Here is a 57671-nt window from a genome sequence, read left to right as displayed (position 1 = left end):
GTCGGCGCGGCGCTGTTTATGCGTATTCTGCTCGACAAGCGCGCCATGTTTGAGAAGTACACCTCGGCCTTTTCCGCCACGGCGCTGAAGGTTGCCGCCTCGACCGAAGGGATCCTGCGTCAGGGGTTTAACGAAGAGAACAGCATGAAGGTCGCGCAGGTACTTTATAAAGAGCTGGATATCGGTGCGGTGGCCATTACCGATCGCGAAAAGCTGCTGGCGTTTACCGGCACCGGAGACGATCACCACCTGCCGGGCAAACCGATCTCGTCGACCTATACGCTGCGCGCCATTGAAACCGGCGAAGTAGTGTATGCCGACGGTAACGAAGTGCCTTACCGCTGCTCGCTGCATCCGCAGTGCAAGCTGGGCTCCACGCTCGTCATTCCGCTGCGCGGGGAAAATCAGCGGGTGATGGGCACCATCAAGCTGTATGAGGCGAAAAACCGTCTGTTCAGCTCCATCAACCGCACGCTGGGGGAGGGGATCGCTCAGCTTCTTTCCGCGCAAATTCTGGCCGGGCAGTATGAACGGCAGAAAGCCCTGCTGACGCAGTCTGAAATTAAGCTGCTGCATGCCCAGGTCAATCCGCATTTCCTGTTTAATGCCCTCAACACGCTCAAAGCGGTGATTCGCCGCGACAGCGATCAGGCCGCGCAGCTGGTGCAGTTTTTGTCGACCTTTTTCCGTAAAAACCTGAAGCGCCCGTCAGAGATCGTGACCCTCGCCGATGAAATTGAGCACGTGAATGCCTATCTGCAAATTGAGCAGGCGCGGTTTCAGTCCCGCCTGCAGGTGTCGCTCTCCGTTCCGGACGAACTGGCGTATCAGCATCTCCCGGCCTTTACCCTGCAGCCTATTGTGGAGAACGCCATCAAGCACGGTACCTCGCAGCTGCTGGGGACAGGGGAGATAACCATTGCCGCCAGCCGTTTTAACCACCATCTGGTGCTGGATATTGAAGATAACGCCGGGCTGTACCAGCCTTCCGCTTCGGGCGGATTAGGGATGAGCCTGGTGGATAAACGTCTGCGCGCCCATTTTGGCGACGACTGTGGCATTTCCGTCGCCTGCGAGCCTGACCGTTTTACCCGTATTACCGTTCGACTGCCGCTGGAGGAAAACGCATGTTAAGAGTGCTGATCGTGGATGACGAGCCGCTGGCACGGGAAAACCTGCGCGTTCTGCTGCAGGAGCAGCCAGACATTGAGATTGTGGGGGAGTGCGCCAACGCCATTGAGGCCATCGGTGCGGTGCACAAGCTGCGCCCGGACGTGCTGTTCCTCGACATTCAGATGCCGCGCATCAGCGGGCTGGAGATGGTCGGCATGCTCGACCCGGCGCATCGCCCCTATATCGTGTTTCTGACGGCGTTCGACGAATATGCCGTTAAGGCTTTTGAGGAGCACGCGTTCGATTATTTACTCAAGCCGATTGAAGAGAAGCGGCTGGAAAAAACGCTCACCCGCTTACGCCAGGAGCGAACCGTCCAGGACGTCACGCTGCTGCCGGAGAACCAGCAGCCGCTGAAATTTATCCCCTGCACCGGGCACAGCCGGATCTATCTGCTGCAAATGGATGATGTGGCGTTTGTCAGCAGCCGCCTGAGCGGGGTGTTTGTCACCAGCGCGGAAGGGAACGAAGGTTTTACCGAGCTGACCCTGCGCACGCTGGAGAGCCGCACGCCGCTGATTCGCTGTCACCGTCAGTATCTGGTGAACATGGCGCACCTGAAGGAGATCCGTCTGGAAGATAACGGTCAGGCCGAGCTGGTGCTGCGCGCCGGGCAGACCGTCCCCGTCAGCCGTCGCTATCTGAAAAGTTTGAAAGAGGCGATTGGCCTGTAAAACTGGTACACTGCGCGCCATTGCATCATCGACATTCGAAGGCTCTATGCTAAGTAACGATATTCTTCGTAGCCTGCGCTACACCCTGAAAGCAAACAATAACGACATGGTGCGCATTCTTGCGCTGTCCGACATGGAATCCACGTCTGCAAATTTTGATACCTGGATGACCAAAGAGGACGAAGAGGGCTTCGTCCGCTGCCCGGACATCATTCTGTCGGGTTTTCTGAATGGGCTGATTTACGATAAACGTGGAAAAGATGACTCCGCGCCCGAGCTGGCGCTGGAGCGTCGGGTGAACAACAACACGGTGCTGAAAAAGCTGCGTATCGCCTTCTCGCTGAAAACGGACGATATCCAGGCGATCATGACCGAGCAGAAATACCGCGTGTCAATGCCGGAAATTACTGCCATGATGCGCGCGCCGGACCACAAAAATTACCGCGAGTGCGGCGACCAGTTTCTGCGTAATTTCCTGCGCGGGCTGACCCATCGGGTGCATCACCCGAAACCATAAAAAAAGCCGGAGATTATCTCCGGCTTTTTTGTTATTTCACCTGCTGGCCCGGCTTCGCGCCTTCGTCTGGGCTTAACAGGAAGATATCCTTCCCGCCAGGGCCTGCTGCCATCACCATCCCCTCGGAAATGCCGAAGCGCATTTTGCGCGGCGCCAGGTTAGCGACCATCACGGTTTGACGGCCGATCAGCACCTGCGGGTCCGGGTAGGCAGAACGGATGCCGGAGAAGACGTTGCGCTTCTCGCCGCCGAGATCCAGCGTCAGGCGCAGCAGCTTGTCAGAGCCTTCCACGAATTCTGCGTTTTCAATCAGCGCCACGCGCAGGTCGACCTTAGCGAAATCATCAAAGGTGATGTTTTCCTGAATCGGATCGTCCGCCAGCGGTCCGGTTACCGGTGCTGCAGCCGCTTTCACCTCTTCTTTAGAGGCTTCGACCAGCGCTTCAACCTGCTTCATCTCGATGCGGTTATACAGCGCCTTAAAGGTGTTCACCTTGTGGCCGAGCAGCGGCTGCGCCATTGCATCCCAGGTCAGTTCGGTGTTCAGGAACGCTTCAGCGCGGGCTGCCAGCTGCGGCAGAACCGGCTTCAGGTACGTCATCAGCACGCGGAACAGGTTGATGCCTACACTACAAATTTCTTGAAGCTTAGCGTCTTGACCTTCTTGTTTAGCGACTACCCAAGGAGCTTGTTCATCAATGTATTGGTTAGCTTGGTCTGCTAGCTCCATGACATAACGGATAGCTTTTCCAAATTCACGCGTTTCAAAGCAACTAGCAATACCTCTTTGAGCAATTGTGAATATTTTATATAGATCCGTTGCCGTAAGCTCATCCGAAAGCATTCCATCAAAACGCTTGTTTATAAAGCCAGCGCAGCGCGACGCAAGGTTGACCACTTTATTCACGATGTCTGCGTTCACGCGCTGCACGAAATCTTCCAGGTTCAGGTCGATATCGTCGATGCGGGAAGAGAGCTTCGCGGTGTAGTAGTAGCGCAGGCTGTCCGCGTCGAAGTGGTTCAGCCAGGTGCTGGCCTTGATGAACGTCCCGCGGGACTTGGACATCTTGGCGCCGTTCACCGTGACGTAGCCGTGTACGAACAGGTTGGTCGGCTTGCGGAAGTTGCTGCCTTCCAGCATGGCCGGCCAGAACAGGCTGTGGAAGTAAACGATGTCTTTGCCGATGAAGTGGTACAGCTCGGCGGTAGAGTCTTTCTTCCAGTATTCGTCGAAGCTGACAGTGTCGCCACGCTTGTCGCACAGGTTCTTGAAAGAGCCCATGTAGCCGATTGGCGCATCCAGCCAGACGTAGAAATATTTGCCCGGCGCATTCGGGATTTCGAAGCCAAAGTACGGCGCATCGCGGGAGATATCCCACTGCTGCAGGCCGGATTCGAACCACTCCTGCATCTTGTTCGCCACCTGCTCCTGCAGCGCGCCACTGCGGGTCCACGCCTGCAGCATTTCGCTGAAGGACGGCAGGTCGAAGAAGAAGTGCTCGGAATCACGCATCACAGGTGTGGCGCCGGATACCACGGATTTGGGCTCAATCAGTTCGGTCGGGCTGTAGGTCGCGCCGCAGACTTCGCAGTTATCGCCGTACTGATCCGGGGATTTACATTTTGGACAGGTGCCTTTGACGAAACGGTCCGGCAGGAACATGCCTTTTTCCGGATCGTACAGCTGAGAGATAGTGCGGTTTTTGATGAAACCGTTCTCTTTCAGACGGGTGTAGATCAGCTCCGACAGCTCGCGGTTTTCGTCGCTGTGTGTGGAGTGATAGTTGTCATAGCTGATGTCAAAGCCAGCAAAATCGGTCTGATGCTCCTGACTCATTTCGGCAATCATCTGCTCCGGGGAGATCCCCAGCTGCTGCGCTTTCAGCATGATCGGCGTGCCGTGGGCATCGTCCGCACAGATGAAGTTAACCTCGTGGCCGCGCATTCGCTGGTAACGGACCCAGACATCAGCCTGGATATGCTCCAGCATGTGGCCGAGGTGGATTGAGCCGTTGGCGTACGGCAGGGCGCACGTTACCAGAATTTTTTTCGCGACTTGAGTCATAGTAGGCATTACTTCTTTTAACTGTGAAAAGGGTTTTCGATATTACCAAAAGGGGCATTATTAAGTAAGCACAAACCACGGCCTTTCAGGTAAACTTGTTTGTCTAAGGTCTTATTCACAAGAACAAAGGAGTCGGGATGAGTTCTCAATCCCAGGCCAAATCACCGGAAGCCTTACGAGCAATGGTCGCCGGGACGCTGGCTAACTTTCAGCATCCAACCCTGAAACATAACCTCACTACGCTGAAAGCGTTGCACCACGTCGCGTGGCTGGACGATACGCTGCACGTTGAAGTGCAGATGCCGTTCGTCTGGACCAGCGCCTTTGACGCGCTGAAAGAGCAGACCAGCGCCGAGCTGCTGCGCATTACCGGTGCGAAAGCGATTGACTGGAAGCTGAGCCACAGTATCGCCACGCTGAAACGTGTGAAAAATCAGCCGGGCGTCAATGGGGTGAAAAACATCATCGCCGTGAGTTCAGGTAAGGGTGGGGTGGGTAAATCCTCTACCGCCGTCAACCTCGCGCTCGCGCTGGCGGCGGAAGGGGCAAAGGTCGGTATTCTGGATGCTGATATCTACGGTCCGTCTATTCCAAACATGCTGGGTGCGGAAAATCAGCGCCCAACCTCGCCGGACGGCACGCATATGGCGCCGATCGTGGCGCACGGTCTGGCGACCAACTCCATCGGTTACCTGGTGACCGACGATAACGCCATGGTCTGGCGCGGCCCGATGGCCAGCAAAGCGCTGCTGCAGATGCTGCAGGAAACGATGTGGCCGGATCTGGATTATCTGGTGCTGGACATGCCGCCGGGCACCGGTGACATTCAGCTGACGCTGGCGCAGAACATCCCGGTAACGGGGGCCGTTGTGGTCACCACGCCGCAGGATATCGCGCTGATCGACGCCAAAAAAGGCATCGTGATGTTCGAGAAAGTGGAAGTGCCGGTGCTCGGCATCGTCGAGAACATGAGCATGCACATCTGCAGCAACTGCGGACACCATGAGCCTATCTTTGGTACGGGTGGGGCGGAAAAACTGGCAGCGCAGTATCACACCCAGCTGCTGGGGCAGATGCCGCTACATATTTCCTTGCGTGAAGATCTGGACAGCGGGAAGCCGACGGTCGTCAGCCGTCCGGACAGCGAGTTCGCTGAGATGTATCGCCAGCTGGCGGGGCGCGTTGCGGCGCAGCTGTACTGGCAGGGTGAAGTGATCCCGGGTGAAATCGCCTTCCGCGCGGTGTAACCCCCCAGCGCTGGATTGCCGGGTGGCGGCTTCGCCTTACCCGGCCTACGAAATACGATTTTGTAGGTCAGGTAAGCGAAGCGCCACCTGACTTTACCCAAGCCGGTAATGCATAAGATAGTACTCTCCCTCAGGAGAATTCCCCGTCGCCTCAATGTGCCAGCCGTGCCGCTGGTAAAACGTAATAGCCCGCGCATTTTTCACCAGACACTTGAGTGAGCCCGTGCTGGTAAACGTCTTCTGTACGTGCTCAAGCAACACATGTCCGACGCCCAGGCTCTGATACTGCGGGTCGACAAACAGGTTGTGCAGAAAATTATCGTTCGTCCAGACTGAGGCGAAGCCAAGTCGGTGCCCATCCTGCTCCGCCACCCAAATCTCTTCGTCCAGGGTTGCCGCGTCAAAATCTTCAAGCTGCCACGCAGAACTGTCCAGCCACGGCCAGGCTTCACGCCGGGCGTGGAGGTAGAGCGTACGCAGGAAAGGGCGGTCGCTCTCCTGCCACGGACGGATTACGATCGTATCAGCGATGATAGAAAATATCTCCATTGTAGGCTTTGTAGATTTTGCCATCTGCATCGCCAATCAGGACGTAGTTTTCGCCCATGTAGGTCCAGTGGGTACCGGCATCCGGTGCCGGAAGGTTACGCAACTGGTACTGTTTAATGGTGTACTCCGGCGTTTGATACTGCGCCGGTGCCGTATCGCCGATTTTAAACTTCGTGAAATCGGCGATGAACTCTTGTTCTTCATAGGCCTTGATGCCCGATGGCGCAGCGGCGGTTTGCGGGGCAGAAAACGCGGAGCCCGCCAGAGACAGTAATACACCCAGAAGCAGCAATTTACGCTTAGCCATTTTTTCTCCAGTGATATTGTTTCAGAGACTTTCGTCTGCAGGGCACGCAGCACAAGACAGACGGTCTATTTTAAGTATCAAAGCATGATGCTTTTGATAAAAAATGTAACAAAAGTGGAGGGGTTTGGGTAGTCGATAACGGTGATGCTCATCATTGCGGTGAATGTTGATTGTGCGGAATATTTGTTATTTTTATTATTTTATTAATCTATTCTGAAAATAAGTTTATACGTCAAAATAGCACCGTTAAGCGAATGCTTTCGTAAGGGATAACATTTAATATCGCGGCGCATAAAGTATTATTACTCTCCGTTTTCTTGCGCAATTGTGCGCTGTTTTTTAACTTTTTAAACAACAGCGAACGTGTGTTTTACAGCATCGCGGGGAAATAATAAATAACTATATTTCAATGACTTGCTTGCTTTCTTTTGCGAGTTAACTACCCAGCGCAACGATAAATCAACATTTTATATAAATGAAAAATACAACTGCTCTTTTACTGTCCTTTCTGACGCTCAGCCAGCTAACAGGATGTGTATTTTCACCAGGCCAGAACTTAAGTCTTTCCGGGAAAAAAGTCACTACCGGTGAGGAAATTAACGATCCGCTGGACAAACGCGTGGAAGTTTTTCCTTTAACCCCTGGATTGATTGAAAAACTTCGCCCACCCGTTTCTAAATCTCAGGCAAATCCTACTCTGGATGAGCAGCTCAAAAACTGGGAATACCGCATTGGCTCAGGGGACATTTTAACGGTCACCGTCTGGGATCACCCTGAACTCACGACGCCCGCAGGGCAGTACCGTAGCGCGAGCGAAGCGGGTAACTGGGTTAACGCCGATGGTACGCTTTTCTACCCCTACGTCGGCAAGCTGAAAGTGGCGGGCAAAACGGTTTCGCAGGTACGTGAGGAGATCACCGCGCGGCTGGATGAGGTCATTGAGAGCCCTCAGGTGGACGTCAGCGTTGCCTCCTTCCGTTCTCAAAAAGCCTATATCACCGGAGAGGTTGAGAAATCGGGCCAGCAGCCAATAACCAATATTCCATTGACGGTAATGGATGCGGTGAACGCCGCGGGCGGTCTCTCTGCGGATGCCGACTGGCGTAACGTCGTGCTCACGCATGATGGCCAGGACTCGCGCCTTTCACTCTATGCTCTGATGCAACATGGCGATTTAACCCAAAATAAGCTTCTTTATCCGGGCGATATCCTGTTTGTTCCCCGGAACGACGCGCTGAAAGTGTTTGTGATGGGCGAGGTGGTTAAACAGAGCACCCTTAAGATGGATCGTAGCGGCATGACGCTGGCCGAAGCCCTGGGGAATGCAGGCGGGCTGAACCAGAATATGGCCGATGCAACCGGGATTTTTGTTATTCGCCCGGTTTCACGAAAAGGCGAGAAAGATAAAATCGCCAACATCTATCAACTCAATGCGGAAGATGCCTCAGCCATGGTGCTGAGCACAGAATTCGAGCTGGAACCGTACGACATTGTCTATGTCACGACGGCACCGCTTTCACGCTGGAATCGTGTGATCGCCCAGCTGGTACCCACCATCAGTGGCGTACATGACCTGACCGAAACCGTCCGTTACATCAGGTCGTGGCCGCAATAATGTTCAATTCAATTCTCGTGGTTTGCACCGGCAATATTTGCCGTTCACCGATTGGTGAGCGGCTGTTGCGCCAGCAGCTACCCGACGCGCAGGTGACCTCGGCAGGTATTTTCGGGCTTGAAGGACGCCCGGCGGATGCGACTGCAAAAGCAGTCGCATTACGTCATGGCGTTTCGCTGGAAGGTCACGTGGCGCGTAAGGTCACACGTTTTCTGTTACAAAAATCCGATTTGATTCTGGTGATGGAGCCAGAGCATCTCCGTTTTATTGCCTCAGTGGCGCCGGAGAATCGGGGGAAATCGCTGTTGTTTGGTCAGTGGCTGGAAACAAAGGACATACCCGACCCGTATCGCAAAAGCCGGGAAGCCTTCGAATATGTTTTCGAGCAGTTAGGAAAAGCCAGTCAGGAATGGGCTCGTCGTTTGCGTCAACAAGGAATGAAGCAGTAATGTCGTCTCATAAATCAGACAAATTTGGTGCTGCGACACCGCATGATAATGAAATTGATCTCATTCAGCTGTTGGCTGAGATGTTTGATCATCGGGTAATGATAGCGTGCATCACGCTCCTGTTCACCGTATGCGCCGGGATCTATGCGTATAGCGTCACACCGATCTATCAGGCTGATGCCCTTGTGCAGATAGAAGCGAAGCAGGACAACTCGTTGCTCAAAAGCTTAAGCCAGTTTGGTACCGATCTTTCACCTGATGTTGCGCCCGAACTCTTGCTGCTCAAGTCGCGGATGATTCTGGGAGAAACCGTTGATAAGCTGGGGCTAACGTACAGCGTCAAACGGCGCGTGCTGCCCGTCATTGGGCCGCTGCTGGAACGAGGGCATAAAGCCGATGAACTGACAATTGGCGCGCTTACTCTTCCTCTTCTGGAAGACAAGCCACAGGAACTTTTACTGACCGTTCAGGAGCAGGGCCGGTATCACCTCGAAGGAAAAACGCTTGAGGCTGATGGCGTTGTTGGGAAAACGCTGGTTAAAGACGGAGTAACGCTGCTTGTCACCTCGCTCAGTGCGGCACCAGGCACCCGGTTTGCCCTCAAAACCGTCACAAAGCTTGAAGCAATTAACGCCCTTCAGCGCCGACTCATTGTTTCTGAGTCGGCGAAGCAGAGCGGAATTATCACCTTAACGCTGACGGGCGAGGACCCTGACAAGATAGCCGTGGTGCTCAACACCATTGCTGAAAATTATCTCAGCCAGAATATTGCGCGCCAGGAAGCTAAAGATACCCGCAGCCTGACGTTTTTACAGGACCAATTACCTAAAATCAGGCGCGAACTGGATGAAGCAGAAGCACGACTGAACGCCTACAGAGAGCAGCGCGATTCTGTCGATCTATCTCTTGAGGCGAAGACGGTTCTCGATCAGGTTGTTAATGTGGAAAATCAGCTTAACGAGCTGACGTTCCGCGAAGCAGAAGTTTCTCAGCTTTTCAAAAAGGATCACCCAACATATCGCGCCTTACGGGAAAAAAAACAGACCCTGGAGCAGGAACGTACGCGCCTGAATAACCGCGTCTCATCCATGCCTTCAACGCAGCAGGAAATTTTGCGTTTAAGCCGTGACGTTGAGTCCGGGCGCACCATCTACCTGCAGCTGCTGACGCGTCAGCAGGAGCTGAATATCTCGCGCTCCAGCGCCATCGGAAACGTGCGGATCATTGACCCGGCAGTAACGCAGCCTGGACCCGTCAAACCGCACAAAGTGATTATCATTGTGTTCGGTATGCTGGTGGGATTGATGCTCTCTGCAGGAACGGTGTTGGTGCGCTCTGCGTTTAAACGGGGCATCACCTCGTCTGAACAGCTGGAAGCGCAGGGAATGCCTCTTCTGGCTACGCTCCCGCGTTCAGTGTGGCTATGGAAAAAAACGCATTTGCGCAGAAAGACGCTGTTTGCTTCCCACTGGAAGCACAGGACGTCAAACGTACCTTTCCTGCCCGTTGACCGTCCGGCGGATATATTTGTCGAGGCGGTGCGCGGGTTACGCACCAGTCTGCATTTTACCATGATGAATGCCGTTAATCGGATAGTGGTGATTTCAGGCCCTTCGCAGGACTGCGGAAAGACTTTGGTGAGCACCTCGCTGGCGTCGATTGCCGCTCAGGCAGGTCAACGGGTACTGTTTATTGATGCGGATATGCGCAAGGGATATGTTCACAATATTTTCAAACTGAACAACCAGCATGGGTTGTCCGGCGTGCTGGGGGGAAGCGTAGAGTGGCAGGATGCGATTCAACGCTTCGAGAAAGGTGGCTTTGATGTCTTGACCTGTGGGCCTCAGCCTTCGCATCCTGTCGAGCTGCTCATGAATGAGCGCTTCCAGACGGTAATGTCACGAATAGACAAAGAGTACGACATCGTGATTGTCGACACGCCACCGGTGCTGGCCGTGACGGATGCGCTACTCGTCGCCAGAGCCGCGGCAACCACGTTGCTGGTTGCCCGTTTCGGTAAAACCAGCGTCAAAGAGATCGAAAACTGTCGGAAGCGTCTGCAGCAGATGGGCGTCCAGGTTGAAGGCGCGATTCTCAATGATATTGTGAAATCCGCTGCGTTCTATTACCACTCGGGTTATAGCCATTACAACTACGGCTATACCCCGGAATAAAGTGACGCGACACTTCTTTACAGCATGACGCCGAATAGCCCGCTAAGATGACCTCCGTTAAATCGAGAGGTCATAATGGATAACCGTAAATTGAGTCGCCTGCGCCGCTGGGCGCGGGAAGGGATCATACTCATTCTGCTTACGCTGGCGGTTATGTGGGGCGTGGATCAATACCGAAAGCCGTCATTACCCGCCAGCTTTAGCGCAACGCCTATGCAGAGCATCGACGGTAACATTCACGATATCTCGGCGCTCAGCAAGGAGCGCCCCCTGCTGATTTACGTCTGGGCAACCTGGTGCAGCATCTGTCGTTATACGACACCTGCGATCGATAAGCTGGCAAAAGAGGGTGGTAACGTCGTGAGCATTGCCATGCGCTCCGGTGACGATGCAAAGCTCGCTCGCTGGGCTGAAAAGAAAAACTTGAGTATGCCGGTGATTAACGATGCAAACGGTGCCGTGTCGCAGCAGTGGCAGGTGAGCGTAACGCCGACGCTGGTGATTGTGTCAAAGGGGAAAGTAGTCAGTACCACAACGGGCTGGACGAGCTACTGGGGATTGAAAATCAGAATGTGGTGGGCAGGCGTATAAAGATAACCCCTCTTCCGACGGAAGAGGGGTTTTGTATTACTTCGCGAGAACTTCCTGCGCGGTGCGCTCAACCAGCGACAGCAGGATTTTGATATCTTCCAGCGTCACGGTTGGGTTCAGCAGAGTCAGCTTCAGGCAGGTGATGCCGTTATGCTCGGTCACACCGACGTTTGCACGGCCGGATTCCAGCAGCGCATCACCAATTTTCTGGTTCAGCAGGGCGATGCCCGCGTCGTCCATCTGCACCTGGCCACGGAAGCGGAACAGCACGCTTGCCAGCTGTGGCTGCATAACCAGTTCCAGAGCAGGCTGCTCTTTCACGTAGGCTGCAACCTGCTGCGCCAGCGTTACGCCGTGATCGATGATCGCCGCGTATTGCTCCTGACCCAGCGCTTCCAGGCTCATCCACAGCTTCAGCGCGTCGAAACGACGGGTGGTCTGCAGAGATTTGGACACCAGGTTAGGCACGCCCGCTTCTTCGTCGAACTCAGAGTTCAGGTAGGCCGCCTGATAGCGCATAAGCTCATAGTGACGCGCTTCTTTTAGCAGGAACGCGCCGCAGCTGATGGTCTGGAAGAACTGCTTGTGGAAGTCCAGGGTGACGGAATCCACCAGCTCGATGCCGTCCAGGTAGTGACGATACTGATCGGACATCAGCAGCGCGCCGCCCCAGGCCGCATCAACGTGTACCCAGATGTTCTGCTTCGCCGCCAGTTCAGCAATGGCACGCAGCGGATCGATAGCACCGGCATCGGTAGTACCTGCCGTCGCGACGATGGCCAGAATCTGCTCCCCGTTCGCGTTGCACTGCTCGATTTTCGCCGCCAGATCGCTCAGATCCATGCGGGAGAACTCGTCGGTTTTCACCTGCACTACGGACTGATAGCCCAGGCCCATCAGCGCCATGTTTTTCTGCACGGAGAAGTGCGCGTTCTCGGAGCACAGCACGCGAATTTTGCGCAGATCGCCCACCAGACCGTCCTGCTGAACGGAGTGGCCCTGACGCGCGAAGAATGCGTCACGCGCCAGCATCAGACCCATCAGGTTGCTCTGGGTACCGCCGCTGGTGAACACACCCGCGTCGCCAGCCTGATAACCCACGCGGGTACGCAGCCACTCGATCAGTTTGATCTCAATAATGGTTGCGGACGGGCTTTGATCCCAGGAGTCCATACTCTGGTTAGTGGCGTTGATCAGCACTTCCGCCGCCTGGCTTACCACCAGGCTTGGGCAGTGCAGGTGCGCCACACACTGCGGGTGATGAACGGACAAGCTGTCTTTCAGGAAGAACTCCACGGCGCGTTCAATCGCCGCTTCGTTGCCCAGCCCTTTCGGGTTGAAATCCAGCTTAATACGGTCGCGCAGCTCCGCGACCGTTTTGCCCTGGTACATCTCAGGCTGCTTCAGCCACTGCATCACAGCCTGAGTGCTTTGTTCAATCGCCTGCTGGTAAGCTTCAATGCTCTGCGCAGAGGAGAACAAAATTGGGTTTGAATCTGACATCGTAATCAACTACTCCGGTTACGCCGGGCGAACGCCCGCAGCAAGCAGTGCCTGCTCGAATTTATCCAGGAAGATTTTCAGCTCTTCGTCGCTGATCAGCAGGGAAGGCAGCAGGCGCAGAACGATACCGTTACGACCACCACGCTCCAGAATCAGACCGGCTTCAAAGCACTTCTTCTGAATCAGCGCAGACAGCTCGCCGTCGCCAGGGAAGCAGCCCATATGGTCAGCAGCTTCGTGTGGCTTAACGATCTCGATACCGATCATCATGCCCAGACCGCGCACGTGACCGATGACCGGATAACGTTTTGCCATCTCTTTCAGCTGGCCTTTCAGCCATTCGCCCTGTGCAGCCACTTTGCCCGCGATGTTCTGGTCTTTCAGGATCTTCAGCGTCGTCAGGCCGGTTGCCATTGCCAACTGGTTGCCGCGGAAAGTACCGGTGTGGTGGCCTGGCGCCCATGCGTCGAACTGCTTTTTGATACCGAGCACGGCCAGCGGCAGACCGCCACCAACCGCTTTAGACATCACGATGATGTCTGGCTCGATGCCCGCGTGTTCGAAGGCGAAGAATTTACCGGTACGGGCAAAGCCAGCCTGAACTTCGTCGAGGATCAGCAGAATGCCGTGTTCCTGAGTCACTTTACGAATGCGCTGCAACCACTCAGCCGGAGCCGGGTTCACGCCGCCTTCGCCCTGAACGGCTTCCAGGATCACCGCGGCAGGTTTACGCACGCCGCTTTCAACGTCGTTGATCAGGTTGTCGAAGTAGTAAGTCAGCGCTTTCACGCCCGCTTCACCACCGATACCCAGCGGGCAGCGGTACTCGTGCGGGTAAGGCATGAACTGCACTTCTGGCATCATACCGTCAACCGCTTCTTTCGGAGACAGGTTGCCGGTCACGGACAGTGCGCCGTGGGTCATGCCGTGGTAACCGCCAGAGAAGCTGATGATACCGCTACGGCCGGTCACTTTTTTCGCCAGCTTCAGCGCCGCTTCAACGGCGTCGGCACCGGATGGACCGGTGAACTGCAGGCAGTACTCTTTGCCCTGACCAGGCAGCAGAGAGAGCAGATATTCAGAAAACGCGTCTTTCAGAGGCGTAGTCAGATCCAGAGTGTGTAACGGCAAGCCGCTGGTAATGACATTTTGGATGCTTTTCAGCACATCAGGATGGTTATGGCCAAGCGCAAGGGTCCCTGCGCCTGCTAAACAGTCAAGGTATTCTTTATTATCTGCATCGGTGATCCACACGCCTTCTGCTTTAGTAATCGCTAAAGGCAGTTTGCGCGGATAACTCCTGACGTTAGATTCAAACTCGGCCTGACGGGCCAGATAGGTTTCGTTGCTTTTGTGGGCATCTACGGTGTCAATACGGACTTTATCCGTCATCATATCACTCCTACAACCGCCGCTTCGCTATGAGCCACGATTGAATAAAAAGTTAAAAAACAGATGGGGCCTGAAAAAAACGCCGCCAATATAGAGCCTTTTGTCACGGGGCTCAATGGTTAATTTGTTTACTGTTTTGTGACATGGAGCACAGGAGAGGTAATATCACCATTTTTAAAAAGAAAATTGCACTTTATTGGCAATAAAAACAATTGCTTATTCGGCGTTTGTTTGGGTTGTTAAATGACAGAAAAGAGTGTGACAAATCGTGCCATTGGCTGACAAAAGAAGGGGGTATGCTGCCTTCATACCCCCTTCTTTTTCCATCAACGACAAAAAGCGGTAGTCACATGGCGCGCGCAATGGAATCACGCATTAAAAATGGACTTTCAACGCGCGTCGTTTCCCGGTGTTGTTCACCGTTAATAATGTGCAGGGCGCTCAGGCGACCAATTTCGTAGTGGGGCAACTGAACCGTTGAAAGAGGCGGCAAAAACAGCTCGCCAATGCCCACCATATTGTCATAGCCGATAACCGCGACATCCTCAGGGATGCGAAGCCCTTGCGCCAGCAGCGTCTGGTACACCATAAACGCGATCCGATCGTTACCGCAGATAACGGAATCAAACCGCGGGATGCCGTTCCGGATACGTGCCAGCAATGCGGACGGAATATCACGATAATGCTCATCCCCGTGCGCCATATATTCATGTTCCAGGCTGTCCGGGTCGATTCCGGCTTCACGGCAGGCGCGTTCAAGCCCCTGACGGCGCCGGGTTGTGGCCAGATGGCCCACAGGTAAATGCAGACACAGGGGCTGCCGATAGCCTTCTGCGAGTAATGCCCTGACGGCGGCGTACTGCCCCTGTTCATCATCCGGGATATAGCTGGCGACCTTTTCACCGACACTCTCGCAGTTGGCCAGCACGCAGGGGAGGGTGAGCAGCTTGGCAGGAAGAGGAACCTGACGTAACCCCATCGTGGTGTAGATAATCCCGTCAGGCCGGTGGGAGAGCAGAAGATCAACAATGGCATCCGGATTGTCGTCAGCAAACATATTCATGACGAAGCTATTCCAGCCGTGCATCCTGGCCGTCTCTTCAATGGACAGCGTAATCTCCACCGAAAAAGGTGTCGTGACCGTATCGAGCGCCAGCACGCCTATGGTTTTAGGCGAAGCATTCGCGCCGCGTATTTTCTTGGCGGACAGATCGGGAACGTAGCTGGTTTGCTCGATAGCCCACTGTACGCGCGCCAGCGTTTCCGGTTTAAGGCGCTCCGGGCTGTTAAGCGCGCGGGAAACCGTCATCAGCGATACGTTAGCCAGCTTTGCGACGTCCTTCAGGGAAGCCATTTTCTTACTCCGTTTATGCTCTGTGAGAGGGTATACAACTAAGTCGCTGATGTAAAAGGAAGGCTGATGACCAGGTTAAGTCATGCTTACCTCAGTTATGAATTTATGATCGCGATCTCACTTCCTTAATGTTAACGTTAACTTTCGTGATTAACATCTTAAATCTTCATCAGGCAGCATGAGAAAGCATGGATGTTAACGTTACCATTGGGGTCATTACTCCAACACGAGAATGCCATGATGAAAACGCATCACTCTCACAGCTATCCCTTACTGAGCGCATTACTGTTTTTCTTTTTTGTCACCTGGTCATCTTCCGGTTCGTTGCTCTCTATCTGGCTCCACCAGGAAGTGGGGTTAAAAGCGGGGGATACGGGCGTTATCTATGCCGTGCTTTCCGTCTCCGCGCTGTTTGCTCAAATCTGCTATGGATTTATTCAGGACAAACTCGGCCTGCGCAAAAACCTGCTCTGGTTTCTGACCAGTCTGCTTATTCTTTCCGGTCCGGCCTTTTTGCTGTTTGGCTATCTGCTGCAAATTAACGTGTTGCTGGGCAGTATTTTCGGCGGGATTTTTATTGGCCTGACGTTTAACGGTGGGATTGGGGTGCTGGAATCCTATACCGAACGCGTGGCCCGTCAGAGCCAGTTTGAGTTTGGCAAGGCGAGAATGTGGGGATCGCTTGGCTGGGCGGCGGCAACCTTTTTTGCGGGGCTCCTGTTTAACATCAATCCGAAGCTGAATTTCGCTGTCGCGAGCGGCGCCGGGCTGGTGTTTTTTGTTTTGCTCGCGCGCCTGCGGGTCTCTTCCGCACCGCATGCCATGCAGGAAGCGGTGTCCGGTGGCAAGGTGACGCTGGAAGACGCATTGCGCCTGCTGACGCTACCGCGTTTCTGGGCGCTGGTGTTTTTTGTTATCGGCACCTGCATTTACGGCGTTTACGATCAGCAGTTCCCGGTCTATTTCTCATCACAGTTCCCGACGTTGCAGGAAGGTAACGCCATGTACGGCTATCTCAACTCCTTCCAGGTTTTCCTTGAGGCGGCGGGCATGTTTTGCGCCCCGTGGCTGGTGAACCGCCTCGGCGCGAAAAACGGCCTGATATTCGCGGGAATGGTGATGGCAATGCGTATGGTGGCATCTGGTCTGGTTGAGGGGCCGGTGCTCATCTCCATTACCAAGCTGCTGCACGCGGTAGAACTGCCCGTATTGCTGGTCTCGGTATTTAAATACAACAGCTTACATTTTGATAAGCGGCTCTCTTCCACGCTCTATCTGGTGGGCTTTGCCTGTACAAGCTCGGTGATTGCGTCTGTGCTGTCGCCGCTGGCGGGTTACAGCTATGAGAAATACGGCTTTGCCCAATCCTATCTCATTATGGGGCTGTTAGTGTTCAGCACCACGCTTATCTCCATCTTCCTGTTGCGCTCGGGTAAGTCTTCTTCTGACCCGCTCATGCCGCAACCCTCCACTATCTGACTGAAAAGAGTAAACAAATGATGTATTCCATTGCCAAAGCTGAACAATCATTACAGGCCAAACGCGGCGATCTTAACCTGCGCTGGTATCCGCGTTACCACCTCGCCGCGCGGGCCGGTTGGATGAACGACCCGAATGGTCTGGTGTGGTTTGACGGCTGGTATCACGCGTTCTACCAGCATCATCCGTACTCGACCCAGTGGGGGCCGATGCACTGGGGCCATGCGCGCAGCAAGGATTTAGTTCGCTGGGAACACCTCCCGGTGGCGCTGGCACCGGAAGGGCCAGAAGATAAGGACGGCTGTTTTTCCGGCTCGGCGGTGGTGGATGGCGATACGCTGGCGCTGATTTATACCGGCCACAAATTCCACGGCGATCCGGATGACGAGGCTAACCTTTACCAGGTGCAGTGCCTGGCAACCAGCCGTGATGGCGTTCATTTTACGCGACAGGGAACGATCGTTGACACGCCGCCTGGGCTGCATCACTTTCGCGATCCAAAAGTGTGGCGTGAAGGGGAGCGCTGGTACATGGTTGTCGGCGCGCGGGATGGCGAGACGGGCCAGGTGTGCGTTTACCGTTCTGACGACCTGCGCGAATGGCAGGATATGGGCGTGCTTGCGGTGGCCGAAAAAGATATGGGTTATATGTGGGAATGCCCGGACTTTTTCACTCTCAACGGCAAACGCGTGCTGATGTTTTCACCTCAGGGGCTGGCTGCGGAGGGATTCAAAAATCGCAATCTTTTCCAGAGCGGTTATCTGCTGGGGGAGTGGCAGCCCGGCCAACCTTTCGCGCGTGAAGGTGAGTTTGTGGAGATGGATAGCGGGCATGATTTCTATGCGCCGCAAAGCTTCCTGACGCCTGACGGCCGCCGCATCGTTATCGGCTGGCTGGACATGTGGGAATCTCCCTTTCCGGAACAGCAGGACGGGTGGGCTGGCATGCTCTCTTTACCGCGCGAGCTGATGCTAAGCGCGGATAACCGCCTGCAGATGCGGCCAGCCAGAGAAGTGGAAAGCTTGCGGGGAGCGTGGTTCCCCTGGCCGGTGAGCACGCTCAACAATCAGCAGATCGTTCAGGTGGAAAGCTGCGATGCGATGGAGGTCATTCTGCAGTGGGACTGTGCTAACAGCAGCGCGGAGCAGTACGGCATTCGTCTTGGCGACGGATTCCGTCTCTACGTTGATGCGCAGATGCAGCGCCTGGTGCTGGAGCGTTATTATCCGCAGTATGGCCTGTGCGGTACCCGAAGCGTCGCGCTGAACCTGAACGACACGCTAAGCCTGCGCCTGTTCGTTGACAGCTCGTCAGTGGAAGTGTTTATCAATGAAGGGGAGGCGTGCCTGAGCAGCCGCATTTATCCTGATGAAGGGGCGCGCGAACTGGCATTGTTTGCCTGGACGGGAACCGCATCGCTTATTGAGGCCGGGGCGTGGCAGCTAGAGTAATACGTTAAGGCCTGAAAATTAAAAAGGCGACAGGTGTCGCCTCTGTTTTCTATTTAATCTTTGTTGCGTAGCCTTCAAACTTTCCTTCTTTACTCACCGCTAATTTGCCTTTAGCAGGATAGTAAATGAAGGTGTATAGCCCTTGTGAATAAACTTTTGCCTGAGGCTCATTTTCATCCAGCGCGCCCAATACGCCATCGACATCCAGGATCTCGCCTTTAATTGTGATCTTCATTCCTTCCCATTTAAAGGCGTGTACCGCTTTGGCCGCCTGAGCATGTTGTTTCGCGTCTTTTTTATCCCAGATACCCGTACCCGCTGCGGCATCACGCGCGTTCGCCCATGCTGCGTTTTGTGCGACTTCATTATAAGCATTCTGGCGATTTTGCTCAGCCAGGTAGCAGGTATCTTTGCTAATGCCCTGGCGTTCACATTCGGCCATGCGCTGAGCAGGTGAAGTACACGCAGAAAGCAGGATGGCAGCGCCAGCTATTAATACCGCTAAGAGTGACTTTATCATTACGATGATACCTTTGGTGAAATATATTCTATAGAAGAAGGTTTAATAGCCGCAAATATAATAAGCCTGATACATAATACCTAACCATGCGCCAACGATAATAAGCATCAGGTACACTATTACAGAGATAACAATGTATTTTGTCATACTGGTTATTTATTAAAAGCCAATCCCTACGCCGACTGAAGCCCCATATTATTTGCTGTGTCATCAGAGAAGCTCACTTTACCAACCATATGTTCGTTAAAGTTAACAGACGCCCCAACCGCTAACGCGCTTTCACCGTTGTAAGTCGCACCGCCAGCCGAGAACATCACGCGCTGATTTGTTTGCACCTGAGGTAAACCGGCCATCGCCATCGCGCCGCTGATACCCGCGTTTGCTTCTTTCTTGTTATTATCGACTTCCTCACGCAGCGATTTAAATTGCTGGTTAGTGTTGTTATTCAGAGCCTGTAATGTCTGTTTGGTCGCCTGCAGCTCCTGAGCCTCGGCCGTAACCGCCTGACTATTAGTAGCGACTTTAGCCTGTGTTGCCGTGTCTACCTGCGTGCGTGTCACAGTGGTCATCACGCCATTTTTTCCATCTTTGCCGTCTTTACCATTCGCTCCGTCACGTCCGTTAATTCCGGCAACGCCCTGTGCGCCGGTATCGCCTTTCTCACCCTTAGCGCCGTCTTTTCCATCAACGCCGTTAGTTGGTTTTGGTGCATTCTCAAGAGCTAACAGGCGGCCATCTTGTATACCGTTAGTAGCTTCAACAGTTGCAAGGCGGCTATCCTGGACAGCGTTAACAGTTTCAATATTAGTAATTGCAGTTCCGTTAGTCAGCACGCCCTGTAACGCCGCATCACCTTTTTTATTAGCGGTGTCAGCAAGAGCGCCTGCTAATTTAGCTTCATGATCGACACCAGAGACAGAAGTCTGAAGAGAGGAAATATTATTGGCGTTAGTGCTGATATTACCATTACTTGCGTCAATCTCGTTTTGCATCCGCTCACGATCGCCTTGTAAGTTATAGATCTGCCCGTCTTGTTTTACATTCTCAGCTTTCATATTATCCAGATTATAAGCGGTTTTGTCAGTGCCCTGAACCTGAATAAAAGTACCTGAATTGAATACGTTATCGTTAAGGTTTATGTTTACATCAGCTGCTTGAGTTACGTTCATAGAGCCAGTGAAAATAACACCAAATACAAAAGCAGTAACGGCATTTTTAACAACTTTCATTTGTAAAACACTCATCATTTAAAAAGTAAAAATGGGCAAGGCTGGCTATCCTGGCGTGTTGATGTAACGTCTGGTTACGCCCGATTAAAATAACGGAGTTACGTTAAATTTTGAATAAATAACTTAATTCGTAACGTGCAGTAACTATCAATTAATGCGATCTTTTGGATATTGATCTAAATCATAAATGGCATGAATATCCAAAGTGAATTTTTAAGAGGTGAAGGGAAATATCTCAATGTTTACATTAACTTATAAGATGAGGGGCCAAACGCGAGTTTCGCGGTAACCCCTTGATTGAGAGGCTAAATGTTTAGCAGGGTTAAACGGTTTGTGGATTACTTTATATTTCATTCGAAATAAGTTTTAATGATTAATGAAACGTAAAAGAGACTGACTGAAAGCGGAAAAAATTATGTTGTTCGAGCTATTTTTTACACGCTGAAAAAGTGGATGTTTTTTGGACGTAATGGAAATGTAATAACGAATGGCGTTGATTTAAAGAAGTGGCATAATAGTTCTGTAATTATCGCTGCTAGCCTTTTCTTTCGCACCAACCCTGCGTGAAGAAGCGATCCCCACAAGGGCGCTTGCGTCAGCCAGCAACTTCCCCTAATCTGGAAAAAAGTAAGTCAATTCTTACCAAATGACTCGGGGTGCCCTTCTTTGTGAAGGCTGAGAAATACCCGTATTACCTGATCTGGATAATGCCAGCGTAGGGAAGTCAGATGCCTTCCCGGTCATCGCTTCTTCACGCAAGGCAGGAGCGAACCCATGCAGCCTGACCTGCTCGATTTACACGTTTTACACCACTTCCGTACCCGTTCTCCGCTGACTCATTGTATGACCAACGATGTCGTACAGACCTTTACGGCCAACGTTTTGCTGGCCCTTGGCGCATCCCCGGCGATGGTGATTGAGGCCGAAGAGGCCGAACAGTTTGCCGCGATAGCCGATGCGCTGTTAATCAACGTCGGCACGCTGACCGCACCGCGCGCCCAGTCGATGCGTCGGGCGATTGAAAGCGCGGTGGCGGCAGGCAAACCCTGGACGCTGGACCCGGTTGCGGTGGGTGCCCTGACGTTCCGCACCCGTTTTTGCCATCAAATTTTGGCCCTGAACCCGACCACCATTCGCGGCAACGCCTCCGAAATCCTGGCTCTGGCCGGAATGAGCGCGGGCGGGCGCGGCGTTGATACCACCGACACCGCCGCCAGCGCGTTGCCTGCCGCTCAGGCGTTGGCCCGCCAGACCCATGCCATTGTGGTGGTCACCGGCGAGGTGGACTACATCACTGACGGAGAGCGGACCCGAACGGTAACGGGCGGAGACCCGTTAATGACGCGCGTAGTGGGCACCGGGTGCGCGCTTTCTGCCGTTGTGGCGGCGAGCAGCTCGCTGCCGGGGGACCGGCTGGATAACATTGCTGCCGCCTGCGGATGGATGAAGCGGGCCGGAACGGTCGCCGCTGCGCAGTCGCATGGCCCGGGCAGTTTTACCAGCGCCTTCCTGGATGCGCTCTATACGCTGGAGGAACAGGCATGAAGCGGATTAACGCCCTGACCATTGCCGGCACCGACCCCAGCGGCGGCGCGGGCATCCAGGCCGATCTGAAAACCTTCTCGGCCCTTGGCGCGTACGGCTGCTCGGTGATTACCGCGCTGGTGGCGCAAAACACGCGCGGCGTGCAGTCGGTCTACCGTATCGAGCCGGATTTTGTTGCCGCGCAGCTGGATTCGGTGTTCAGCGACGTGCGGATTGATACCACCAAGATCGGCATGCTGGCCGAAACGGACATTGTGGAGGCGGTGGCCGAGCGGCTTAAACGCTATCAGGTGCAAAACGTGGTGCTGGATACCGTCATGCTGGCAAAAAGCGGCGATCCACTGCTCTCCGCCTCCGCCGTTGAGACGCTGCGCAATAAGCTGCTGCCGCAGGTGGCGCTCATCACGCCCAATCTGCCGGAAGCCGCCGCGCTGTTAGGCACGCTGCACGCGCAAACTGAACGCGAAATGAAAGAGCAGGGGTATGCGCTGCTGGCGATGGGCTGCGGGGCGGTGCTGATGAAAGGCGGTCATCTGGATGACGCTGAAAGCCCGGACTGGCTCTTTACCCGCGACGGCGAGCAACGTTTTACGGCTCCGCGCGTACAGACCAAAAACACCCACGGCACGGGGTGCACCCTCTCCGCCGCGCTGGCGGCGCTGCGCCCGCGGCATGACGGCTGGGCTGATACGGTGCGAGAAGCGAAAATCTGGCTCTCGGCGGCGCTGGCAAAAGCCGATACTCTGGAAGTCGGTCACGGTATTGGGCCGGTTCATCATTTTCATGCATGGTGGTAACCCAGTATACTGGCAGGAAACACCACGCCTGAGAAAACAGAGATGGAACAAGCGCATACCCGGTTAATCGCTCAACTGACTGAACGGATCGCCGCGCCTGACAACACGCCGCTGTACCTGAAATTTGCCGAAACGGTAAAAAACGCGGTGCGCAGCGGCGTGCTGGAGCACGGGAACATTTTGCCCGGCGAGCGCGATCTGAGCCAGTTAACCGGCGTGTCGCGGATCACCGTGCGCAAAGCGATGCAGGCGCTGGAAGCCGAGGGCGTTGTCACGCGTGCCCGGGGTTACGGCACGCAAATTAACAACATCTTTGAATACTCGCTCAAGGAAGCGCGCGGGTTCTCTCAGCAGGTGGTGCTACGCGGTAAAACGCCTAATACGCTGTGGGTCAATAAACGCGTGGTGAAATGCCCGGAAGAGGTGGCGGGTCACCTGTCGCTGGAGCCGAACAGCGACGTCTTTTTGCTGAAGCGTATTCGCTATGTGGATGACGATGCGGTGTCGATTGAAGAGTCCTGGGTGCCGGTTGGGCTCATTCCCGAACCGGATGCGATAGGAATTTCGCTGTACGACTACTTCCGCAGTCAGAATATCTTCCCGCAGCGCACCCGTTCACGGGTCAGCGCCCGCATGCCGGACAGCGAGTTTCAGGCGCACATTAAGATGGACGAAAAAATACCGGTGCTGGTGATCAAGCAGGTTGCGCTTGACCAGCAGCACCGGCCGATTGAGTACAGCATCAGCTACTGTCGCAGCGACCTATACGTCTTTGTGTGCGAGGAGTAATTCCTCACGAGTGGGCGCGCAGTCGCCGCCGCGATGGCTCACCACCCAAGACGCCACGGCATTGCCCAGCAGAACGGCGTCTGCCAGCGACCATCCCGCCGCCAGCCCGGCAAGCGTGCCGCCCGCGTGGCTGTCGCCAGCGCCAATGGTGTCCACTACCGTGGCGGGGAACGCCGGAACAACGCCCGATGCGTCGCCGTCATACCAGGCAGCACCGTCTTTATCATGCCGCACAATCAGCGCGGCGCCGAAGCGCTGCTGCCACTCCTCGCCCAGGTTTTCAGCCTCAACGCCCAGCCTTTCAGCAGCGAGCTCCGCTTCCTGACGATTAAGCGACACGATCGGCCTGCAGGTCATAATCCGCGCCATCAGCGCGTCGGGGATATCCGCGATGCGTGGGCCGAAATCGATAAGCGCCGTCACGTCCTCCAGCCCTTCAAGCCAGCCCGTCAGCAGCTCGCCGCACGGCGAGGCCAACTGGTAGCCGGAGAGATAAACCAGGCTATTTTGCGGGACGTTTAGCTCGTCAAGCCAGCGCTGCTGCCACTGGTTCTCGACGCCGCTAAAGGACATAAAGGTGCGCTCGCCGTCAGGCTCCACCAGGGCCAGACACCAGCCGTTGTCGCCGGTTTCAGCCTCCACGGCGCTGTGCAGATCCTGCTTCGCCATCGCGTTACGAATAATATCCGCCCACACGCCGTGGCCGACGGGAAGGGCGTTTTGCGCCACAATGCCGAGCCGTTTCAGGGCGATGGCGATATTCAGCGCGCAGCCGCCGATATTCACCCCCTGCTGTTTAAGCTCGATATCACACCCGCGCCAGGGCAGGGCGTAGGCGTCGGCGATGACGTCAATCACCGCCGCGCCCAGTACCGTCACCGGGCGCGTGGCGTGCAGGGTGTCGAGACGTTGGGCAAAAGAATTCATACGCCCTCCCTTTGCTCCCTGAAGTGCAGCAGTTTTTCACAGTAGTGACCGAAATCGAGCTGATTAACGGCGTCGAGTTCGGCTTTGAGCGCCGGGTCAATGGCCTGCACGCCGTGGAGCGCGCCGCAGATGGCCGTCGCCATCGCGCCAATGGTGTCGGTATCGCCACCCAGATTGGCACATAAAATGGCGCAGCGGTTCGGGTCGGTTCCCGCCAGCTCCACCATCGCGATGGCTGCCGGAACGGACTCAATGGTGCTGGTACCTGCGCCAGTGAGCTGATAAATCTGCTCGCTGGCGGAGTCGATGCCGTTGGCGTCCCGCACGGTCTTAAGCGCCAGCTCAATGCGCGCCGCGAGCGACGCGCTGAAGGTGGTGGTTTTCGCCTCCTGCGCATAGCGGGCGATCCCCGGCAGGGCATCGACGATGTTCTGCCAGCGTTCCCCATCGATGGCGCGGGAAACCGCCCATGCAATCACCACCGCGCCGGCAATCGCGAGATCCGATTTATGCGTCGGGCTAGAGGCCTGCGCCACCTGGCCCACAAAGTGCTCCAGCCGCGTCGCCGGGAGCAGGCAGCCCAGCGGGGAGGCGCGCATCGCCGCCCCGTTAGTCACGCCGTTGTTGTCCAGTTCGCTGACCGGCTTCCCGTCACGAATCGCGTTAAGCGCGATTTTGGAGGTCGGGCCGAGCACGTTCTTGTTAAACGCGTCGAAGTCGAGCGCCCAGTTCAGGATATGCTTGCCGATAACGTCCGCGTTAATCTCCCCATCGCACTCGATGATCGCATCGGCCAGGCACAGCGCCATCGAGGTGTCATCGGTGAACTCTGCCTGTTTGAAATAGCAGGCCGCGTTATTCTCTGCCGGGCCGGGTAAAAAACGGTCGATCCAGCCGAAGTGCGCCTTGACGCGCTTTCTCGGCCACAGCTCCGACGGCATGCCCATCGCATCCCCTAACGCCTGGCCGTAAAGGGCCCCGAGAATACGGTCTTGTTTCATTTAACTTCCCCTTGTGTCAGCGCGGTATCGCCATCAACCACCTCAATTGCGGTGATCTCTTTATCCGATTCGCGGAAAAACAGCATAAACAGCACGGCAATCACGGCAATCATGACTGCACCAAATGTCCACATTCCGGCCCAGTTGAAGGTCAGCCCATTCACCGGCTCTTTGTAAGCGAACATTTTTTCCATCATCACGCCGCCCAGGCGGTAACCCAGCAGGCTACCAAACCCCTGACAGCACAGCGTAATCAGGCCTTGCGCGGCGGTGCGCATGTGCACCGGCGCTTTTTTATCCACGTAGATGTACGCGGTCACGTAGTAGAAGTCATAGCTCACGCCGTGCAGCAGGATGCCGAGGAACAGCAGGGCGTAGGTGAAGTACTGCTCCGCACCGCCATAGACGAAGAAGCCGTAGCGGATGGCGGCGGTAATCAGGCCCAGCAGTAAGACCTTCTTAATACCAAAGCGTTTGGTAAAGAACGGCAGGGCGAGCATAAAGAAGATTTCAGAGAACTGGCCGAGCGTCATCCAGCCGGTGGCGTTTTTCATCCCCACTTCGGTGAGATAGCCGTTGGCGAAGATGTAGTAGAAGGCCAGCGGCATGGCGAACAGGAACGAGCAGAAGAAGAATACCAGGAAGTTTTTGTCGCGCAGCAGGACCAGCGCATCCAGCCCCAGCATGACTTTGAAATCCAGCTTGCCGGTACTTTTCGGCGGCGTGTTCGGCAGGAACAGGGCAAAGACGCCGAGCAGGGCGGAGCTGGCTGCGGTCATCAGCAGCGGAATATTGGTATCGGAAATATCGCTGTAGCCGAGCATCTGTGGCAGGAACCCGCACGCCAGCCCCGAGGCGATCCAGCCGATGGTGCCCATCACGCGGATACGCGGGAAATCAGCCTCAACGTCGTCCACGTTCGCGAAGGCAATGCTATTGGTCAGCGCGATGGTCGGCATATAGGTCAGGGAATAGACCAGCAGCAGCGGGAAGAAGGTGTTGAACTGGGTTTGCTGCGCGGCGAAGTACATCAGGATCGCGCCGGCGAACATCAGCACCGACAGCACTTTCTGCGCGGCGAAGAAGCGGTCCGTCAGCGAGCCGACCAGGATAGGAGAGAGGATCGCGGCAATCGCGGTACAGGCGTAAGACCAGCCAATTTCCCCGGCGGTAAACCCGCTTTTGCTCAGCCACAGCCACAATGGCACAAACCACGCGCCCCAGATAAACCATTCAACAAACATCATGAATGACAGTTGGACTTTCGTTTTCATTTTTTAATCCTGCATGTCAGATAAGGTACGCCTTTAACATACCACTCAATAATACCTTTTAAATACCTTTGTGGCGATTGTTTGATCAATGTAACAGTTTTGTTGTACACGAATCGAGCCAGCAGATTGTGCTGAAAAAAAATGCATATGGTGGAAAATCTGTTAAGTCGGTACCAGGCTTAGTCTGCCCATAAAAGATGGGACTGGATAAACACACACCGACACGACGTCGGATTTACGGGAGTATCACATGACTGATATTGCGCAGTTGCTTGGCAAAGACGCCGACAGCCTTTTACAGCATCGTTGTATGACCATTCCAGCCGACCAGCTTTACCTGCCTGGCCACGACTACGTTGACCGCGTGATGGTGGATAACAACCGTCCGCCAGCGGTTCTGCGAAATATGCAGACGCTCTATAACACCGGGCGACTCGGTGGTACGGGGTATCTCTCTATTCTGCCGGTGGACCAGGGCGTTGAGCACTCGGCGGGCGCCTCTTTCGCGGCGAACCCGCTCTACTTCGATCCGAAGAACATTGTTGAGCTGGCGATTGAAGCGGGCTGTAACTGTGTAGCCTCCACCTACGGCGTGCTGGCTTCGGTTTCGCGTCGCTATGCCCACCGCATTCCGTTCCTCGTGAAGCTGAATCACAACGAAACTCTCAGCTACCCCACCGAGTATGATCAGACCCTCTACGCCAGCGTCGAGCAGGCGTTCAACATGGGGGCGGTGGCGGTCGGGGCGACGATTTACTTCGGCTCTGAACAGTCCCGTCGTCAGATTGAAGAGATCTCCGCAGCGTTTGAGCGCGCGCACGAGCTGGGCATGGTTACCGTGCTCTGGGCCTACCTGCGTAACTCGGCGTTCAAAAAAGACGGGGTGGATTATCACGTCTCCGCCGACCTGACCGGCCAGGCGAACCATCTGGCGGCCACCATCGGCGCGGACATCGTGAAGCAGAAAATGGCGGAGAATAACGGTGGCTATAAAGCGGTGAACTTTGGCTACACCGACGATCGCGTTTACAGCAAGCTGACCAGCGATAACCCGATCGACCTGGTGCGCTACCAGCTGGCGAACTGCTATATGGGTCGTGCAGGGCTGATTAATTCCGGCGGCGCGGCGGGCGGTGATACCGACCTGTCAGACGCGGTGCGTACGGCGGTTATCAACAAGCGCGCGGGCGGCATGGGGCTGATCCTTGGCCGTAAGGCGTTCAAGAAATCAATGGCCGACGGTGTGAAGCTGATCAATGCGGTTCAGGACGTCTATCTGGACAGTAAAGTCACAATTGCCTGACGTCTCCATCTCCCTCTCCCTGTGGGAGAGGGTTGGGGTGAGGGCATCATCGCGCACCGTGTGAAACATCAGCGCAAAAGCACACAGTCCGGCGGCAGCCTGCACTGCAGCGCGCCGGGTAATACCTCAATGCGGAACTGCGTCCCGCTAAGCGGCTCTCCGTCGAGGTTAAACGTCATCCCGTGCGGCGCATTCACCTCGAACCACGCCGATTTACCGTCAATGATATTCGGGCTCTCTTCCGGCTGCGTCAGCGTGGTAAACAGCGCGGGCAGCAGACCGTCGCCGGTGAAAATGCGCAGCTGTAGCTGACCATCGTTAATCAGCGCCTCCGGGCAGAGCTGCTGTCCGCCGCCTGCCTGACGTCCGTTGCCAATCCCAATCACCAGCGCGTCACCCTGCCACTGAAAATCCTCACCGCGAATTTCGCATCGGTCCGGCTTGAGGGTGTCCATGCGCATCAAACCGTGGATCAGGTATGACACACCGCCCAGCGCCGCCTTCAGTTTTTCCGGCGTTTCGCTGGTAATGCGCGTGCCGAATCCACCCGTCGCCATATTGATAAAGCAGGTTTTGTCATTCACCTGGGCGATATCCACGGCGGTGGCTTTGCCGAGGATCGCCAGCTGAAGCGCCTTCTCTAAATCTTCCGGGATCCCGGCGCTGGTGGCAAAATCATTGGCGGTGCCGAGCGGTAATATGCCCATCACCGGGCGATCTGCCGGTGGCAGGTCGATAAGCGCAGAGGCGATCTCATTGATGGTGCCGTCGCCGCCGCCGGAAATGATGGTGCTGATACCTAACGCTAAGCCTTCGTTGATATAGCGTGCCGCGTCGCCTTTTTCCCATGTCACGCGCACGTGGATACGTGCGCCGTCGTCACGCAAACCCATAATCGCCTGACGCAACGGATCGTTGCCTGCACTTTTGCCATTGAGAATCAATAAACTGTCTGGATAGGTTGCCATCCTCGCTGCTCCCTTTTTTAGCGTTAGTAAGAGTGTATAGCAGAGAGGAAAAAAGCGGGTAAGAACAGGATGAAAGGAATAAAATATGCCCGAAAGCGCGTTACACTCCAGCGATGATATTAACGTAATCACAGGAAAGTGATGATGAATAAAATTTTGGTAAGCGCGTGCCTGATGGGCTTCAGGGTCCGTTATAACGGAAGTGAAAAAGCGAGAATGAAAGCGCAACTCGCTCGCTGGCAACAGGGACAACGTCTGGTTATCCACTGCCCTGAATTGGCTGCCGGGCTGCCTGTACCGCGTCCTCCGGCAGAGATTATGTCCGCTGATGGCAAAGACGTAATGCGCGGCCAAGCCAGAATTATTGAAAATACCGGGCAGGACGTTACTGAGCAGTATCAGCTTGCAGCCTGGCTTGCGCTACGCGCTGCTCAGGAGTCGGGGTGTAGCGCTGCATTGTTAACCGATGGCAGCCCAACGTGCGGCAGTGAGTTTATTTATGACGGATCGTTTCGCGGTATACAGAAAGCGGGGATGGGGGTTGCTGCGTCGTTGCTCGCTGAGAATGGGATCGCCGTGTTCTCAGAGAAGCAAATCGACGAACTCATTGCCTGGATTGAGGAGAGAGAAGGCAAAAAATAAGCCCGCGTAAGGGAGATTACGCAGGCTAAGGAGGTGGTTCCTGGTACAGCTAGCATTTATGGGTTATGTTTTTCAGCGCGTGGGATAATACCCGTATTGAACGAAGCGGTATGTGATCCGATTCTAAGAATTATCCCAGCGCGAAAAAATTTCCCTGAATGACTATTTGCCGTGTGGATTACGTGTGCTTTCACCGTTGAAGTTACGCATCAGCAGCGCGAACTTCAGCTCCACCTCTTCCGGAACCGGCAGCCAGACGGTATGCCCGTCGCCCGGCGCAACCTCAATCGCTTCGCCTTTGCCGTTTTCCAGATGCTCCAGCGTGAAGTTCATGTTGCCCTGCGGGGTCATCAGCTCCAGGCTGTCGCCTTTGGTGAACTTGTTTTTCACCGCCACGGCCGCCAGCGCGCCTTTGCGCTCGCCGGTGAAGTCGCCGACAAACTGCTGGCGCTCGGAAACGGAGTAGCCGTGCTCGTAGTTCTGGTAGTCGTCGTGGGTATGGCGGCGCAGGAAGCCTTCGGTATAGCCGCGGTGCGCCAGGCCTTCCAGCGTTTCCAGCAGGCTAGTATCGAACGGTTTACCGGCCGCCGCATCGTCGATGGCTTTACGGTACACTTGTGCGGTACGCGCGCAGTAGTAATAGGATTTGGTGCGGCCTTCAATCTTCAGGGAGTGCACGCCCATCTGGGTCAGGCGCTCAACGTGGGCGATGGCGCGCAGATCTTTCGAGTTCATGATGTAGGTGCCGTGCTCGTCTTCAAAGGCGGTCATGTACTCGCCCGGACGTTTGGCTTCTTCAATCATAAACACGCTGTCGGTTGGCGCGCCGATGCCCAGCGTAGGCTCAACGTTGGTCACCGGAATAGGCTCGTGCTTGTGGACGATGTTGCCGATGTCGTCCTCTTTGCCTTCCTGGACGTTATATTCCCAGCGGCAGGCGTTGGTGCAGGTACCCTGGTTCGGGTCGCGCTTGTTGATATAGCCGGAGAGCAGGCAGCGGCCGGAGTAGGCCATGCACAGCGCGCCGTGAACGAAGATTTCGATTTCCATATCCGGCACCTGGGTGCGGATCTCTTCGATCTCTTCCAGCGAAAGCTCGCGAGACAGGATGACGCGGGTCAGCCCCATCTGCTTCCAGAATTTCACCGTCGCCCAGTTGACGGCGTTAGCCTGTACGGAGAGGTGAATATCCATTTCCGGGAAGTTCTCCCGAACCAGCATGATTAAACCCGGGTCCGACATGATCAGCGCGTCCGGCCCCATATCCACCACCGGCTTCAGGTCGCGGATGAACGTTTTCAGCTTGGCGTTGTGCGGCGCGATGTTGACCACCACGTAGAATTTTTTACCCAGAGCATGCGCCTCGTTGATGCCGAGCTGCAGGTTCTCGTGGTTGAATTCGTTATTACGCACGCGCAGCGAGTAGCGCGGCTGGCCCGCATACACGGCGTCGGCGCCATAGGCGAAAGCGTAACGCATATTTTGCAGCGTTCCCGCCGGGGAAAGGAGTTCCGGTTTAAACATGTTTGTTCTCGTTCTGATGACAGGTCAGATCCGCATGCACCAGGTGCAGCGGTAAGGGGAGATCCCCCACTTTAAGGGCGGGCATTGTAGCGCTGCGGGGCAGGGAGGTAAAGTTATTGTGCCGGGTGGCGGCTTCGCTTTACCCGGCCTGGATTAACCAGCGGCTAACTAGGCAATCCTGCACGCATCCGCTTCCCAGCGATACCCCACGCCGTACACCGCGCGAATAAATGACTGCTCGGCGTCCAGCGCCTCCAGCTTGCGGCGCAGGTTTTTGATGTGGCTGTCGATGGTGCGATCGGTCACCACGCGGTAATCGTCGTACAGGTGGTTCAGCAGCTGTTCGCGTGAGAAGACTTTTCCCGGCTCGTGGGAGAGGGTTTTCAGCAGGCGGAACTCCGCAGGGGTGAGGTCCAGCAGCTTGCTGCGCCAGCTCGCCTGGAAGCGGCTCTCATCCACAATCAGCGGGCTTTCGGCGTCCAGCATCTGAAGCTCGCGCTTCGGCCTGCAGCGGCGCAGAATGGTTTTCACGCGGGCCACCACCTCACGCGGGCTGTAGGGCTTGCAGATGTAGTCGTCCGCGCCGATTTCGAGCCCCAGCAGACGGTCAATCTCTTCGATTTTGGCGGTAACCATGACGATCGGCACGTCGGAGAAGCGACGAATTTCCCGGCACAGGGTCAGGCCATCAACGCCAGGCAGCATTAAATCCAGCAGGATAAGATCCGGCGGGGTCTGGCGCACGTACGGCAGCACCTGGTCGCCGTGGCTGATCAGTGACGGGGCATAGCTGGCCGCGCGTAAATAGTCGATCAGCAGCTGTCCCAGCTTGGGTTCGTCTTCGACGATCAAAATGCGCGGCGTGTTTTCGTCAATCGGTAACTCGGTCATACTTCTCTCGATAAATCCCGTTCCAGAGGTAACTCTACTGTAATGCTAACCCCGCCAAAAGGCGAATGGGCGGCGCGAATGGTGCCATTATGCGCCTCGACGATGTTAACGCAAATCGCCAGCCCCAGGCCGGAACCGCCGCTGGCGCGGTTGCGGGAGCCTTCGGTGCGGTAAAAGCGCTCGAACAATTTTTCCAGCTGTGCGTCCTGCACGCCGGGGGCGGAATCCGCGAAGGTGAGGGCGAAGCGCCCGTTGTCCTGCCTGCCGGAGATATGCAGCCCGCCACCGCTGTCGGTGTAGCGTAGGCTGTTCTCCAGCAGGTTGTTGAACAGCTGCATCAGCCGGTCTTTGTCGCCAAACACCACCGCGCTGTCCGGCAGGGAGAGGTCGATTTTTAGGTTGCGACTGGCAAAGCGCTCGCGGAAGGCACCGCTCGCCACCTCCAGTACGTTAATCACATCGACAGGCGCCTTCTGGTAGGCCAGTGCGCCTTCGTCGGACATGGAGAGCTGGTGGAGATCGTCCACCAGCTTGGTGAGCGTGCCCACCTCCGCCTGCAGGGAGGCCACCGATTCGGGCGTAAACTGGCGCACGCCGTCCTGAATGGCTTCCAGCTCGCCGCGCAGCACCGCCAGCGGGGTACGCAGCTCGTGGGAAATATCGGCCATAAAGTCGCGGCGCATCTGCTGGTTTTTCTCCAGCGTGCTGGCGAGTTGGTTAAAGTCCTGCGCCAGCTTGCCCAGTTCGTCCTGGCTGCGGGTGTCGACGCGGGTGGTGAAATCCCCGGCGGCCAGCTTGTGCGTGCCTTCCACCAGCCGTTTCACCGGCGCGAGCAGACCGCGCGCCAGCGGGAAGGTGGCGAGCGCGGCGAGCAGGGTGGAGAGAGCGACGATCAGCCAGCTGGTCCGGCGCTGCTGGCGGTCAAAGTTGATGTCGGTGTTGCGCGTCAGGCGCTCCACCGGTGAGGCGATAACCCAGCCGACGGTCGCGTTATTCACCTTAATTGCCCGGCGGGTGCCGTCCGGCGGTATCGGGGCGCGCGGCCCAACCAGCGTGCGCATATCTTGATCGATTACCCAGAACTGGGTGCGCCAGCCGTGCGGCGGCATCCCCGGGCCAGGCCGATCGTCGCCGGCATCGTGCTCCAGCGAGCGCAGGATCTGGAAAATAAAGCGGTCATTGTTGCGCAGAAAACGCCAGTTGCCGTGCTGGGCGTACTGTTCACTCAGCGCATCGCTTAAGCCCTGTAAACGCTGTTCATTGCCATGCTTGATGTAATCAATAAAACCGCGCTCAAAGCTGATCCGCACCGCCCAGTGCATAGTGATCAGCAGGACGATACAGGTGGCGAAGATCGCCACGAAGAGCTTGCCGGTAATACCCGGACGCCAGAATTTCATGAGCCACTCCTTTTGCCGCGCCTAATCACGACGTTCTTGCTGGTATCATCCGGCACTCTGGCGAAGATGAAAGCGGGCAGGGCGATAATGACCGCCATGCTGAGATAGGTATATAAAAAGACCTGATGCGCCACCGGCGTGTCGACGCTGAGGTGATGCTGGCCGTACATGCCGAGCAGTAAACCCGCGATGGTCACGCCGACGCTCATGGAGAGCTGCATGATCATCGACAGCAGGCTGTTGCCGCTGCTCGCCAGATCGTCCGGCAGGTCTTTCAGCGTCAGGGTATTCATCGATGAGAAGCGCATGGAGTTGACAATCCCCTGGCAGAACAGCACCAGCGGCAGGACGTAGTACCAGCCCATCAGCGCCACGGCCATAAACAGCAGGCTGACCAGCGACAGCCCCAGCGTGGCGGCCACCAGCACGTGACGGTAGCCAAAGCGGTTCACCACCTGCACCACGATGCGCTTCATCCCCATGCTGCCGAGCACCATCGGGATCATCATCAGGCCCGCGTGGAACGGCGAAAACCCCATGCCAATTTGCAGAAACACGGGCGTCATAAACGGCAGCATGCCGCTGCCGATACGTCCGGCGAAGCTGCCGAACAGGCCAAGGCGGTAGGTGGGATTTTTAAATAAGTTCAGGCTGAACAGCGCCTGGTCATTCCCGCGAGCATGCCACAGATACCACAGAATGGCGGTGATGCCGATAACCACCAGCACCCCGAGCGTCAGGGCGGAGATCCCCAGCCCCTTTTGCCCGTCGAGCGCCAGGGTGAGCGTGGCCATGCCCGCCGCCAGCAGAATAAAGCCGAAGAAATCAAAGCGTCGGGTCTGCATTTTGTAGTTCGGCATCAGCGTCAGGGTGGCGATGGCGCCGATGATGCCCACCGGCAGATTGATCAAGAAGATCCAGTGCCAGGAGGCATACTCCACCAGCATCCCGCCCAGCGCCGGGCCCAGCAGCGGCCCTACCTGGCCGGGCAGCGTGACGAAGGTCATCGCCGCCATGTACTGCTCGCGTGGCACAATCTTCATCACCGTTAACCGCCCGACGGGCACCATCATCGCCCCGCCGACGCCCTGCAGCACGCGCGCCGTCACCAGTTGGTCTAGGGTGCTGGCCTGGGCGCAAAACAGCGAGCCAGCGGTAAACAGCACGATGGCGGTAAAGAAGATATTCCGCACGCCCACTTTGTCCGCCAGCCAGCCGCTGGCAGGCAGCATCACGGCCACCGTCAGCACGTAGGAGACAATCACCATGTGCATATGCAGCGGGCTCTCTCCCAGGCTTTTCGCCATGGAGGGGAGGGCGGTGTTGACGATGGTCGTATCCAGCGACTGCATAAAGAAGCCGAAGGCGACTATCCACAATTGCCAGCGAACGTTGCTGGGAAGCTCAGTCATTTACCCGTTTACCGTTTCTCTGTTTTTACGCGAAAAGCGCAGCCGCAGGCGGTCGAAGAACAGATAGACCACCGGCGTGGTGTACAGCGTCAGCAGCTGGCTCATCACCAGGCCGCCGACAATGGTGATCCCCAGCGGCTGGCGCAGCTCTGAGCCGTCGCCGCCCGAGATAACCAGCGGCAGCGCGCCAAACAGCGCCGCCAGGGTGGTCATCATGATCGGACGAAAACGCAGCAGGCAGGCCTGGAAAATGGCCTCTTCCGGCGAGAGGTTGCCGTTGCGCTGGGCGTCCAGCGCAAAGTCCACCATCATGATGGCGTTTTTTTTCACGATGCCGATCAGCAGCATGATCCCGATAAGCGCGATCAGGCTGAATGGCGCGCCAAACAGCTCCAGCGCAAGAAGCGCCCCCACGCCCGCCGACGGCAGCGTCGAGAGGATGGTCAGTGGGTGAACGTAGCTCTCATACAGGACGCCAAGCACAATATAGACCGTGGCGATGGCCGCCAGAATCAAAATCACCTGTGAGTTCATCGTCTCCTGAAACACCTGCGCGGTCCCGGCAAAGCTGCCGCGCACGGTGGACGGTACGCCGAGCTGCGTCATCGCGCGGTTGATCGCGTCGCTGGCCTCGGAAAGCGACGAACCGGCGGGCAGGTTAAAGGAGATGGTCGACGCCGCCGACAGCCCCTGATGGTTCACCGACAGCGGCGCGTTGGCTGGCCGCCAGCTGGCAAAGTACGAGAGCGGAATCGCCTTGCCGTCGCTGTTAATCACAAACATTTTGTCCAGCGCGCTGATGTCCTGGGTGTAGCGCGGGTCAACTTCCATCACCACCTTATACTGGTTCATCGGCTGATAGATGGTGGAGATCTCGCGCTGGCCGAAGGCGTTATTTAGCAGGCTGTTGGCGGCTTCAACGTTGATGCCCAGCCGCGACATGGTTTCGCGGTCATAGGTGAGCGCCATCTCCGCGCCGTTGTCCTGCTGATCGGAGTTCACGTCCGCCAGCTCCGGCAGGGCGGCCAGCGCCTTACGGATCTTCGGCTCCCACTCGCGCAGGGCGGCTAAATCATCCGAGAGCAACGTGTACTGGTAGCTGGCGTTCGCCTGCCGCCCGCCGACGCGGATATCCTGAACGGCCATCAAAAACAGGTTTGCGCCCGGCTCTTTGGCGAGCTTCACCCGCAGGCGGTCAATCACCTGCTGCGCCGTTTCGTTGCGCTCGCCGCGCGGCTTAAGGGTAATGAACATCATCCCGCTGTTAACGCGGGAGCCGCCGGTAAAGCCAGTGACGTTGTCTACAGCCGGATCCTCACGAATGATCTTCATAAAGTCCTGCAGCTTGCCGCGCATTGCCTGGAATGAAATGCTCTGGTCCGCCTGAATCCCGCCCATCAGCACGCCGGTGTCCTGCTCCGGGAAGAAGGTTTTAGGGATGGTGATGTACATCCAGACGTTGAGCCCAATGGTGGCGATCAGCACCAGGCCGACCAGCCGCGTATGGTTCAGCACCCACTTCAGCGATTTGCCGTAGCCTTCCTGCATCGCCATCAGAAAACGACCAAAGCCTTTGCGACGCGGCTGCGAGTGAGGCTTGCTGCGCTTGAGCATCCAGCCGCACATCATCGGCGTCAGCGTCAGGGAAATCACCAGCGAAATCCCGATGGCGACCGAGAGCGTGACGGCAAACTCCCGCAGCAGCCTGCCCGGCAGCCCGCCCATCAGCAGCAGTGGCAGGAATACAGCCACCAGCGACAGGCTCATGGAAAGTACCGTAAAGCCCACCTCGCGCGTGCCCTGCAGCGCGGCCTGCAGCGGTTTCACGCCCGCTTCAAGGTGGCGGGAAATGTTCTCCAGCACCACGATGGCGTCATCCACCACGAAGCCCGTTGCAATCGTCAGGGCCATCAGCGACAGGTTGTTAAGGCTAAAGCCACACAGGTACATGGCGGCAAAGGTCCCAATCAGCGACACCGGCACGGCCACCGCCGGGATCAGCGTCGCGCGGCCGGAGCGCAGGAACAGGAACACCACCAGGATCACCAGCGCGACGGAGATAATCAGCGTTTGCTCCACCTCTTCAAGCGAGGCGCGGATGGTCGGGGAGCGATCCTGGGCAATCTGCAGATCGATTGCTGCCGGGATGGTCTCCTGTAGCTCCGGGAGGCGGGCGCGAATGCTGTTCACCGTCTCAATAATGTTCGCCTCCGGCAGCTTGCGGATCATCAGCAGGATGGCCGGTTTAGCGTTGGTCATCCCGGCGTTGCGCACGTCCTGCACCGAGTCGGTGACGCTGGCGACGTCGCTCAGGCGTACCGCCGCGCCGTTGTTGTAGTGAATAATCAGCGGCTGGTATTCCGCGGCGGTTTTTAGCTCGTCGTTGGTCTGGATCTGCCAGCGGTGGCTGCCGTCCTCAATCGCCCCCTGCGGTTTACGCACGTTGGCGCTGCTGATGGCGGAGCGCACGTCGTCCAGCGACACGCCCTGGTTGAACAGCGCCTGCGGGTTCAGGCCCACGCGCACGGCGGGCAGAGAACTGCCGCCAACGCTCACGTCACCCACGCCGTTGATTTGTGAGATCGTCTGCGCCAGCTGGGTCGACGCAAAGTCGTAGAGCTGCCCCTGAGAATAGGTGTCAGAGGTCAGCGTCAGGATCATGATTGGCGCGTCGGACGGATTGGCCTTGCGGTAGGTCGGACGGCTCGGCATCCCGCTCGGCAGAAGGCTTTGCGCGGCGTTGATGGCCGCCTGCACGTCACGGGCGGCACCGTTAATATCCCGGTCGAAGCTGAACTCCAGAATGATGCGCGTGCTGCCCAGCGAGCTGCTGGAGGTCATCTCGTTGACCCCCGCAATCCGCCCAAGAGAACGCTCCAGCGGCGTGGCAACGGACGAGGCCATGGTCTCCGGTGACGCACCCGGCAGCGAGGCGCTGACCATGATCACCGGGAAATCCACCTGCGGCAGGGGGGCAACTGGCAGCAGCCGGAAGCCCAGTACGCCGCACAGGGTAATGGCGACGGAGAGTAAAATCGTCGCCACCGGACGGTAAATGTAGAGGGCGAAAAACTTCACTTACGCCTCCTCTTCACGTTTCGGGAAACGGCTTTTGGTCCACAGCGCCAGGCGGTCAAACAGCAGATAGATCACCGGCGTGGTGAAGAGCGTCAGCACCTGACTCACCAGCAGGCCCCCGACCATACCGATACCCAGCGGGCGGCGCAGCTCCGCGCCGACGCCGGTGCTGAGCATCAGCGGCAGCGCCCCCAACAGGGCGGCCAGCGTGGTCATCAGGATCGGGCGGAAACGCAGCAGGCAGGCCTGGAAGATGGCATCGCGCGGCGACATGCCCTGCTCGCGCTCGGCGGCCAGCGCAAAGTCGATCATCATAATGGCGTTTTTCTTCACGATCCCGATAAGCAGGATGATGCCGATGATGGCAATAACGTCCAGCTCGCTGCCCGCCAGCATCAATGCCAGCAGCGCCCCCACGCCCGCCGTTGGCAGGGTAGAGAGGATGGTGATCGGGTGGATAAAACTTTCGTACAGCACGCCAAGCACGATGTACATCGCCACGACCGCCGCGACGATCAGCCAGACGGTGTTGCCCAGCGCGGCCTGGAACGCCAGCGTGCTGCCCTGGAACTGGGTCTGAATGTCGGACGGGAAGCTGAGCGCTTTTTCAGCAGCCTGGATGGCTTCCACCGCCTCGCCCAGCGAGTAACCGTCCGGCACGTTGAAGGAAATGGTGGTGGACGGGAACTGATCCAGGTGGTTAATCGACAGCGGGGTATAGCGCTCCTCCACCGTGGCGATGGCGCTCAGCGGCACAATGCCGCCGTCTTTGCTGGTCAGGCGCACCGAGTCCAGCGCGGCCAGGCCGGGGGTGTGCTCGGTGTTGTGCTCCAGCACCACGCGGTACTGGTTCGCCTGGGTGTAGATGGTGGAGATCAGGCGCTGACCGAAGGCGTTATACAGGGCGTTGTCCACGTCCGACATGGTGATGCCCAGACGGCTGGCGGTGTCGCGGTTAACGTTGACGTAGGCCGCCAGCCCCTTGTCCTGCCAGTCGCTGCTGACGTCGGCGAGCTGCGGCAGGGTGTTAAGTTTTTCAACCAGCTGCGGCACCCAGGTGCTGAGGGCGTCAAGCGACGTAGCCTGGAGCGTGAACTGATACTGCGTGCGGCTGACCTGGGTATCAATGGTCAGATCCTGAATCGGCTGCAGGTAAAGCTCAACGCCCGGCACGCGGGCCACGGCGCTTTGCAGGCGCTCGATGACGGCGTTCACGCGGTCGTCGCGCTCATCCAGCGGCTTGAGGTTGATCTGCAGACGCGCGCTGTTGAGCGACGGATTGGTGCCATCCACCCCCACGTAGGACGTCAGGCTCTCAACCGCCGGGTCTTTCATGATGATTTCAGACACCTGCTGCTGGCGCTGCGCCATGTTCGCGAAGGAGACCGACTGCGGAGCCTGAAGCGTGCCCTGAATAATGCCGTTATCCTGGATGGGGAAGAAACCTTTCGGAATAAAAATCCACAGCATTACGCTGAGCGCCAGCGTGCCCAGCGCCACGCCAAGCGTTGCCCACGGATGGTTCAGCACTTTCGCCAGCACGCGACCGTAGGCGGCAATAATTTGCTCGAACATCCGCTCGGAGGCGCGGGAGAAGCGGTTTTGCTTGCGCAGAGACTCGTGGCTCAGCATGCGGGCGCACATCATCGGCGTCAGGGTCAGCGACACCACGGCAGAGATCAGAATGGCGACCGCCAGCGTCACGGCAAACTCGCGGAACAGCCGCCCGACGATGTCGCCCATAAACAGTAGCGGGATCAGCACCGCAATCAGGGAGAAGGTCAACGAGATAATGGTAAAGCCGATTTCCCCTGCGCCCTTCAGCGCGGCGGCCAGCGGCTTTTCACCTTTCTCGATATAGCGCGAGATGTTCTCGATAACGACGATGGCGTCATCCACCACGAACCCGGTGGCGATGGTGAGCGCCATCAGCGTCAGGTTGTTAATCGAAAAGTCGAGGAACACCATCACCGCAAAGGTCCCGACCAGCGAGAGCGGCACGGCGACGGCGGGGATAATGGTTGCCGGAACGTTGCGCAGGAACAGGTAAATGATCATTACCACCAGCGCAATCGCCAGCATCAGCTCGAACTGGGTATCGGTGACCGACGCGCGAATGTTGGTGGTGCGGTCGGAAAGGACTTTTACGCTGACCGATTTCGGCAGGCTTTCAATCAGCTGCGGCAGCATGGTGCGGATGCTGTCGGCGGTTTCGATGATGTTGGCGCCCGGCTGGCGCTGCACGTTCATCACGATCGCCTGCTGCTTGTTCGCCCACGCGCCGAGCCAGCTGTTTTCCGCGCCTTGTTCCACGGTGGCGACGTCGCCCAGGCGGATCGGCGCGCCGTTCTGGTAGGCCACAATCAGCTGACGGTATTCGTCGGCGGACTGCATCTGGTCGTTTGCCGAGAGGGTGACCGCACGGGTCGGGCCGTCAAGCGAGCCTTTCGCCGAGTTGACGTTGGCACTGCTGATGGCGGTGCGGATGGTTTCGCTGGTCAGCCCCAGCGCGGCAATCGCCTGTGCGTTAAGCTTCACGCGCACGGCCGGGCGCTGGCCGCCCGCCAGCGTGACGAGGCCGACGCCGGAGACCTGAGAAATCTTCTGCGCCACGCGGGTTTCGACCATGTCTTCGACCTGGGTCATCGGCATGGCGGAGGAGGTGACGGCCAGCGTCATGATCGGCGGATCCGCCGGGTTCACCTTGCTGTAGACCGGCGGGTTAGGCAGGTCCGACGGCAGCAGGTTGGTGGCGGCGTTGATGGCGGCCTGCACTTCCTGCTCGGCGACGTCCAGCGACAGCGTTAGCTGGAACTGCAGCGTCACGACGGATGCCCCGCCGGAACTCTGGGAGGACATCTGTTTTAATCCGGACATCTGGCCAAACTGGCGCTCCAGCGGGGCGGTAATGGCGGACGTCACCACGTCCGGGCTGGCGCCAGGATAGAGAGTGACAACCTGAATCGTTGGGTAATCCACCTCCGGCAGCGCCGACACGGGCAGGAAGCGGTAGCCAATGATCCCGGCCAGCAGGATCGCCACCATCAACAGCGTGGTGGCGACAGGGCGGAGGATAAACAGGCGTGACGGCCCACCTGTAGAGCTCGGGGGCATAACCTGCATCAGGAGGTCGCTCCCTGTTTTGCAGGTTCAACCACCTCAACTTTCGCGCCTTCGGTGAGGCGGTCGATGCCGTCGGTGACCACGCGGTCGCCGACGGAGAGCCCGGCGCTGATGACCACCGTCTGGCTGTCCTGAATCCCGGTTTTCACCAGATGCTTGCTCACTTTATTGTCGCTGTTCAGCACCCAGACAAAGCTTCCTTCGTTACCCATCTGCAGCGCTGCGGTGGGGATCACTACCGCGTTCTCTTCGGTAGCGACCAGCATTCGCGCGTTGACGAACTGGTTCGGGAAGAGGGCATCGTCCTGGTTGTTAAAGCGCGCCTTCAGCTTGATGGTGCCGGTGGTGGTATCGATCTGGTTGTCCAGACTGAGCAGGGAACCCTCGCTCAGCTTCTGCTTGTTGGTGCGGTCCCAGGCTTCCACCACCAGGCCTTTGCCGGCTTTTTGCGCCTGCATGACGGTTGCGATATCGCTTTCCGGCAGGGTAAAGACTAAATCAATAGGGTGGGTCTGGGTGATCACCACGATGCCCGTGGTGTCGCCGCTCGAGATCTGGTTACCGATATCGACCTGCTTCAGGCCCACGCGTCCGTCAATCGGCGCGGTGATGCGGCTCCAGTCGAGTTGCAGCTGCGCGCTGGCGACGGCGGCCTCGTCGGCTTTGATGGTGCCCTGCGTTTCGCTGACCAGCGACTGCTGGGTGTCCAGCTCCTGACGAGAAACGAGGTTGGTTTTCACCAGCTGCTGGTAGCGCGCCAGATCGCGACGGGCGTTGGCGAGGGTGGCTTTGTCTTTCGCGAGCTGCCCCTGCGCCTGAGCAAGAGCGACTTTAAACTGGCTCGGGTCGATTTCCGCCAGCAGATCGCCCGCTTTGACCTGCTGACCTTCCTGGAAGTGGATCGCGATGAGCTGACCGTCAACGCGGCTGCGCACCGTGGCGGTGTTGGCGGCGGTAATGGTTCCGAGCCCCGTCAGATAACGCGGAACGGCTTTGCTCACCGCCGTTGCCGCCTGAACCGGTGCCAGCGCGCCGCCGCGCATGCCGTGACGGCCGCCGCCAGCCGGGCGCTGGGCCTGGCTGCTGGCGCCAGCGGGAGCGGCGGAGTTCGCAGATTGACTGTGCCAGTACCAGGCGGCGGCAAGGACCACCACAATGATGCCAGCGGCGATTGCCCAGCGGGATTTGTTACTGCCTTTCATCGTTATACGTTCTCATCCTGAATACTTCGGGGAATGATACTAGTTTAGTCAGCTAACACAGCGGAAAAATGGAGGAAATATGGAAGACTGTCAGGAATGGTCTGAGTGTGGCGATCGTTTTAGCCGGGTAAGGCGAAGCCGCCACCCGGCACAACCGCATTAGCTAAACATCACCTGCGCCCAGCGCGCCAGCCCTGCGGTAACGGAGCCAAAGTCATCCCCACCGGCAATCGGAATGCCCGGCAGTTGTTCCGCCAGCGCTTTCTTGATCAGCGGCGAACGGGCGCTACCGCCGGTCAGGTAGATCACATCCGGCTTCTCTTTGCCGTTCTCCAGCGCCAGCTGGACCTGCTCCAGAATGCGCTGCAGCGGCTGAGCAAGCGCCGTTTCCAGCCCCTCCTGTGAAATCGCAGTGGCCAGATCCTCGCTGATAAACGGCAAGGAGACCGCGTGTTCAGGACGGTCGGAAAGGGCGATTTTGCACTCCTCCGCAGTTCGCACCACGCGGTAGCTCAGGCGCTGACGCCACACTTTATACAGCAGGGCGACCTTCTCGGCATCCTGCGCGTCGCGCACCAGATCGTTGAGGAAGCGCCCGTTCGCGGTGCTGTAAAAATCACTCTGCGCCGGAACGTCGTTGATGGCAATCGCGTTCCACCACGGCAGGATCGGCAGGGCGATGCCTTTTTCCGTTTGCCCGCCCATGCCCAGCAGCGGCATCAGGCTCTTAAAGGCCAGGGCGATATCCAGATCGTTGCCGCCTACGCGGCAGCCGCTGTGCCCGAGCAGGCTGTTTTCGCGGTCACGACGGTGATGCCACTGCGGTCCCATCAGCAGCAGCGAGCAGTCCGTTGTACCGCCCCCGATGTCGACGACCAGCACGCGCTTCTCTTCCGTCAGCGTGGCTTCAAAATCCAGCCCCGCCGCAACCGGCTCGTACTGAAACACCACGTCGCGGAATCCCGCCCGGTGCGCCGCACGCTCAAGTATCCCCTGTGCCTGCTGGTTGGCTTCGTCACCGCCCAACCCCTGGAAGTTGATCGGGCGGCCAATCACCGCCTGGGTGATAGTATCCGGCACCTGCGACTGCGCCTGATTGCGGATATGCAGCATCATGGCGCAGACCAGATCTTCAAACATCGCCACCTGCTGCGGCTTCAGGCCGCTCGCGCCGAGGAAGGACTTTGGCGATTTAACGAAGTAGACCTCTTCCGGGTCTTCAATGTAATGCCCGAGCGAGGAGAGGCCAAACTGCACGCTTGAAGGGGTAACGTCGATGTCTTCCTCGCGGTTAAAGCTGACTGCCCGACGCAGCAGCGCCTGGGTCTCCGCCGCGGTAGCCCGAACCTGATGGTGGCGGAACAGCCACTCGCTCACCGCTTCGCGCGTCGGCGCGCAGAGCATTGATGGCAGCAGCGTGCTCTCTTTTTCCATTTTCAGAAGCTGCGGTTGGCCGTTTTGCATGATCGCAACCGAGCAGTTTGCCGTACCGTAGTCAAATCCAATAAACACGATTAATCCCCATGCCGGTGAGAAGGGGCGAGACTTTAACGAAATGTCTGCATCGCGACAACAGGAATATGAAAGCAAGGCAAAACAAGGTCTTTCCGTTTATGCTGATAAAAATAAAAAAGGAGCAGCGATGTATACCCTGACGTGGCAACCCCCTTACGACTGGCAGTGGATGTTTGGCTTTCTCGGCGCGCGTGCGGTGACGGGCATTGAAACCGTCACGAGCGACTACTACGAGCGCAGCTTTGCCTGCGACGGCCATCAGGGGATATTTCGCGTGACGCCGGATATCGCTACCCATACGCTGATTGTGACGCTCAGCCCGGGGTTGGTTCCGGTTGCGCAGACGTGTCTTGAACGCATCGCGCGCCTGTTCGATCTCGCCTGTAACCCGCAGCACATCGCGGATACGCTGGGGGATTTCGGCGCTGCCCGCCCCGGCTTGCGTCTGCCGGGGGCGATGGATGCGTACGAGCAGGGCGTTCGGGCCATTCTCGGGCAGTTGGTCAGCGTGGCGATGGCGGCGAAACTGGCTTCCCGCGTTGTCGCCCTGTGCGGTGAGCCGGTGAAGGATGCACCGGGTTATGTCTGCTTTCCCTCCCCGCAAGCGCTGGCCGCTGCCGATCCGCTGGCGCTCAAGGCGCTCGGGATGCCGGTAAAACGCGCGGAGGCGCTGATTCATCTGGCGCAGTCGGTTGTTGACGGGACGTTTCCGCTGACGCCGCCTGAGGACGTTGAGGCGGGCATGAAGGCGCTACAGCAGCGGCCGGGCATCGGGCGCTGGACGGCAAATTATCTGGCCCTGAGAGGCTGGCAGGCGAAAGATGTGTTCCTGCCGGATGATTATCTGATAAAGCAACGTTTCGCCGGGATGACTCCCGCGCAGATCCGTCGTTACGCCGAGCGCTGGAAGCCGTGGCGCTCCTACGCGCTGCTGCACATCTGGTATACCGACGGCTGGACGCCGTCAGTTGATGGCGAAATAACTGGTGTTGAGCAGTAGATCCAGCGGCTGCGGCTCGGCGATGGTGTCGCCATAGATAAAATCAATGCCGATGCCGGAAAGCGTATCCATCATGATGGGCTGGTTGCAGGGGCCCGCGATGGTTTTCATCCCCAGACGCTGGGCGTGGCCCTGAACGATGGTCACCATCATCTCATCCATCAGATTGCCATACACGTTGCTCACCACCTCGGCGTCGAGCATCAGATAATCGGCCATGTTCGGGCTCAGGTGGCTGAAGACGTTCATGTCGCGCCCTATCTGGCTGAAGATCACCCGGCAGCCCGCCTGGCGAAGCTTTTGCAGCCCTCGCTGCAGGTTCTCATCCGGATTACACACCACGTCGCTCGCGATAACCAGATGCAGCAGACGGCCCGGCATGGGGCTGTTATCGAGCAGGTCGAGGAGTTCATCGACCAGCGTTACGCTGGCTAAACCGGCGGCAGAAAGCGGCAGTGCTACCCCCATCCCTTTACGGGCGACCTGTGCGGCAGAGGTGCGGAAAAACTCACCAAAGATACGTCTGTCGAGGGCGTGCAGCAGTTCGGGCTCCGCCAGACCAGAACGGAAGGCGTGCTCCTCCTGGACTTCACCCTGGCTGGTCCACAGGCGTAGCGAAATCAGCCAGAAGTTACAGCTTTCCGGTATGCGCGGAGAGGCGACGCTGCGGGCTATCATCATCAGATGATTGTCTTTGATCATATGCCACTGTTCGTCCAGCGACATCATGCTGCGCGCGCTCCGATCCCGCTCCTGCTGCGGTTCGTACACCGTCACGATGCCGCGGCCGCTGTTTTTCGAGGCATAACAGGCAATATCCGCCTGCGACATCACTTCTGACGCCTGGTTATTATGCTCATCAATCAGCGTGATCCCTGCGCTGGCGCCAATCCGGTGCAGGCGACCTTCCCACATAAAGTGATAGTCATTGATGGTATGGATCAAACGCCCGGTGATATAGCGCGCGCTCTCAATATTGCAGTCCGGCAGCAGCAGCCCAAACTCGTCGCCGCCCAGGCGCGCCAGCACGTCGCTGGAGCGAAGCATGGTTAACATCATGGAAGAGAGTTCCCGCAGCAGGGCATCTCCCGCCGCATGGCCTGCGCTATCATTGACGGCTTTGAAGCGGTCCAGATCGATAAAGACCAGCGCATGACGCTGACGCGTCTCGCGAACGGTTTGCAGAAGCCGTTTGAGATGGTTTTCGAAGCTGACCCGATTTGCCAGGTGGGTGAGGGCATCGTGCGACGCGCTGTAGCTTAGCTGACGCAGCATTTTGCGCGACTCGGTGACGTCCTGAATAACGATCACCGAGCCAATACTGTGCCCATCAAGGGTACTGAGTGGCGTAATGCTGTAATGGATATCAAACGATCCGCCGGTGCGGCAGTTCAGCACTACATCCTGGTCGATATCGGAGCGTGACATATCGCCGCTGTGAATATTCTCCATCAGCTGGCCCCGTTCCCCAAAGGTGATGTGTAACACCTTCAGGATCGGCTGGCCGATGGCCTCGGTCTGCAGCCAGCCGCTCATCTTCTCGGCGACCGGGTTCATAAAGGTGACGTTCATGTCGATATCGGTACAGAGCACCGCTTCGCCGATGGAGTCGAGCGTGATGTGCAGACGCTCTTTTTCCTGAAACAGCGCTTCGTTAAGCTCCTTCACCTCGGTCATGTCCATATTGATGCCGAGCAAACGTTCGACTTCACCCTCTTTATTCAGCACCCGGTTTGCCAGGGAGCGTATATGGCGCACGCCTTCCTTCACGCGGATACGGAATTCAAGCTTAAACGGCAGACGAGAAACCAGTGAATCCCGCAGCACCTGCTCCGCATGGGCGCGATCCTCCGGCAATATTCTTTCGTGCCAGAGCTGCCAGGTGGGCTTGATGTGCGGCGGAATTTCATACAGCTCAAACATCCGCTTATCCCAGCTGATGATGTCTGGCTCCAGATCCCACTCCCAGATGCCGATGCCGCCCGCTTCGTTGGCCAGCGTAATGCGCTCCATCAGGCGCTTATTGACCCACTCGGTCTGCTTCAGATCGTTAATGTCTTCAATCTGGGCGATGAAATAGAGCGGCGAGCCATCGGCATGGCGCACGACGGAGACGGCCAGAAGCGCCCAGACGACCTCTCCGTTGCGCGTGTAATAGCGCTTTTCAAGGGTGTAGGTGTTGATCTCGCCGTTGACCAGCTGTTCCAGCTGTTCCAGGTCGGTATGCAAATCTTCCGGCCAGGTGAGCTGCTGGAAGGTGAGCGACTGTAGCTCGGTCTGGCTGTAACCGAGGAAATTGCACAGCGCCTTGTTGGCCTGAAGCCACTGGCCCTCCATGCTGACTAACGCCATACCGATGGCGGAATACTCCATCGCATTACGAAAGCGCTCTTCGCTCTCGGTGATGTGTTTGCGTTCGGCACGGAAGGCATACATCACCATGGTCATCACGTTAGCGGGGAGGAGGAGCATCAGGAACGGCAGCCACGGCGCGTTCATCATCGGCCCGGCATGTTGGGTGGTCAGCGCCGAAGGGTTATGGGCAATCATCAGTGAAACGACCATCACGGTAACCAGAAACACCATGAACGCTTCCATCCGCGGCAAGCGCACGGCGCTCCACATCAGCAGGACAATCACGCAGGTAAAGGGCCACGGCAGCCAGGTGATGGATGCCCAACTGAGGGCCAGCGTTACGGCCATGGTAACCAGGGTTTCCAGCAGCAATCTCGGATCACGGTGGCGGAGCAGGTAATGGGATTTAAACAGCAGCCCCAGCGGCACCAGTGCCAGCGCGCCAATGGATTCAGATAGCACCCAGACGATGAAATTACGCAGCGGCTCAGGGCCGGGGATCAGAAGCGTCATCAGAATACCGCCCACCAGCGGCGGCACCAGCGCGCTGCCTATTGCCAGGCGGATCCAGTCGTTTAAATTTTGCAGCGGGTTGTACCACGGAAGCAGCTTGCGCAGCAACACGGCACCGATGAGGGCCTCAATAACGTTTATTGCGGTGTAGGTGGGGGTTATCGACGCCCAGGAGAACAGCATCCACGAGGCCAGAATATTGCCAAATGAACAGGCCAGGGCTATCCCGGGCCACATTTTTCCTGCATGGCGGTAAAACGCCACCATCATAATGGCGGTAGGAAACCAGAGTGGCGCCAGCAGGGTACCGAAGCGGGTAAGCTCCAGCGAAAATAAGGTAAAGATAAAGGTGACCAGGCCCAGACAGACAAGTCGTAATAAAGGATGTGGGGTGGTAACCAAAACCCGCTGGTATTGTTTATTCATTACCGCTTTATCCAGAGACGCCATGCCGTCAGGAGAGAAGTGCGCACGAGTGAATTTGATAATTTGGTTTATGCTAGTACAAACAATTTACAATTCATATGGCGACTGCTCATAATTTGACATCATAGACTTATTAAATAGTTACTCGCTAAAAAATTCCTGTTAAACGCTGAAAAAACGGTCATTAAAATTTCTCTCAGGGAGCAATGTGCCACTTTTCAGCCTGTCTCGCAGAACCTGCGCATTCGACTGGTATCACGCCCGCGAAATCCCTATAATTGCCGCGTTTGACGCTCCGGCGTCGTCCTTCCTTAACATCCAGGTTATTCAGGTCGCTAAATTTATGACTGATAAGTCTCATCAGTGCGTCATTATAGGCATCGCCGGCGCATCGGCTTCAGGTAAAAGTCTAATTGCCAGTACGCTTTATCGCGAACTGCGTGAACAGGTAGGTGATGAGCATATCGGCGTCATTCCCGAAGACAGCTACTACAAAGATCAATCCCATCTGTCGATGGAAGAACGTGTAAAAACCAACTACGACCACCCGAATGCGATGGATCACAGTTTACTGTTCCAGCATTTAGAAGCGCTTAAGAGCGGCCAGGCGATCGAACTGCCCGTTTACAGTTACGTAGAACACACCCGTACCCAGGAAACGATCCGCATCGAGCCGAAGAAGGTCATTATCCTTGAAGGCATCCTGCTCCTGACCGACGCCCGCCTGCGTGAATCCATGAACTTCTCCATCTTTGTCGATACCCCGCTGGATATCTGCCTGATGCGCCGCATCAAGCGTGACGTTAACGAGCGCGGCCGTTCGATGGACTCCGTCATGGCGCAATACCAGAAAACGGTCCGTCCGATGTTCCTGCAGTTTATTGAACCATCCAAACAATACGCCGATATCATCGTGCCTCGCGGGGGCAAAAACCGCATTGCTATTGATATCTTAAAAGCGAAAATCAGCCAGTTTTTTGAATAAGCCGCGCGAATTGTGTACCGTTCAGAGATAACCTGGTTTTACCCTGAGCGTTCAACGGCTCAGGGTACGATGCATGAAAGGAGAAAGAACCATGCGTCTTTGCGATCGTGATATTGAAGCCTGGCTGGATGAAGGCCGCTTGTCTATTACCCCACGTCCCCCCGTGGAGCGCATCAATGGGGTGACCGTTGATGTACGGTTGGGGAATAAATTCCGCACCTTTAGCGGTCATACCGCGCCGTTCATCGACCTCAGCGGGCCGAAGGATGAAGTCAGCGCCGCGCTCGATCGCGTCATGAGTGATGAAATCATCATTGACGAAGGTGAAGCTTTTTATCTGCACCCGGGTGAACTGGCGCTGGCGGTGACGTATGAATCCGTGACCCTACCTGCGGATCTCGTCGGCTGGCTTGATGGCCGTTCTTCTCTGGCCCGCCTGGGGCTGATGGTTCACGTGACCGCGCACCGTATCGACCCAGGCTGGTCCGGCCGTATCGTGCTGGAGTTCTTCAATGCCGGTAAACTGCCGCTGGCGCTGCGCCCCGGAATGATGATCGGTGCATTAAGCTTTGAACCGCTGACAGGCCCGGCAGACAGGCCTTATAACCGCCGCCAGGACGCAAAATACCGCGACCAGCAGGGTGCGGTTGCCAGCCGTATTGATAAAGACTGATCGTTAGTCCATTGAGGATGCCATGAGAAGAGTTCTGACAACGCTGATGATTTTGCTGGTAGTGCTGGTTGCTGGCCTTTCGGCGTTGGTTCTGCTGGTTAACCCGAATGATTTCCGCGCTTACATGGTGCGGCAGGTCGAGGCACGCAGTGGTTACCAACTGAAGCTTGACGGGCCGCTGCGCTGGCACGTCTGGCCGCAGCTCAGCATTCTCTCTGGCCGCATGTCGTTAACCGCGCCGGGCGCGGCACAGCCGCTGGTCTCTGCGGACAACATGCGTCTCGATGTGGCGCTGATCCCGCTCCTCTCCCATCAGCTGCAGGTTAATCAGGTGATGCTGAAGGGCGCGGTCATTCAGCTTACCCCGCAGACCGAAGCCGTGCGCGACGCGAATGCGCCGGTTGCGCCGCGCGAGAATACCTTACCGGATGAACCGTCCGATACGGGCTGGTCCTTTGATATAGGCAAACTGAAAGTGGCCGATAGCGTGCTGGTGTTCCAGCATGAGGATCAGGAGCAGGTCACCGTTCGCAACATCAACCTGCAGATGGAACAGGATGAACACCATCTTGCGTCGCTGGAATTTAGCGGACGGATAAACCGCGACCAGCGAGATCTGTCCCTCTCGTTGAATGCAAACGTGAATGCGTCGGACTACCCGCATCAGCTGACGGCCGACATCCAGCAGCTTAGCTGGCAGCTGACGGGAGCGGATCTCCCGACCCAGGGGATCGCCGGGCAGGGGACGCTGCAGGCCGTATGGCGCGAAGAGCAAAAACAGCTGGCGCTTGATAATCTTAACCTGCAGGCCAACGACAGCAGCCTGAAAGGGCAGGCGAGCGTCACGCTCGACGATAAGCCGAAGTGGGTGCTAAACCTGCAGTTTGACAAGCTCAACCTGGAGAACATCCTGCCACCGGTGCCGGCAAGCGCAACGGACAGCGATGCCGTGCAGACGGGGCAAAGCCAGTCACCGGTGTCGCGTCCGGTTATCTCATCCAACCTTGAACAGCCTGACTATAACGTGCTGCGCGGCTTCACGGCGGATATTCTGCTGAAAGCCAACAGCGTGCGCTGGCGCGGTATTGATTTTACCGACGTAAGCGGCCAGATGTTCAACCACAACGGGTTGCTGGTAATTTCAGAACTGAGCGGCAAAATGGGGGCGGGTCACCTGTCACTTCCGGGTACGCTGGACGTGCGTAAGGACGTTGCCAGCGCTGAATTCCAGCCGCGTCTCGACAACGTTGAGATTGGCAGCATCCTCAAAGCCTTTAACTATCCGATATCCCTGACGGGTCAGCTGACGCTGGCGGGCGATTTCTCAGGCACCAAAATTGATGCCAACGCCTTCCGCCGTGAGTGGCAGGGCGAGGCGCATGTTGACCTGAAAGATTCGCGAATGGAAGGGCTCAACTTCCAGCAGCTGGTTCAGCAGGCGGTGGAGCGCAGCAGCGATGTTAAAGCCCAGGAAAACTACGACAGCGCAACTCGCCTCGACAGCTTCACCACTGACCTGACGCTGGATAACGGGGTGCTGACGCTGGCCGGGATGCAGGGAACTTCATCTATGCTGTCGTTAACCGGAGAAGGCTCGCTGGATCTGGTCAAAGAGACGGCGGACACGCGCTTTAACGTCCGGGTGCTTTCCGGCTGGCAGGGCGAAAGCAAGCTGATTGACTTCCTCAAAGAGACGCCGGTTCCGCTTAGCGTATACGGCAAATGGCAGGCGCTGAACTACAGCCTTCAGGTAGATCAGATCCTGCGTAAGCATCTGCAGGATGAAGCGAAGCGCCGGCTCAACAGCTGGGCGGATCGTAATAAAGATTCCCAGAACGGCAAGGATGTGAAGAAGCTTCTGGATAAGCTTTGACGGCGGTGCGGCCTGATGCCCTCACCCAGACCCTCTCCCACGGGAGAGGGAGCAAACACTAAAACGGCAACGGGGTTGCCGTTTTGGTTTACCTAGACCTCAAAATCCAGCTCTTCCTCATCCCGCAGTGGAATAAGCTGCACTTTCTGCACGCGATGGTTTTCAATCTGCAGGGTTTTAAGCAGATAGTCGCCCACCTGAACCTCTTCTCCCGGCTGCGGGATGCGCTGCAAATACTCCATCAGCAGACCGGCAATGGTGTGGTATTCCCGTTTTTCATCCAGCGGTAGCGGCACGTACTGCACAAGGTCTTCCAGCGGCATGTGGCCGTTGGCCGTCCACGAGCCGTCAGCGTTTTTCTGAATGTCGTGGCGGGCATCAATCTCATCCACCTCGTTTGGCAGATTACCGGCGATGGTTTCCATTACGTCGCTGAGCGTGACCAGCCCTTCCACCGAACCAAATTCATCCACCACAAACGCGAAGTGGGTGCGCGCGTTGCGGAACTGCTCAAGCGCGGAGAGCAGCGGAAGCGCTTCCGGGAAGACCAGCGGCTGGCGTACCAGCGCGCGCAGGTTGAGCGGCTCGCCGTGCAGCTGCTGCTGGAGCAGGTCAATCACGTGTACCACCCCCAGCAGCTCCTCTTCCTCTTCACCGCCGGTGACCACCACCCGGGTGTGCTGGTTTTTATCCAGCAGGGCGCGGATCTGCTCTTCCGGTGCCGTGAGGTCAATATGCTCAATGTCATGCCGGGAGGTCATGATGCTGCTGACCGTGCGCTGATTCAGGTTGAGCACGCGCTCGATCATCAGCCGCTCCTGCGGGTTAAAGATTTGCCCGTCGCTGTGATCGGCCAGCAGGGCAGAGGATTCGGCGTCCAGCTCGGCATCCTCTTTCCTGCCGCTCAACAGGCGCATCACGGTGTCGGCCGTGCGCTGGCGCAGGGTCTGATTCGCGGAGAGAAACCGGCGGCGGTTAAATATCGCCAGCTGGTTGAGCGCTTCAATCATGACGGAGAAGCCAATGGCGGCGTACAGGTAGCCTTTCGGAATGTGGAAGCCGAAACCGTCGGCAACCAGGCTAAAGCCAATCATCAGCAGGAAGCTGAGACAGAGGATCACGATTGTCGGGTGGCTGTTCACAAAGCGGGTCAGTGCTTTGCTCGCCATCACCATCAGCGTGATGGCGATAATTACCGCGGCCATCATGACGGCGAGATGGTCCACCATCCCGACGGCGGTAATCACCGAATCCAGGGAGAAGACTGCATCGAGCACCACAATTTGCGCCACCACCGGCCAGAATCTCGCCCCGCGTCGCTGGGTCGGGTTCTCGCTGTCCTTGCCTTCGAGCCGCTCGTTAAGCTCCACCGTGGCTTTGAACAGCAGGAACAGCCCGCCGAAGAGCATGATCAGGTCGCGTGCGCTAAAGCTCAGGCCGCGAACAGAGAACAGAGGCTGAGTGAGCGTGACCATCCAGGAGATAGAGGCCAGCAGCAGTAAACGCATCACCATCGCCAGCAGCAGACCCGTCACGCGCGCGCGGTCGCGCTGGGAAGGGGGCAGTTTTTCAGCGAGGATGGCGATAAACACCAGATTATCAATACCGAGCACTAATTCGATGACGACCAACGTCACCAGCCCGGCCCAGATTGATGGATCGGCAATCCATTCCATAGTAATAGCAATACCTTCTGTTATATGACGAATGTCACACTTCGATCATGGATAAAGCTGGGGGAAAATGCAATGTCGGGCTGAGATTTCTCTTAATACGATGCGTAAAAAAGAGAGCAGTCTCAGATGAGTGTAAATAAGCAAAATACGTATATTTTATTATTTTGAGTGCTTTTTAGGATATATCGCAGATAATGGTTTTTACTCTCTTTTTGTCAATATAAAGAAAATCCTAAAAGGTCAAAACTTTGCTCTTAATATTAATCTTAAAAACAGATATTAGGACAGTTGTCTCCTTGCCTGCTATTAGGTTAGCTGCAACAATTCTCCCAGCATCAAATGTTAAATCTTGTTGTTGCTATTATTGTTTTGGTCTTCGGAATGGTCATTCATTATCCGTTGTGTATTTCAAGCGGCTGATATATTTCCAGAAGACCTTACTCAAGAGGGTGTCTATCCATAACACATTGTTTAGTCAGTGGATTGGTAACTGAAAGCCAAGGGCGGTAGCGTGCCTGAAAGCGTGTGAATCAGCCTCGATTATTCTGTCAATAGCCAATAGATGAATAAGCTTTTTTTAGGACTGATGCCAGTTATATTCCTTTTTGATTAACTGCATGCTGAAACCCAATACGTCTCAGGCTTATTTAAATTGCACAGGATAATTACTCTGCCAAAGTGATAAATAATCAATGATGAAATCCAAAATGAAATTGATGCCATTATTGGTGTCTGTGACCTTGATGAGTGGTTGCACGGTCTTTCCCGGCAGCAATATGTCAACAATGGGTAAGGATGTGATCAAGCAACAGGATGCCGATTTTGATCTCGACAAAATGGTGAATGTTTATCCACTAACGCCACGTCTGGTCGAACAATTACGTCCACGTCCGAATGTTGCCCAGCCGAATATGTCTCTGGACCAGGAAATTGCCTCCTATCAGTATCGCGTGGGGCCGGGCGACGTGATCAACGTGACCGTCTGGGACCACCCTGAACTGACCACGCCAGCGGGCCAGTACCGTAGCTCAAGCGACACCGGGAACTGGGTACAGTCAGATGGCACCATGTTCTATCCGTACATTGGTAAAGTACATGTCGCCGGAAAAACGCTTGCCGAGATCCGTAGTGATATTACCGGCCGCTTAGCGCAGTACATCGCCGACCCGCAGGTGGACGTTAATATCGCCGCATTCCGCTCGCAAAAAGCCTATATCTCCGGTCAGGTGAACAAATCCGGCCAGCAGGCCATCACCAACGTTCCGCTCACCGTTCTGGACGCCATTAACGCCGCGGGCGGCTTAACCGACGGCGCCGACTGGCGCAACGTGGTGCTGACCCACAACGGCAAAGAGCAGCGCATTTCGCTGCAGGCGCTGATGCAAAATGGCGACCTGACCCAGAACCGCCTGCTCTATCCGGGCGATATTCTCTACGTACCGCGCAACGACGATCTGAAAGTCTTCGTGATGGGTGAAGTGAAGAAACAGAGCACCCTCAAAATGGACTTCAGCGGCATGACCCTGACCGAAGCGCTGGGCAATGCTGAAGGTATCGATCTGACCACCTCTAACGCGACCGGTATCTTCGTCATCCGTCCGCTGAAGGGTGAAGGCAGCGCGAAGGGCAAGATTGCCAACATCTACCAGCTGGATATGTCCGATGCGACGTCTCTGGTGATGGCGACGGAGTTCCGTCTCCAGCCATACGATGTGGTTTACGTCACCACCGCGCCGGTTGCCCGCTGGAACCGTCTGATCAACCAGTTGCTGCCAACCATCAGTGGCGTTCGCTACATGACGGATACGGCGCGCGACATTCATACCTGGTAATCCGCGATGTTTAACAAAATTCTGGTGGTATGCGTGGGGAACATTTGCCGTTCCCCCACGGCTGAACGGCTGTTGAAACAGTACCAGCCCGAGTTAACGGTCGAGTCCGCAGGGCTGGGCGCGCTGGTGGGCAAAGGTGCCGACGAGCGCGCCACGAGCGTGGCCCGCGATCACAACCTCTCTCTTGACGGGCATATCGCCCGCCAGGTCACCGGCCGCATGTGCCGGGAGTATGACCTGATTCTGGCAATGGAAAAACGCCATATTCATGCGCTGTGCGATATCGCTCCGGAGATGCGCGGCAAGGTGATGCTGTTTGGTCACTGGGACAACGAACGCGAAATCCCCGATCCGTATCGCAAGAGCCATGAAGCCTTCGAGGCGGTTTACACCTTACTTGACCAGTCTGCCCAACAGTGGGCGCAGGCACTGAAAGCTCAGCAGGGATAACAATGACAGAAAAAACAAGACCTTCTGCCGCCCCGACTTCGGGCAGTGATGAAATTGATATTGGTCGCCTGGTCGGCACGGTTATCGAGGCAAAGTGGTGGGTGCTTGGCATTACTGCCGTGTTTGCCGCAGCGGCCGTCGTGTATACACTGTTCGCCACACCTATCTACAGCGCCGACGCGCTGGTGCAGATCGAGCAGAATACCGGCAACTCGCTGGTGCAGGATATCGGCTCCGCGCTGGCGAACAAACCGCCAGCATCCGACGCTGAAATTCAGCTGATCCAGTCGCGTCTGGTGCTGGGTAAAACGGTTCACGACCTCGGACTCGACATCTCCGTCACCAAAAATACGTTCCCGATCTTCGGTGCCGGCTGGGACCGTCTGATGGGGCGCAGCAATGACACCGTAAAGGTCACTGACTTTGTGCTGCCGAAAGGGGCGGGGGATCAAACCTTTACCCTGACGGTGCTGGGCCCGAAACAGTATCAGCTGACCAGCGATGCGGGCTTTAGCGCACGCGGCGAAGTGGGGCAGATGCTGAACAAAGACGGCGTTAGCATGATGGTTAGCGCGATCCACGCCCAGGAGGGCGGTGAATTCACCGTCACCAAATTCTCCACGCTGGGAATGATCAACAATCTGCAGAACAACCTGACCGTCACCGAAAACGGTAAGGACACCGGCGTGCTGAGCATGACCTTTACCGGTGAAGATAAGGATCAAATTCGCGACATCCTGAACAGCATTACCCGCAACTACCTTGAGCAGAACGTCGAGCGCAAGTCGGCGGAAGCGGCGAAAAGCCTGGCGTTCCTCGCTAAACAGCTCCCGGAAGTGCGTGCCCGTCTGGATGATGCTGAGAACAAGCTGAACGCCTACCGTCAGGATAAAGACTCCGTCGACCTGCCGCTGGAGGCGAAATCGGTTCTCGACTCGATGGTGAATATTGATGCGCAGCTCAACGAGCTGACCTTCAAAGAGGCAGAGATTTCCAAGCTTTACACCAAACGCCACCCGGCCTACCGCACGCTGCTGGAGAAGCGCCGCACTCTCGAAGAGGAGAAGGCGAAGCTGAACGACCGCGTGACCGCGATGCCGAAAACGCAGCAGGAGATCGTGCGTCTGACCCGCGACGTGGAGTCCGGACAGCAGGTTTACATGCAGCTGCTGAACAAACAGCAGGAGCTGAAAATCACCGAGGCCAGCACCGTGGGCGACGTGCGCATCGTCGACCCGGCCATTACCCAGCCTGGCGTACTGAAGCCGAAGAAAGCGCTGATTATTCTCGGCAGCATCATTCTTGGCCTGATGCTCTCAATCGTTGGCGTCCTGCTGCGCTCGCTGTTCAACCGCGGCATCGAAAGCCCGCAGGTGCTGGAAGAGAGTGGTATCAACGTCTATGCCAGCATTCCGCTGTCTGAGTGGCAAAAATCCCGTGACAGCGTCAAGACCATCAAGGGCGTTAAGCGTTACAAACAGAGCCAGCTGCTGGCCGTGGGTAACCCAACCGACCTGGCGATTGAAGCGATCCGCAGCCTGCGTACCAGTCTGCACTTCGCCATGATGCAGGCTAAAAACAACGTCCTGATGTTAACCGGCGTCAGCCCGTCAATCGGTAAGACCTTTGTCTGTGCCAACCTGGCGGCCGTGGTGAGCCAGACCAACAAGCGCGTGCTGCTGATCGACTGCGATATGCGTAAGGGTTATACCCACGAACTGCTGGGCACCAACAACGTGAACGGTCTGTCGGAAATCCTGCTGGGTCAGGGAGAGATTAGCCAGAGCGCCAAGCCGACCTCGATTCCGAGATTCGACCTGATCCCGCGTGGTCAGGTGCCGCCGAACCCGTCTGAACTGCTGATGAGCGAACGCTTCACCCAGCTGATTGAGTGGGCGAGCAAAAACTATGACCTGGTGCTGATCGATACGCCGCCAATTCTGGCCGTGACCGATGCCGCCGTGGTTGGCCGTCATGCGGGTACCACGCTGATGGTGGCGCGCTATGCGGTGAATACCCTGAAGGAAGTGGAAACCAGCCTGAGCCGCTTCGAGCAGAACGGCATTGAGGTGAAAGGGGTCATCCTGAACTCCATCTTCCGTCGTGCGACCGGGTACCAGGATTACGGTTATTACGAGTACGAATACAAGTCTGACAGCAAATAACAAAACACCCCCCCTCACCCTAACCCTCTCTCCTGAGGGGAGA

The 57671-nt window shown here is 56.8% G+C and carries 44 protein-coding genes and 1 riboswitch (1 of these 45 running past the window's edge); of the genes, 22 read left to right on the top strand and 22 right to left on the bottom strand.

The annotated features are described in order from the left end of the window. The 3 genes in view from IM313_RS21880 to IM313_RS21870 are tightly spaced (at most 46 nt apart) and all read left to right on the top strand, a layout consistent with a single transcriptional unit that may run on beyond the window. Nucleotides 1-1134: the 3' portion of a sensor histidine kinase gene (locus tag IM313_RS21880; RefSeq protein WP_192971290.1), read on the top strand. The gene continues 552 nt to the left of window position 1, outside the view; 1134 of the gene's 1686 nt are visible here — the last part of the coding sequence; the start codon falls outside the window, past its left edge; the stop codon is at nucleotides 1132-1134. Next, nucleotides 1128-1847, top strand: a complete 720-nt coding sequence (gene btsR / locus IM313_RS21875; RefSeq protein WP_023312443.1) for a two-component system response regulator BtsR — start codon at nucleotides 1128-1130, stop codon at nucleotides 1845-1847. Before IM313_RS21880 ends, btsR begins: the two co-directional genes overlap by 7 nt. Before the next feature lie 46 nt (nucleotides 1848-1893). Beyond that, nucleotides 1894-2364 carry a DUF1456 family protein gene (locus tag IM313_RS21870; protein WP_045259745.1) on the top strand — a complete coding sequence of 157 codons (471 nt, stop codon included), beginning with the start codon at nucleotides 1894-1896 and terminating at the stop codon, nucleotides 2362-2364. Between the two features lie 31 nt (nucleotides 2365-2395). On the opposite strand, the gene metG is transcribed toward IM313_RS21870, so the two are convergent. Then, nucleotides 2396-4429: a methionine--tRNA ligase gene (gene metG / locus IM313_RS21865; protein WP_192971291.1), complete on the bottom strand. Its 2034-nt coding sequence runs from the start codon at nucleotides 4427-4429 to the stop codon at nucleotides 2396-2398. 137 nt (nucleotides 4430-4566) lie between these two features. Here metG and apbC point away from each other — a divergent pair, with 137 nt between their 5' ends. Next, nucleotides 4567-5676: an iron-sulfur cluster carrier protein ApbC gene (gene apbC, locus IM313_RS21860; protein WP_028013834.1), complete on the top strand. Its 1110-nt coding sequence runs from the start codon at nucleotides 4567-4569 to the stop codon at nucleotides 5674-5676. 93 nt (nucleotides 5677-5769) lie between these two features. Here apbC and IM313_RS21855 read toward each other — a convergent pair whose 3' ends face one another. Both IM313_RS21855 and IM313_RS21850 read right to left on the bottom strand, forming a co-directional pair. Further along, entirely contained in the window at nucleotides 5770-6249 is a 480-nt protein-coding gene (locus IM313_RS21855; protein WP_045259769.1) for a GNAT family N-acetyltransferase, read from the bottom strand. Continuing rightward, a complete protein-coding gene (locus IM313_RS21850) occupies nucleotides 6200-6532 on the bottom strand; it encodes an RcnB family protein (RefSeq protein WP_008500887.1) in 333 nt (110 codons plus the stop codon). The genes IM313_RS21855 and IM313_RS21850 overlap by 50 nt, the downstream gene beginning before the upstream one ends. Before the next feature lie 475 nt (nucleotides 6533-7007). On the opposite strand from IM313_RS21850, the gene IM313_RS21845 reads away from it, so the two are divergent. From IM313_RS21845 to IM313_RS21830, 4 genes are all read left to right on the top strand, one after another. Continuing rightward, nucleotides 7008-8147, top strand: a complete 1140-nt coding sequence (locus tag IM313_RS21845) for a polysaccharide export protein (protein ID WP_192971292.1) — start codon at nucleotides 7008-7010, stop codon at nucleotides 8145-8147. Further along, nucleotides 8147-8596: a protein-tyrosine-phosphatase gene (locus IM313_RS21840; protein WP_028013831.1), complete on the top strand. Its 450-nt coding sequence runs from the start codon at nucleotides 8147-8149 to the stop codon at nucleotides 8594-8596. Before IM313_RS21845 ends, IM313_RS21840 begins: the two co-directional genes overlap by 1 nt. After that, nucleotides 8596-10770, top strand: coding sequence for a polysaccharide biosynthesis tyrosine autokinase (locus IM313_RS21835; RefSeq protein ID WP_192971293.1), 2175 nt, complete (start codon nucleotides 8596-8598; stop codon nucleotides 10768-10770). The genes IM313_RS21840 and IM313_RS21835 overlap by 1 nt, the downstream gene beginning before the upstream one ends. 75 nt (nucleotides 10771-10845) lie before the next feature. Continuing rightward, the gene (locus IM313_RS21830) at nucleotides 10846-11361 is read left to right on the top strand and encodes a protein disulfide oxidoreductase (protein WP_192971294.1); all 516 of its coding nucleotides are present in this window, start codon (nucleotides 10846-10848) and stop codon (nucleotides 11359-11361) included. A 36-nt stretch (nucleotides 11362-11397) separates the two neighbouring features. On the opposite strand, the gene IM313_RS21825 is transcribed toward IM313_RS21830, so the two are convergent. The 3 genes from IM313_RS21825 to IM313_RS21815 all read right to left on the bottom strand — a co-directional run bounded on the left by IM313_RS21825 (nucleotide 11398) and on the right by IM313_RS21815 (nucleotide 15610). Next, on the bottom strand, nucleotides 11398-12864 hold the full coding sequence (locus tag IM313_RS21825; protein ID WP_192971295.1) for an aspartate aminotransferase family protein: 1467 nt from the start codon (nucleotides 12862-12864) through the stop codon (nucleotides 11398-11400). 18 nt (nucleotides 12865-12882) lie between these two features. After that, a complete protein-coding gene (locus IM313_RS21820; RefSeq protein ID WP_014884533.1) occupies nucleotides 12883-14259 on the bottom strand; it encodes a diaminobutyrate--2-oxoglutarate transaminase in 1377 nt (458 codons plus the stop codon). Between the two features lie 343 nt (nucleotides 14260-14602). Beyond that, nucleotides 14603-15610, bottom strand: coding sequence for a LacI family DNA-binding transcriptional regulator (locus tag IM313_RS21815; protein ID WP_193034335.1), 1008 nt, complete (start codon nucleotides 15608-15610; stop codon nucleotides 14603-14605). Nucleotides 15611-15847: 237 nt separating this feature from the next. Between IM313_RS21815 and IM313_RS21810 the strand changes: the two genes are divergently transcribed. Both IM313_RS21810 and IM313_RS21805 read left to right on the top strand, forming a co-directional pair. Continuing rightward, nucleotides 15848-17089, top strand: a complete 1242-nt coding sequence (locus IM313_RS21810) for an MFS transporter (protein WP_028013826.1) — start codon at nucleotides 15848-15850, stop codon at nucleotides 17087-17089. A 17-nt stretch (nucleotides 17090-17106) separates the two neighbouring features. Continuing rightward, a complete protein-coding gene (locus IM313_RS21805; RefSeq protein WP_192971297.1) occupies nucleotides 17107-18540 on the top strand; it encodes a glycoside hydrolase family 32 protein in 1434 nt (477 codons plus the stop codon). Nucleotides 18541-18589: 49 nt separating this feature from the next. On the opposite strand, the gene IM313_RS21800 is transcribed toward IM313_RS21805, so the two are convergent. Further along, nucleotides 18590-19060, bottom strand: a complete 471-nt coding sequence (locus IM313_RS21800; protein WP_192971298.1) for a hypothetical protein — start codon at nucleotides 19058-19060, stop codon at nucleotides 18590-18592. Between the two features lie 173 nt (nucleotides 19061-19233). Further along, nucleotides 19234-20289 (bottom strand): YadA C-terminal domain-containing protein, encoded by a 1056-nt coding sequence (locus IM313_RS22650; protein WP_226837324.1) that lies wholly within the window; start codon nucleotides 20287-20289, stop codon nucleotides 19234-19236. 642 nt (nucleotides 20290-20931) lie between these two features. Continuing rightward, nucleotides 20932-21028, top strand: a riboswitch (TPP riboswitch). Nucleotides 21029-21063: 35 nt separating this feature from the next. Between IM313_RS22650 and thiM the strand changes: the two genes are divergently transcribed. From thiM to IM313_RS21780, 3 genes are read left to right on the top strand one after another with little or no spacing between them, the layout of a single operon-like run. Further along, nucleotides 21064-21834 carry a hydroxyethylthiazole kinase gene (gene thiM, locus IM313_RS21790; protein ID WP_192971299.1) on the top strand — a complete coding sequence of 257 codons (771 nt, stop codon included), beginning with the start codon at nucleotides 21064-21066 and terminating at the stop codon, nucleotides 21832-21834. Then, entirely contained in the window at nucleotides 21831-22631 is an 801-nt protein-coding gene (gene thiD / locus IM313_RS21785; RefSeq protein ID WP_192971300.1) for a bifunctional hydroxymethylpyrimidine kinase/phosphomethylpyrimidine kinase, read from the top strand. Before thiM ends, thiD begins: the two co-directional genes overlap by 4 nt. A gap of 42 nt (nucleotides 22632-22673) precedes the next feature. Further along, nucleotides 22674-23420 (top strand): GntR family transcriptional regulator, encoded by a 747-nt coding sequence (locus IM313_RS21780; protein ID WP_028013821.1) that lies wholly within the window; start codon nucleotides 22674-22676, stop codon nucleotides 23418-23420. On the opposite strand, the gene IM313_RS21775 is transcribed toward IM313_RS21780, so the two are convergent. From IM313_RS21775 to IM313_RS21765, 3 genes are read right to left on the bottom strand one after another with little or no spacing between them, the layout of a single operon-like run. Next, the gene (locus IM313_RS21775; protein WP_192971301.1) at nucleotides 23394-24347 is read right to left on the bottom strand and encodes a PfkB family carbohydrate kinase; all 954 of its coding nucleotides are present in this window, start codon (nucleotides 24345-24347) and stop codon (nucleotides 23394-23396) included. The genes IM313_RS21780 and IM313_RS21775 overlap by 27 nt on opposite strands. Continuing rightward, nucleotides 24344-25348 carry an ADP-ribosylglycohydrolase family protein gene (locus IM313_RS21770; RefSeq protein WP_192971302.1) on the bottom strand — a complete coding sequence of 335 codons (1005 nt, stop codon included), beginning with the start codon at nucleotides 25346-25348 and terminating at the stop codon, nucleotides 24344-24346. Before IM313_RS21770 ends, IM313_RS21775 begins: the two co-directional genes overlap by 4 nt. Then, nucleotides 25345-26622: a nucleoside permease gene (locus tag IM313_RS21765; protein WP_063437105.1), complete on the bottom strand. Its 1278-nt coding sequence runs from the start codon at nucleotides 26620-26622 to the stop codon at nucleotides 25345-25347. The genes IM313_RS21770 and IM313_RS21765 overlap by 4 nt, the downstream gene beginning before the upstream one ends. Nucleotides 26623-26872: 250 nt before the next feature. Between IM313_RS21765 and fbaB the strand changes: the two genes are divergently transcribed. Beyond that, the gene (gene fbaB / locus IM313_RS21760) at nucleotides 26873-27925 is read left to right on the top strand and encodes a class I fructose-bisphosphate aldolase (RefSeq protein ID WP_008500869.1); all 1053 of its coding nucleotides are present in this window, start codon (nucleotides 26873-26875) and stop codon (nucleotides 27923-27925) included. 68 nt (nucleotides 27926-27993) lie between these two features. On the opposite strand, the gene yegS is transcribed toward fbaB, so the two are convergent. Continuing rightward, complete coding sequence (gene yegS / locus IM313_RS21755; protein WP_049000327.1) at nucleotides 27994-28893, bottom strand: lipid kinase YegS; 900 nt, start codon at nucleotides 28891-28893, stop codon at nucleotides 27994-27996. Nucleotides 28894-29034: 141 nt separating this feature from the next. Between yegS and IM313_RS21750 the strand changes: the two genes are divergently transcribed. Then, nucleotides 29035-29535 carry a DUF523 domain-containing protein gene (locus tag IM313_RS21750; protein ID WP_192971303.1) on the top strand — a complete coding sequence of 167 codons (501 nt, stop codon included), beginning with the start codon at nucleotides 29035-29037 and terminating at the stop codon, nucleotides 29533-29535. Nucleotides 29536-29697: 162 nt separating this feature from the next. Here IM313_RS21750 and yegQ read toward each other — a convergent pair whose 3' ends face one another. From yegQ to yegD, 8 genes are all read right to left on the bottom strand, one after another. Beyond that, entirely contained in the window at nucleotides 29698-31059 is a 1362-nt protein-coding gene (gene yegQ / locus IM313_RS21745; protein ID WP_008500866.1) for a tRNA 5-hydroxyuridine modification protein YegQ, read from the bottom strand. Nucleotides 31060-31227: 168 nt separating this feature from the next. Further along, the gene (gene baeR, locus IM313_RS21740) at nucleotides 31228-31950 is read right to left on the bottom strand and encodes a two-component system response regulator BaeR (RefSeq protein WP_047367938.1); all 723 of its coding nucleotides are present in this window, start codon (nucleotides 31948-31950) and stop codon (nucleotides 31228-31230) included. After that, nucleotides 31947-33350, bottom strand: coding sequence for a two-component system sensor histidine kinase BaeS (gene baeS / locus IM313_RS21735; RefSeq protein WP_028013813.1), 1404 nt, complete (start codon nucleotides 33348-33350; stop codon nucleotides 31947-31949). The genes baeR and baeS overlap by 4 nt, the downstream gene beginning before the upstream one ends. Continuing rightward, on the bottom strand, nucleotides 33347-34762 hold the full coding sequence (locus tag IM313_RS21730) for an MFS transporter (RefSeq protein ID WP_192971304.1): 1416 nt from the start codon (nucleotides 34760-34762) through the stop codon (nucleotides 33347-33349). The genes baeS and IM313_RS21730 overlap by 4 nt, the downstream gene beginning before the upstream one ends. After that, nucleotides 34763-37840 carry a multidrug efflux RND transporter permease subunit MdtC gene (gene mdtC, locus IM313_RS21725; protein ID WP_192971305.1) on the bottom strand — a complete coding sequence of 1026 codons (3078 nt, stop codon included), beginning with the start codon at nucleotides 37838-37840 and terminating at the stop codon, nucleotides 34763-34765. Further along, entirely contained in the window at nucleotides 37841-40963 is a 3123-nt protein-coding gene (locus IM313_RS21720) for an MdtB/MuxB family multidrug efflux RND transporter permease subunit (RefSeq protein WP_049000319.1), read from the bottom strand. Further along, complete coding sequence (locus tag IM313_RS21715) at nucleotides 40963-42165, bottom strand: MdtA/MuxA family multidrug efflux RND transporter periplasmic adaptor subunit (protein WP_126300512.1); 1203 nt, start codon at nucleotides 42163-42165, stop codon at nucleotides 40963-40965. The genes IM313_RS21720 and IM313_RS21715 overlap by 1 nt, the downstream gene beginning before the upstream one ends. Before the next feature lie 159 nt (nucleotides 42166-42324). Beyond that, nucleotides 42325-43677, bottom strand: a complete 1353-nt coding sequence (gene yegD, locus IM313_RS21710; RefSeq protein WP_192971306.1) for a molecular chaperone — start codon at nucleotides 43675-43677, stop codon at nucleotides 42325-42327. Between the two features lie 130 nt (nucleotides 43678-43807). Here yegD and alkA point away from each other — a divergent pair, with 130 nt between their 5' ends. Continuing rightward, the gene (alkA, locus tag IM313_RS21705; RefSeq protein WP_192971307.1) at nucleotides 43808-44680 is read left to right on the top strand and encodes a DNA-3-methyladenine glycosylase 2; all 873 of its coding nucleotides are present in this window, start codon (nucleotides 43808-43810) and stop codon (nucleotides 44678-44680) included. On the opposite strand, the gene IM313_RS21700 is transcribed toward alkA, so the two are convergent. Further along, nucleotides 44645-47974, bottom strand: coding sequence for a diguanylate cyclase (locus IM313_RS21700; protein WP_192971308.1), 3330 nt, complete (start codon nucleotides 47972-47974; stop codon nucleotides 44645-44647). The two genes, alkA and IM313_RS21700, sit on opposite strands and share 36 nt — an antisense overlap. 343 nt (nucleotides 47975-48317) lie before the next feature. Between IM313_RS21700 and udk the strand changes: the two genes are divergently transcribed. The 3 genes from udk to asmA all read left to right on the top strand — a co-directional run bounded on the left by udk (nucleotide 48318) and on the right by asmA (nucleotide 51505). Then, the gene (gene udk, locus IM313_RS21695) at nucleotides 48318-48959 is read left to right on the top strand and encodes a uridine kinase (RefSeq protein ID WP_008500855.1); all 642 of its coding nucleotides are present in this window, start codon (nucleotides 48318-48320) and stop codon (nucleotides 48957-48959) included. A gap of 91 nt (nucleotides 48960-49050) precedes the next feature. Next, complete coding sequence (dcd, locus tag IM313_RS21690; RefSeq protein ID WP_028013805.1) at nucleotides 49051-49632, top strand: dCTP deaminase; 582 nt, start codon at nucleotides 49051-49053, stop codon at nucleotides 49630-49632. 22 nt (nucleotides 49633-49654) lie between these two features. Then, a complete protein-coding gene (asmA, locus tag IM313_RS21685; protein ID WP_047363151.1) occupies nucleotides 49655-51505 on the top strand; it encodes an outer membrane assembly protein AsmA in 1851 nt (616 codons plus the stop codon). Nucleotides 51506-51597: 92 nt separating this feature from the next. Here asmA and IM313_RS21680 read toward each other — a convergent pair whose 3' ends face one another. Continuing rightward, complete coding sequence (locus IM313_RS21680; protein WP_047363153.1) at nucleotides 51598-53181, bottom strand: TerC family protein; 1584 nt, start codon at nucleotides 53179-53181, stop codon at nucleotides 51598-51600. A gap of 692 nt (nucleotides 53182-53873) precedes the next feature. Here IM313_RS21680 and IM313_RS21675 point away from each other — a divergent pair. From IM313_RS21675 to wzc, 3 genes are read left to right on the top strand one after another with little or no spacing between them, the layout of a single operon-like run. Further along, the gene (locus tag IM313_RS21675; RefSeq protein WP_014170829.1) at nucleotides 53874-55013 is read left to right on the top strand and encodes a polysaccharide export protein; all 1140 of its coding nucleotides are present in this window, start codon (nucleotides 53874-53876) and stop codon (nucleotides 55011-55013) included. A gap of 6 nt (nucleotides 55014-55019) precedes the next feature. Then, complete coding sequence (wzb, locus tag IM313_RS21670; protein WP_045629833.1) at nucleotides 55020-55463, top strand: low molecular weight protein-tyrosine-phosphatase Wzb; 444 nt, start codon at nucleotides 55020-55022, stop codon at nucleotides 55461-55463. A 2-nt stretch (nucleotides 55464-55465) separates the two neighbouring features. Further along, nucleotides 55466-57628 carry a tyrosine-protein kinase Wzc gene (gene wzc, locus IM313_RS21665; protein ID WP_041909110.1) on the top strand — a complete coding sequence of 721 codons (2163 nt, stop codon included), beginning with the start codon at nucleotides 55466-55468 and terminating at the stop codon, nucleotides 57626-57628. Nucleotides 57629-57671: the final 43 nt, after the last annotated feature.

The sequence above is a fragment of the Enterobacter cloacae complex sp. P2B genome (assembly GCF_014895985.1).
Taxonomy (GTDB): domain Bacteria; phylum Pseudomonadota; class Gammaproteobacteria; order Enterobacterales; family Enterobacteriaceae; genus Enterobacter; species Enterobacter bugandensis.
The sequence above is the reverse complement of the archived record's forward strand: the minus strand, read 5'-3'. Positions and strand labels throughout refer to the sequence as shown.

Excerpts from the sequence above, each read along its gene's own strand:
- IM313_RS21815 (WP_193034335.1), bottom strand. The coding sequence starts at position 15,610 with ATGGCTTCCCTGAAGGACGTCGCAAAGCTGGCTAACGTATCGCTGATG.
- wzc (WP_041909110.1), top strand. The coding sequence starts at position 55,466 with ATGACAGAAAAAACAAGACCTTCTGCCGCCCCGACTTCGGGCAGTGAT.
- IM313_RS21800 (WP_192971298.1), bottom strand. The coding sequence starts at position 19,060 with ATGATAAAGTCACTCTTAGCGGTATTAATAGCTGGCGCTGCCATCCTG.
- alkA (WP_192971307.1), top strand. The coding sequence starts at position 43,808 with ATGTATACCCTGACGTGGCAACCCCCTTACGACTGGCAGTGGATGTTT.
- thiD (WP_192971300.1), top strand. The coding sequence starts at position 21,831 with ATGAAGCGGATTAACGCCCTGACCATTGCCGGCACCGACCCCAGCGGC.
- IM313_RS21870 (WP_045259745.1), top strand. The coding sequence starts at position 1,894 with ATGCTAAGTAACGATATTCTTCGTAGCCTGCGCTACACCCTGAAAGCA.
- IM313_RS21840 (WP_028013831.1), top strand. The coding sequence starts at position 8,147 with ATGTTCAATTCAATTCTCGTGGTTTGCACCGGCAATATTTGCCGTTCA.
- asmA (WP_047363151.1), top strand. The coding sequence starts at position 49,655 with ATGAGAAGAGTTCTGACAACGCTGATGATTTTGCTGGTAGTGCTGGTT.
- IM313_RS21700 (WP_192971308.1), bottom strand. The coding sequence starts at position 47,974 with ATGAATAAACAATACCAGCGGGTTTTGGTTACCACCCCACATCCTTTA.
- IM313_RS21820 (WP_014884533.1), bottom strand. The coding sequence starts at position 14,259 with ATGATGACGGATAAAGTCCGTATTGACACCGTAGATGCCCACAAAAGC.
- IM313_RS21835 (WP_192971293.1), top strand. The coding sequence starts at position 8,596 with ATGTCGTCTCATAAATCAGACAAATTTGGTGCTGCGACACCGCATGAT.
- IM313_RS21780 (WP_028013821.1), top strand. The coding sequence starts at position 22,674 with ATGGAACAAGCGCATACCCGGTTAATCGCTCAACTGACTGAACGGATC.
- IM313_RS21845 (WP_192971292.1), top strand. The coding sequence starts at position 7,008 with ATGAAAAATACAACTGCTCTTTTACTGTCCTTTCTGACGCTCAGCCAG.
- IM313_RS21675 (WP_014170829.1), top strand. The coding sequence starts at position 53,874 with ATGATGAAATCCAAAATGAAATTGATGCCATTATTGGTGTCTGTGACC.
- IM313_RS21805 (WP_192971297.1), top strand. The coding sequence starts at position 17,107 with ATGATGTATTCCATTGCCAAAGCTGAACAATCATTACAGGCCAAACGC.
- IM313_RS21750 (WP_192971303.1), top strand. The coding sequence starts at position 29,035 with ATGATGAATAAAATTTTGGTAAGCGCGTGCCTGATGGGCTTCAGGGTC.
- btsR (WP_023312443.1), top strand. The coding sequence starts at position 1,128 with ATGTTAAGAGTGCTGATCGTGGATGACGAGCCGCTGGCACGGGAAAAC.
- yegQ (WP_008500866.1), bottom strand. The coding sequence starts at position 31,059 with ATGTTTAAACCGGAACTCCTTTCCCCGGCGGGAACGCTGCAAAATATG.
- fbaB (WP_008500869.1), top strand. The coding sequence starts at position 26,873 with ATGACTGATATTGCGCAGTTGCTTGGCAAAGACGCCGACAGCCTTTTA.
- IM313_RS21680 (WP_047363153.1), bottom strand. The coding sequence starts at position 53,181 with ATGGAATGGATTGCCGATCCATCAATCTGGGCCGGGCTGGTGACGTTG.
- udk (WP_008500855.1), top strand. The coding sequence starts at position 48,318 with ATGACTGATAAGTCTCATCAGTGCGTCATTATAGGCATCGCCGGCGCA.
- IM313_RS21810 (WP_028013826.1), top strand. The coding sequence starts at position 15,848 with ATGATGAAAACGCATCACTCTCACAGCTATCCCTTACTGAGCGCATTA.
- IM313_RS22650 (WP_226837324.1), bottom strand. The coding sequence starts at position 20,289 with ATGAAAGTTGTTAAAAATGCCGTTACTGCTTTTGTATTTGGTGTTATT.
- IM313_RS21765 (WP_063437105.1), bottom strand. The coding sequence starts at position 26,622 with ATGAAAACGAAAGTCCAACTGTCATTCATGATGTTTGTTGAATGGTTT.
- IM313_RS21855 (WP_045259769.1), bottom strand. The coding sequence starts at position 6,249 with ATGGCAAAATCTACAAAGCCTACAATGGAGATATTTTCTATCATCGCT.
- IM313_RS21775 (WP_192971301.1), bottom strand. The coding sequence starts at position 24,347 with ATGAATTCTTTTGCCCAACGTCTCGACACCCTGCACGCCACGCGCCCG.
- IM313_RS21825 (WP_192971295.1), bottom strand. The coding sequence starts at position 12,864 with ATGTCAGATTCAAACCCAATTTTGTTCTCCTCTGCGCAGAGCATTGAA.
- thiM (WP_192971299.1), top strand. The coding sequence starts at position 21,064 with ATGCAGCCTGACCTGCTCGATTTACACGTTTTACACCACTTCCGTACC.
- apbC (WP_028013834.1), top strand. The coding sequence starts at position 4,567 with ATGAGTTCTCAATCCCAGGCCAAATCACCGGAAGCCTTACGAGCAATG.
- IM313_RS21850 (WP_008500887.1), bottom strand. The coding sequence starts at position 6,532 with ATGGCTAAGCGTAAATTGCTGCTTCTGGGTGTATTACTGTCTCTGGCG.
- metG (WP_192971291.1), bottom strand. The coding sequence starts at position 4,429 with ATGACTCAAGTCGCGAAAAAAATTCTGGTAACGTGCGCCCTGCCGTAC.
- baeR (WP_047367938.1), bottom strand. The coding sequence starts at position 31,950 with ATGACCGAGTTACCGATTGACGAAAACACGCCGCGCATTTTGATCGTC.
- IM313_RS21730 (WP_192971304.1), bottom strand. The coding sequence starts at position 34,762 with ATGACTGAGCTTCCCAGCAACGTTCGCTGGCAATTGTGGATAGTCGCC.
- IM313_RS21770 (WP_192971302.1), bottom strand. The coding sequence starts at position 25,348 with ATGAAACAAGACCGTATTCTCGGGGCCCTTTACGGCCAGGCGTTAGGG.
- baeS (WP_028013813.1), bottom strand. The coding sequence starts at position 33,350 with ATGAAATTCTGGCGTCCGGGTATTACCGGCAAGCTCTTCGTGGCGATC.
- wzb (WP_045629833.1), top strand. The coding sequence starts at position 55,020 with ATGTTTAACAAAATTCTGGTGGTATGCGTGGGGAACATTTGCCGTTCC.
- IM313_RS21715 (WP_126300512.1), bottom strand. The coding sequence starts at position 42,165 with ATGAAAGGCAGTAACAAATCCCGCTGGGCAATCGCCGCTGGCATCATT.
- IM313_RS21830 (WP_192971294.1), top strand. The coding sequence starts at position 10,846 with ATGGATAACCGTAAATTGAGTCGCCTGCGCCGCTGGGCGCGGGAAGGG.
- dcd (WP_028013805.1), top strand. The coding sequence starts at position 49,051 with ATGCGTCTTTGCGATCGTGATATTGAAGCCTGGCTGGATGAAGGCCGC.
- yegS (WP_049000327.1), bottom strand. The coding sequence starts at position 28,893 with ATGGCAACCTATCCAGACAGTTTATTGATTCTCAATGGCAAAAGTGCA.
- IM313_RS21720 (WP_049000319.1), bottom strand. The coding sequence starts at position 40,963 with ATGCAGGTTATGCCCCCGAGCTCTACAGGTGGGCCGTCACGCCTGTTT.